Source organism: Umezawaea sp. (assembly GCF_057122925.1).
Genome location: NZ_DBNGPQ010000126.1, coordinates 1 through 57,671 on the forward strand (window position 1 = coordinate 1; position 57,671 = coordinate 57,671).

39 protein-coding genes and 1 pseudogene (1 of these 40 running past the window's edge) are annotated in these 57,671 nt (G+C 73.2%); 13 read left to right on the plus strand and 27 right to left on the minus strand.

Annotation, left to right across the window (positions count from 1 at the left end; all coding sequences use genetic code 11):
- Window positions 1–52: 52 nt before the first annotated feature.
- A complete protein-coding gene (locus AC156L_RS28465) occupies window positions 53–340 on the minus strand; it encodes an IS3 family transposase (protein WP_484407420.1) in 288 nt (95 codons plus the stop codon).
- Between the two features lie 14 nt (window positions 341–354).
- On the opposite strand from AC156L_RS28465, the gene AC156L_RS28470 reads away from it, so the two are divergent.
- Entirely contained in the window at window positions 355–555 is a 201-nt protein-coding gene (locus AC156L_RS28470; RefSeq protein ID WP_484407422.1) for a hypothetical protein, read from the plus strand.
- A 193-nt stretch (window positions 556–748) separates the two neighbouring features.
- Window positions 749–1,081 (plus strand): annotated as a pseudogene (locus AC156L_RS28475) (integrase core domain-containing protein); the annotation flags it as partial.
- A gap of 413 nt (window positions 1,082–1,494) precedes the next feature.
- On the opposite strand, the gene AC156L_RS28480 reads toward AC156L_RS28475, so the two are convergent.
- Complete coding sequence (locus AC156L_RS28480; RefSeq protein WP_330876716.1) at window positions 1,495–1,755, minus strand: hypothetical protein; 261 nt, start codon at window positions 1,753–1,755, stop codon at window positions 1,495–1,497.
- Between the two features lie 414 nt (window positions 1,756–2,169).
- Window positions 2,170–4,989: an AfsR/SARP family transcriptional regulator gene (locus AC156L_RS28485; RefSeq protein ID WP_484407423.1), complete on the minus strand. Its 2,820-nt coding sequence runs from the start codon at window positions 4,987–4,989 to the stop codon at window positions 2,170–2,172.
- A gap of 89 nt (window positions 4,990–5,078) precedes the next feature.
- Between AC156L_RS28485 and AC156L_RS28490 the strand changes: the two genes are divergently transcribed.
- From AC156L_RS28490 to AC156L_RS28505, 4 genes are all read left to right on the plus strand, one after another.
- Window positions 5,079–6,257 carry an IS701 family transposase gene (locus tag AC156L_RS28490; RefSeq protein WP_330876627.1) on the plus strand — a complete coding sequence of 393 codons (1,179 nt, stop codon included), beginning with the start codon at window positions 5,079–5,081 and terminating at the stop codon, window positions 6,255–6,257.
- Between the two features lie 180 nt (window positions 6,258–6,437).
- Window positions 6,438–6,890: a helix-turn-helix domain-containing protein gene (locus tag AC156L_RS28495; RefSeq protein ID WP_330876628.1), complete on the plus strand. Its 453-nt coding sequence runs from the start codon at window positions 6,438–6,440 to the stop codon at window positions 6,888–6,890.
- A gap of 128 nt (window positions 6,891–7,018) precedes the next feature.
- Window positions 7,019–7,441 carry a hypothetical protein gene (locus AC156L_RS28500; RefSeq protein WP_330876629.1) on the plus strand — a complete coding sequence of 141 codons (423 nt, stop codon included), beginning with the start codon at window positions 7,019–7,021 and terminating at the stop codon, window positions 7,439–7,441.
- Complete coding sequence (locus AC156L_RS28505) at window positions 7,434–8,651, plus strand: MAB_1171c family putative transporter (protein WP_330876630.1); 1,218 nt, start codon at window positions 7,434–7,436, stop codon at window positions 8,649–8,651. The genes AC156L_RS28500 and AC156L_RS28505 overlap by 8 nt, the downstream gene beginning before the upstream one ends.
- Before the next feature lie 161 nt (window positions 8,652–8,812).
- Here AC156L_RS28505 and AC156L_RS28510 read toward each other — a convergent pair whose 3' ends face one another.
- From AC156L_RS28510 to gntD, 13 genes are all read right to left on the minus strand, one after another.
- On the minus strand, window positions 8,813–10,066 hold the full coding sequence (locus tag AC156L_RS28510) for an MFS transporter (RefSeq protein WP_330876631.1): 1,254 nt from the start codon (window positions 10,064–10,066) through the stop codon (window positions 8,813–8,815).
- Entirely contained in the window at window positions 10,063–11,247 is a 1,185-nt protein-coding gene (locus tag AC156L_RS28515) for a serine hydrolase domain-containing protein (RefSeq protein WP_330876632.1), read from the minus strand. Before AC156L_RS28515 ends, AC156L_RS28510 begins: the two co-directional genes overlap by 4 nt.
- Window positions 11,244–23,321, minus strand: coding sequence for an amino acid adenylation domain-containing protein (locus AC156L_RS28520; RefSeq protein WP_330876633.1), 12,078 nt, complete (start codon window positions 23,319–23,321; stop codon window positions 11,244–11,246). The genes AC156L_RS28515 and AC156L_RS28520 overlap by 4 nt, the downstream gene beginning before the upstream one ends.
- Window positions 23,318–32,500, minus strand: coding sequence for an amino acid adenylation domain-containing protein (locus tag AC156L_RS28525; protein WP_484407425.1), 9,183 nt, complete (start codon window positions 32,498–32,500; stop codon window positions 23,318–23,320). The genes AC156L_RS28520 and AC156L_RS28525 overlap by 4 nt, the downstream gene beginning before the upstream one ends.
- A gap of 44 nt (window positions 32,501–32,544) precedes the next feature.
- Window positions 32,545–33,477 carry a TauD/TfdA family dioxygenase gene (locus AC156L_RS28530; RefSeq protein ID WP_330876635.1) on the minus strand — a complete coding sequence of 311 codons (933 nt, stop codon included), beginning with the start codon at window positions 33,475–33,477 and terminating at the stop codon, window positions 32,545–32,547.
- Between the two features lie 2 nt (window positions 33,478–33,479).
- Complete coding sequence (locus tag AC156L_RS28535) at window positions 33,480–33,692, minus strand: MbtH family protein (protein ID WP_330876636.1); 213 nt, start codon at window positions 33,690–33,692, stop codon at window positions 33,480–33,482.
- A 26-nt stretch (window positions 33,693–33,718) separates the two neighbouring features.
- The gene (locus AC156L_RS28540; RefSeq protein ID WP_330876637.1) at window positions 33,719–35,239 is read right to left on the minus strand and encodes a glycosyltransferase family 39 protein; all 1,521 of its coding nucleotides are present in this window, start codon (window positions 35,237–35,239) and stop codon (window positions 33,719–33,721) included.
- On the minus strand, window positions 35,236–36,045 hold the full coding sequence (mppR, locus tag AC156L_RS28545; RefSeq protein WP_330876638.1) for an enduracididine biosynthesis enzyme MppR: 810 nt from the start codon (window positions 36,043–36,045) through the stop codon (window positions 35,236–35,238). The genes AC156L_RS28540 and mppR overlap by 4 nt, the downstream gene beginning before the upstream one ends.
- A gap of 3 nt (window positions 36,046–36,048) precedes the next feature.
- Complete coding sequence (locus AC156L_RS28550; protein WP_330876639.1) at window positions 36,049–37,251, minus strand: aminotransferase class I/II-fold pyridoxal phosphate-dependent enzyme; 1,203 nt, start codon at window positions 37,249–37,251, stop codon at window positions 36,049–36,051.
- Complete coding sequence (gene mppP, locus AC156L_RS28555; RefSeq protein ID WP_330876640.1) at window positions 37,251–38,420, minus strand: enduracididine biosynthesis enzyme MppP; 1,170 nt, start codon at window positions 38,418–38,420, stop codon at window positions 37,251–37,253. Before mppP ends, AC156L_RS28550 begins: the two co-directional genes overlap by 1 nt.
- Window positions 38,421–38,559: 139 nt before the next feature.
- Window positions 38,560–39,066, minus strand: a complete 507-nt coding sequence (locus AC156L_RS28560) for a flavin reductase family protein (RefSeq protein WP_330876641.1) — start codon at window positions 39,064–39,066, stop codon at window positions 38,560–38,562.
- 11 nt (window positions 39,067–39,077) lie between these two features.
- Window positions 39,078–40,661: a tryptophan halogenase family protein gene (locus AC156L_RS28565; protein WP_330876642.1), complete on the minus strand. Its 1,584-nt coding sequence runs from the start codon at window positions 40,659–40,661 to the stop codon at window positions 39,078–39,080.
- Between the two features lie 39 nt (window positions 40,662–40,700).
- Window positions 40,701–41,726, minus strand: coding sequence for a guanitoxin biosynthesis L-enduracididine beta-hydroxylase GntD (gntD, locus tag AC156L_RS28570; protein ID WP_330876643.1), 1,026 nt, complete (start codon window positions 41,724–41,726; stop codon window positions 40,701–40,703).
- Window positions 41,727–41,948: 222 nt separating this feature from the next.
- Here gntD and AC156L_RS28575 point away from each other — a divergent pair, with 222 nt between their 5' ends.
- Window positions 41,949–42,125: a hypothetical protein gene (locus AC156L_RS28575; RefSeq protein WP_330876644.1), complete on the plus strand. Its 177-nt coding sequence runs from the start codon at window positions 41,949–41,951 to the stop codon at window positions 42,123–42,125.
- Window positions 42,126–42,209: 84 nt separating this feature from the next.
- On the opposite strand, the gene AC156L_RS28580 is transcribed toward AC156L_RS28575, so the two are convergent.
- The 7 genes from AC156L_RS28580 to AC156L_RS28610 all read right to left on the minus strand — a co-directional run bounded on the left by AC156L_RS28580 (window position 42,210) and on the right by AC156L_RS28610 (window position 49,094).
- On the minus strand, window positions 42,210–43,088 hold the full coding sequence (locus AC156L_RS28580; RefSeq protein ID WP_330876645.1) for an ArsR/SmtB family transcription factor: 879 nt from the start codon (window positions 43,086–43,088) through the stop codon (window positions 42,210–42,212).
- A 435-nt stretch (window positions 43,089–43,523) separates the two neighbouring features.
- Entirely contained in the window at window positions 43,524–44,606 is a 1,083-nt protein-coding gene (locus tag AC156L_RS28585; RefSeq protein ID WP_330876646.1) for an ABC transporter permease, read from the minus strand.
- Window positions 44,606–45,487: an ABC transporter ATP-binding protein gene (locus AC156L_RS28590; RefSeq protein ID WP_330876647.1), complete on the minus strand. Its 882-nt coding sequence runs from the start codon at window positions 45,485–45,487 to the stop codon at window positions 44,606–44,608. Before AC156L_RS28590 ends, AC156L_RS28585 begins: the two co-directional genes overlap by 1 nt.
- Window positions 45,488–45,563: 76 nt before the next feature.
- Window positions 45,564–46,226: a response regulator transcription factor gene (locus tag AC156L_RS28595; RefSeq protein WP_330876648.1), complete on the minus strand. Its 663-nt coding sequence runs from the start codon at window positions 46,224–46,226 to the stop codon at window positions 45,564–45,566.
- A complete protein-coding gene (locus AC156L_RS28600; RefSeq protein ID WP_330876649.1) occupies window positions 46,223–47,515 on the minus strand; it encodes a sensor histidine kinase in 1,293 nt (430 codons plus the stop codon). Before AC156L_RS28600 ends, AC156L_RS28595 begins: the two co-directional genes overlap by 4 nt.
- Before the next feature lie 25 nt (window positions 47,516–47,540).
- The gene (locus AC156L_RS28605) at window positions 47,541–47,906 is read right to left on the minus strand and encodes an RNA-binding S4 domain-containing protein (RefSeq protein WP_330876650.1); all 366 of its coding nucleotides are present in this window, start codon (window positions 47,904–47,906) and stop codon (window positions 47,541–47,543) included.
- A gap of 48 nt (window positions 47,907–47,954) precedes the next feature.
- Complete coding sequence (locus tag AC156L_RS28610) at window positions 47,955–49,094, minus strand: serine hydrolase domain-containing protein (RefSeq protein WP_330876651.1); 1,140 nt, start codon at window positions 49,092–49,094, stop codon at window positions 47,955–47,957.
- Between the two features lie 146 nt (window positions 49,095–49,240).
- Between AC156L_RS28610 and AC156L_RS28615 the strand changes: the two genes are divergently transcribed.
- The 3 genes from AC156L_RS28615 to AC156L_RS28625 all read left to right on the plus strand — a co-directional run bounded on the left by AC156L_RS28615 (window position 49,241) and on the right by AC156L_RS28625 (window position 51,328).
- Entirely contained in the window at window positions 49,241–49,843 is a 603-nt protein-coding gene (locus AC156L_RS28615) for a QsdR family transcriptional regulator (protein ID WP_330876652.1), read from the plus strand.
- A gap of 264 nt (window positions 49,844–50,107) precedes the next feature.
- Entirely contained in the window at window positions 50,108–50,770 is a 663-nt protein-coding gene (locus AC156L_RS28620; protein ID WP_330876653.1) for a lytic polysaccharide monooxygenase auxiliary activity family 9 protein, read from the plus strand.
- 423 nt (window positions 50,771–51,193) lie between these two features.
- Window positions 51,194–51,328 carry a hypothetical protein gene (locus AC156L_RS28625; RefSeq protein ID WP_330876654.1) on the plus strand — a complete coding sequence of 45 codons (135 nt, stop codon included), beginning with the start codon at window positions 51,194–51,196 and terminating at the stop codon, window positions 51,326–51,328.
- Window positions 51,329–51,377: 49 nt separating this feature from the next.
- On the opposite strand, the gene AC156L_RS28630 is transcribed toward AC156L_RS28625, so the two are convergent.
- Window positions 51,378–51,560: a hypothetical protein gene (locus tag AC156L_RS28630; protein WP_330876655.1), complete on the minus strand. Its 183-nt coding sequence runs from the start codon at window positions 51,558–51,560 to the stop codon at window positions 51,378–51,380.
- Window positions 51,561–51,788: 228 nt separating this feature from the next.
- Between AC156L_RS28630 and AC156L_RS28635 the strand changes: the two genes are divergently transcribed.
- Window positions 51,789–52,247 carry a hypothetical protein gene (locus AC156L_RS28635; protein ID WP_330876656.1) on the plus strand — a complete coding sequence of 153 codons (459 nt, stop codon included), beginning with the start codon at window positions 51,789–51,791 and terminating at the stop codon, window positions 52,245–52,247.
- Window positions 52,248–52,412: 165 nt separating this feature from the next.
- Here the strand turns inward: AC156L_RS28635 and AC156L_RS28640 are convergent, their stop codons facing one another.
- Window positions 52,413–52,847 carry a hypothetical protein gene (locus AC156L_RS28640; RefSeq protein ID WP_330876657.1) on the minus strand — a complete coding sequence of 145 codons (435 nt, stop codon included), beginning with the start codon at window positions 52,845–52,847 and terminating at the stop codon, window positions 52,413–52,415.
- A gap of 362 nt (window positions 52,848–53,209) precedes the next feature.
- Complete coding sequence (locus AC156L_RS28645; RefSeq protein WP_330876658.1) at window positions 53,210–53,512, minus strand: Rossmann-fold NAD(P)-binding domain-containing protein; 303 nt, start codon at window positions 53,510–53,512, stop codon at window positions 53,210–53,212.
- A gap of 384 nt (window positions 53,513–53,896) precedes the next feature.
- On the opposite strand from AC156L_RS28645, the gene AC156L_RS28650 reads away from it, so the two are divergent.
- On the plus strand, window positions 53,897–55,111 hold the full coding sequence (locus AC156L_RS28650; protein WP_330876659.1) for a multidrug effflux MFS transporter: 1,215 nt from the start codon (window positions 53,897–53,899) through the stop codon (window positions 55,109–55,111).
- Here the strand turns inward: AC156L_RS28650 and AC156L_RS28655 are convergent.
- A complete protein-coding gene (locus AC156L_RS28655; RefSeq protein ID WP_330876660.1) occupies window positions 55,108–55,920 on the minus strand; it encodes a hypothetical protein in 813 nt (270 codons plus the stop codon). The two genes, AC156L_RS28650 and AC156L_RS28655, sit on opposite strands and share 4 nt — an antisense overlap.
- Before the next feature lie 502 nt (window positions 55,921–56,422).
- Between AC156L_RS28655 and AC156L_RS28660 the strand changes: the two genes are divergently transcribed.
- On the plus strand, window positions 56,423–57,671 hold the 5' portion of the coding sequence (locus tag AC156L_RS28660; RefSeq protein WP_330876661.1) for a glycoside hydrolase family 6 protein. The gene runs 512 nt beyond the window's last position; 1,249 of the gene's 1,761 nt are visible here — the first part of the coding sequence; the start codon lies at window positions 56,423–56,425; the stop codon falls past the right edge of the window.

Here is a 57,671-nt window from a genome sequence, read left to right on the forward strand (position 1 = left end):
AGCGGGTGTTGGGCGCCTGCGCGGTGAAGTCCCGGCCGAGCAGGTCCGGCGCCTAGGCCGTCGCGGGGTCTGCGGTGGTGGTGCGGTGTCGACTGCGCAGCCGCAACCCGGCCAAGCCAATCCCGCGCATGACCCGCGCGACACGCTTGTGGTTGACCACGTGTCCGGCTTCGCGCAGTTCGGCGGTGATCTGCGGGACGCCGTAGGTGCCAGTCGACTCGCGGTGGACGACGCGGATACCTGCCGCCAGGCGGGCGTCTGCGGCGGCGCGGGTGACTCGGTCGGGCGCGGCGGCTTTCCAGTGGTAGTAGAGGATCGGGCGATCCCGATGACCTGGCACAACCGCTTGACGCCGTGGCGGCGTTGGTGGTCTGCGAAGAATTGGAAGCGGTTCACCAGCGCGTCTCCCCGGCGAAATACTCCGCCGCCTTGCGCTGGATGTCGCGCTCCTCCTCCAACTCGCGGATCCGTTTGCGCAGCGCGGTGTTCTCGTCCTCGGCCGAGCCTGGCGGCGATCCGGTCGTGGGGGTGGCGGCCGGTGAACCGGTGCGGTGACCGTCGTCGATCCGGATCCGGTTGCGGAGCGTCTCGTGGTTGATCCCAGGTCTTGGGCCACCGATTTGATCGTCACACCGGGTCGGGACCGGTACTGCGCGACTGCTTCGGCCCAAAACTCCGGTGGGCAGTGCTTCATCGCCATCTGCGCGGGACTCTGTCCACCCGGATCGTTGGGATCCAAGTGTGTCTGGTGTCCAACATCCGGGGTCAAGGCCCAGGTGAAGTCCCCTGCACGCGGCCGAGCGGACACGGGGCAGTCTGGCCGGAGCGGTGTTCCCAGCGACCACGGAGCCCAATACGGCGCTGGGGCCGTCGTCGATGCCTGCCGCGCCGCCGGGGTGACCCGGTCCGTGGGCGCGGTGGGCAGCTCCGCGGACGACGCGCCGCGGAGAGCCTCAACGCATCCTTCAAACGCGAAACCCTCCAGGGAGCCCAGACCTGGTCCAGTGCAAGGGAAGCACGGCTGGCCGTGTTCGGCTGGGCACACCGCCGCAACACCCGACGACGCCACTCCCACCTCGGCCAGCAGTCCCCGATCAACTACGAGAGCAGCCTGACGTCAACACCGGCTACGCTCACCCCAGCCGCACAACCCCGTGTCCAGCATCCGGGGCGAAGTCCCACCCGCGTCATGACGAGGTCTCGCCGGGATTCTGTCTCACCTGGTCGATTCGGGAGACAGGTTTGGCTGTGCGTTCTGGTCATCATCACCGATGAGCGCCGCGTTCCGCACCAGCGGACAGCGTCGCCGACGGAGTCGGGGGAACGGTCGACGTGTGCTCCTGACGCCAGGTTTGGGGCTCGTCGTGCCGCCGTCCTGGCTGTCGGAACCATCGTGCGACCGCACGTGGAAACGGACCGGAAGGGTGGGTCACACCCTTCCGGCCCGCTTCCCCCCCTTGTTCGGAATTCAGCAGGGTGGCGCGGTGACCGCGATCAGAACGGTGAGTTGCGGCCGGGCGCGCCGGGCTTGATGGACAGTGCCGACTCGTGCGCGAAGTCCGCTCTCTGTTGTCTCGTGGCGACGAAGACGAGGAACCACCGGTGGGGAGGTGTCGAGAGCTGGCAGAGGCTGCGGAGTGGCGGGTCGGTCGCGACGGTGCCGGAGTTGACGTGCGGGTTGGAGCAGGAGTTGGGGGTGGTCGAGGTGGGGTCCCTGTGATCGAGGATGCCGGTGGTGGTGCGGGGTGTGCGCATCGACGCGGGTCGACGTCGTCGTGGCCGGTGGCGGTGATGATGACAGTGGCGGTGGCGGTGGCGGTGACAGTGGCGGTGGCAGTGGCGGTGACGCGGTAGGTGTCGACCGACGTGGTGGTCGGGAGGGTGCAGGACGCGTCGGCATCGGCTTGTGTGACAGCGGAGGACTTCGGTTGACGCTGCGGCTTCACGGCTGACGTCGGGCCCGTGGTGATCAGCGTCCCCGCGAGCGTGGGCAGGACGGGCGGCGTCAGCATCCCGGCGACGTCTGGGCTCGTGGCGCATCGTCTCTCCTCCTCGCGACGGTGGGCTGTTCGTCGGAGGCAAGTCTTGACGGCGGCGTTCATCGAATCGGCATCATCACGTTCATCGCCGGGGCGGGCTGGGACCAGCTCCGGTATCAGGGGAGTGGGCTCATCTGGATCGTGTGGAGCCGGGTTTGTCCGCGTTCAGCGTGGAGCGGATCGCGTCCGCGTCCGGGTGGCCCAGTTCGTCGAAGATGGCCAGGGCGCGTTGCCAGTTGTCGTGGGCTTCGCCGATCGCGCCTGCGGCGTGGTGGCTGTCGCCCAGGTGGGCGATCGTCTCGGCCTCCGCCCATCGGTGGCCCAGGTCCCGGTAGAGCGCGGCGGCTCGTTCGTAGCACGCGATGCTCTCGTCGTGGTGTCCCAGGCCCTGGTGGGCGTGGCCGAGGACGTCCCAGGTGTCCGCGTCGCTGAACCGGTCGGCGATCTCCTCGTTGAGCCGCAACGCCTGTTCGGCGGCCTCCAAGGCCTGCTGGTGGTCGCCGCAGAGGTTGTGCCCCCAGGCGATGTTGTTGAGCGCTCTGGCCTGCCCGGACAGGTGGCCGATGTCGCGGAACAGGTCGAAGGCCCGTTCGGCGTGCGCCAGCGACGTCCGGTGTTCGCCCTGGCGGGAGTCGATCCAGCACAGGTCGAAGTGGACCCTGGCCTCGCCCGCGGTGTCCCCCGCGTCCCGGAACAGCCGCTGGGCGTGGCGCAGGTGCGCGACGGCGTCGGCGACGCGGTCAAGGTGGACGTGGACGCGACCGAGGCTGCGGTGGGCGTGCGCCTGGCCCAGGCTGTCGCCGAGGCGCCGGGCGGAGGCCAGTGCGGTGTGCTGGGCGGCGGCCCACGGTTCCCAGTGGCCTCGGCGTTCGACGAAGTAGGCCACCGCCCAGGCGAGCTGCCAGGCGTGGACGTCGAAACCGGTCGCCCCCGCTCGCTCGACGACCGCGAGGATCGCGGCCAACTCCTCGGTCAGCCAGCGCATCGCGTGCTCGTGGTCGGTGTGCTCGTCGACGACCGCACCGGGCAGGGCGGGCTGGATGGTGATCGGGTCTCGGTGGGCGTCCAGCAGCCGGTCCGCGGCGCGGGCGCTGTGCAGGTAGTGGTCGAACAACCGGTGCAGGGCCTGGCGCAGTTGGCCGGTGGTGTCGCGGTCGTGGGCCAGTTCGGCGGCGTAGGCGCGGAGGAGGTCGTGGCAGGCGTACCGGCCGGGCAGCTGCGCGGTGACCAGGCACGCGCCCGCCAGTTCGGTGAGCAGCGCGTGGGTCCGGCTGACGGTCTGCCCCGTCAGGCTGGCGGCCGCCCGCACCGTGACGTCCGGGCAGGGGTGGACGCCCAACAGCCGGAACAGCCGTTGCGCGGGGTCGCTGAGCTGCTGGTAGGACCACGAGAAGACGGCCCGCACGTCGGTGGCCGGGTCGTCGCCGCCCAGGGCGTCGAGACTGCCCTGGGCGGTGCGCAGCTCGGCGGCGAGCGCGGCCAGGGGGAAGTCGGGGTGGATCGCGGCGCGGGCGGCCACCACGGCCAGTGCCAGGGGCAGTGAGGCGCACCGGGCGATGATCTCGTCGACGGCCTCGGGTTCGGCCGCCAGGCGTTCCCGGCCGAGCCGCTGCGCGAGCATCTGCTGGGCTTCGGCCGGGTCGAACAGGTCGAGCACGACCGGCCGGGCTCCCTCCGCGGCGACCAGCCCGGACAGCACGCGGCGGCTGGTGACCACGACCAGGCAGCCGCGGCTGCCGGGTAACAGCGGGCGCACCTGGTCGGCGTCGTGGGCGTTGTCCAGCACCACGAGCACCCGCCGGTCCGCCAGCAGGCTGCGGTACAGGGCGGACCGGGCGGCGAGGCCGACCGGCACGCGCGGCGGCGGCACGTCGAGCGCCTCCAGGAATCCGAGCAGCACGTCGGCGGGCCGCACCGGCGACGCGTCGGGGTCGAAGCCGCGCAGGTTGACGTACAGCTGCCCCTCCGGGAAGTGGTGGCGCACGCGCTGTCCCCAGTGGACGGCCAGGGCGGTCTTCCCGATCCCCGCCATGCCCGCTATCGCGGTGACCACCGTGTTCGCCCCGTCGGGCAGCACCTCGTCGAGTTCCTTCAGGTGCCGGACGCGGCCGGTGAAGCCGATCACGTCGACGGGGAGCTGGGCCGGGACCACCCGTGCGGCCGCGGGCCGGGGCGGGGTGGGCTCGGCACCGCTCGCCTCGTCCCTGAGGATGGCGGTGTGCAGCTCGCGCACCCCGGCACCGGGTTCGAGCCCCAACTCCTCGGCGAGCACCCCGCGCAGCCTGCGGTACGCGTCGAGCGCCTCCGCCTGCCGCCCCGACCGGTGCAGCGCCACCATGAGCTGCCCCACCAGCCGTTCCCGGAGCGGGTTCGAGGCGACCAGCTCGGCCAGTTCGCCGACCAGCTCGGCGTGGCGGCCGAGCCGCAGCTCCAGGTCGACGCACTCCTCGATCGCCGCCCGCCGCTGCTCGTCGAGCCGGGCGGCGGCGGCCTCGAACGTCCTGCCGGTCAGCCCGGCCAGCGCGGGTCCGCGCCACAGCCGCAGTCCCGCCCTCAGCTCGGCCGCGGCCCGACCGGTCTCGCCCTCGGCGTTGTGCCGGTGCGCCTCGTCGACGTGGGCCAGGAAGAGCCGGGCGTCCAGCGTGCTCGCGCCCAGCCGGAGCCGGTAGCCGCTGCCCTCGGCGGCGATCGTGGGTGTCACGGCCGGGTCGGGGTCGCGCTCGCCGCCCTCCAGCAGCCTGCGCAGCGCGGAGACGGTGTTCTGCACCTGGCGCTTGGCGGTGGTGGGTGGACGTTCGTCCCAGACGGCGTCGATGAGCGCGTCGAGCGGGACGACGAGGTCGGCGTTGAGCAGCAGCGACGCCAGCAGCACCCGTTGGCGCCGTCCGGTGAGGCTGACCGGCCTGCCGCTCGCCGAAACCTGTAGGGACCCCAGAACGTGGAACTCCACTGCGCCTCCGCGGCGGGCATCGTGTCTCCGGTGGCACACATCCTAGTGAGGCTTTGTTAGGTGCGGGCCGACTGTGCTCTTCTGGTCCGGTGAGACCGGAGGACATCGAGCGGGCCCGCCCGGTGATCGAGGAGTTCACCGCGGACGTGTTCGGCGGGTTCGCCCGTCGTGACCAGCGGGCCAAGGGCGAGTTGTACGTGCGCGGGTTGCTGCTGGACGGCAGGCGAAAGTCCATGCAGCCCATGGCGGACCGCCTCGGGGTGGACCACCAGCAGTTGCAGCAGTTCGTCACCACCTCGACCTGGGACCACGCGCAGGTGCGGCGCAGGGTGGCGGTGCGGGCACAGGAGTTCGTCGCCCCGGACGCCTGGGTGGTCGACGACACCGCGTTCCCCAAGGACGGGCACGCCTCCCCCGGCGTGGCGCGGATGTACCGCGACGCCAGGGGAAGGACCGCGAACTGCCAGGTCGGGGTCAGCGTGCACGCCGCCGCCGACCGGGCCTCCGCCGCGGTGGACTGGCGGCTGTTCCTGCCCCGGTCCTGGGACGACCACACGACCGACGACCGGGAGCACGCCGAACGGATCCGGGCCAGGAGGGGCCGGTGCGCGATCCCCGACGACCAGCGGCACCGGGAGAAGTGGCTGCTGGCGCTGGACATGCTCGACGAGGTCGTCGGGGACTGGGGGCTGCCGCCGCTGCCGGTCGTCGCGGACGCGGGCTACGGCGACGCCCCCGAGTTCCGGCAGGGGCTGACCGACCGCGGCCTGGCCTACGTCCTGGCCGTCACCCCGACCGCCACCGCGGCGGGGACCCCGCGCCTGCCCGAGTCGGACCTCACGACGCTGGTCGTGGCCGCGGGCCGGTCGACCGGGCGGTTCGTGGCCCTCAGGCGGGGTGTTCCCGAGGGCGTGGAGAACCCGACCGGCCGGACGCGGTCGCGGTTCCTCGCGCTGCGGGTGTGCCCCACGTCCCGCACCGGCGAGCGCCTCCCGGAGTGCTGGCTGCTCGCGGAGTGGCCGACCGGAGCGGCCGAGCCCACCGGCTACTGGCTCTCCACGCTGCCCGCCGACACCGCGCTGCGGGACCTGGTGCGCCTGGCGGCGGTGCGGTGGCGGATCGACCACGACTACCGCGAGCTCAAGGACGACCTCGGCCTGGACCACTTCGAGGGCCGTTCCTGGCTGGGCTGGCACCGCCACGTCACGCTCGCCTCGGTCGCCCAGGCGATCCGCACCACGCTCCGCCACACCCCTCCGCGGACCTGATCCCCCACCGCAGGCCCGAAAACGGGACTCCGTGCCGCGGGAAGTCGGGCCGCACACCGTTTTCCCGATGGCGGGCGCCGCGCACCGGGCCGTCAACTGAGATCATGACCCGTGGTGCGACAACACCCACGAGAGTTGACGAACTGGTATACTTCGCACCTCCGTTCGAGGAGGACGTGCATGCCGGACGAAGCGTCCGAGGGGAACGCGGAGGCCGTTGAGCCCCTCGCCGCCAGGGTCGACCACCTCTTCCAGACCATCAAACCCCGTGGTGGGCGCGAGTACTCGTTCGAAGAGGTGGCCGAGGCGATCCGGACCCGTGGCGGTCCGACTATTTCCGCGACCTACATATGGCAATTGCGGCGCGGTCTGCGGAATAATCCGACCATGAAGCACGTCGAGGCGCTCGCCGGGTTCTTCGGCGTCCCGCCCGCGTACTTCTTCGACGACGACACGACGCACCGCATCGACGCTGAGCTAGCGCTGCTCACCGCCGTGCGGGACAGCTCGGTGCGGCAGATCGCGCTGCGCGCCTCGGGACTGTCGGCCAAGAGCCTCGTCGCGATCACCGAGATGGTCGAGCGCGTGCGCGAACTGGAGGGCCTGCCGGATCTTCCGGAGCCGGACCTCTGACAAGCTCGGCCACTGACCTGGGGGGCACCATCACCGTCAGTCTTCGGCGACTGCGCCGTCGCTGTGAGCTCATCGCGTCGACGCTGCCGCTGCCTCGACCGTTCGACGTCCGGGTGCTGTGCGAACTCGTGGCGGAGCGCAGATCGCGGGCCATCATCCTGGTGCCGACGAGCGACTTCCCCGACGTGATGGGGATGTGGGTCGCGACCGACACCATGGACCTGATCCTGTACGAGCAGGCCACGACACCTCCGCACCAGGACCACATCATCCTGCACGAGCTGAGCCACCTGCTCTGCGACCACTTCCGCGACACCCTGCCCGAAGCCGACCACATGCGCTCGCTGATGCCGGACCTCGACCCGGCGATGGTCCGCCGCGTGCTGGAGCGCACCGGCTACAGCGCGGAGGAGGAGCGGGAAGCCGAACTGCTCGCCACGCTCATCGCGCACCGCGCCGCACGGGCCGGGGACGGTGAACGGACGGGGACCGCGCTGGACGACCGGGTCGGCGACGCGCTGTTCTGGCCGGAGGCTCCCAGGCGTGGGTGAAGCGGCACGGGTGTACGGCCCGCCGTTCCTGGCGTGGGTGGCGCTGATCGGCAGGCTCGCGATCTACCGGGTGCGCGACCCGGCGGAGGACCGGAGCAAACGCCTCGTCCTGACGTACCTGGGGGCGCTGGCCATCTCCTTCACCCTCCAGGCGCCCGGCTGCTACGAGGCGGCGGGTGACCTGCTCGGCATCCCCAACGCCGCGAAGCCGTTGAGCCACTGGACGGTGCTCGTCGCCGCGTGGGCGGCGCGGAACCTGCTGGTGTGGATGCGCGAGGGCGGTGAGCCCGTCCGCCTGTCGTGGCGCCTGCGGTTCCTGGTGGCGGGGTCGGTGGTCGGCACGGGCGTGCTGTTCCTGCTCGCCGACACCCCGGTGAACGACGTGAGGTACAACGCCCTCTACGGGGCCGAACCCCTGGTGCTGGAGTACTGGCTGGCCTACCTGGTCGGTCTGATGCCCGCGCTGCTGGACCTCGCCCGGCTGAGCTGGGTCAACCTGTGCGACGCCGAGCGGCCCGCCGTCCGGCTGCGCCTGTGGATGAGCACGGTCGGCGTCGTGGCGATCATCGCCTACCACGTCCACAAAGGAATGTTCTTCCTCTCCCGGCGGTTCGACCTGCCGTACTCGAACACGTTCACCGCCGTCATGGACAAGTACCTCACGCTCGTCGCGTTCGTGCTGGTGCTGCTGTCGGCGTCGCTGCCGCGGCTGCGGGTGAGCGGTGACGGCGCGGTCGCCGGGTGGCTCCACCGGTTCACGACCTACCAGCGGTTGAGGCCGCTGTGGCTGGCGCTCTACCGGGCGAACCCGCAGATCGCGCTGTCGCCGCCGCGCTCGGCGCTGCTGGAGCGGCTCGACCCGCGCGACATCGACCTGCGGCTGTACCGCAGGGTCGTGGAGATCCGCGACGGGCGGCTGGCGCTGCGGCCCTACCTCGACCCGGACGCGGAGGCCCGCATCCGGGCGCGGGCCGTCGAGGAGGGGAAGACGGGCCACCAGCTGGACGCGGCCGTGGAGGCCGAGGTCCTGGCCGCCGGGCTGCGGGCCCGGTCGGCCGGTGAGCCACCGCCGAACGGGCCACCGCACGCCGCGATCCACGGCGGCCGGGACCTGGACAGCGACACCGAGTTCCTGGCACGGGTCGCGGACGCCTACGCCGCGACCCGCTCGGCTCGGCCGCGCGGGGGGACGTCCGCGCGGTCCCGGTGAGCGGGGCCACCGCCCACCCACCGACTCGGTCGAACGTCCGCGGCGTCCGGCTGAGCGGAACCCTCCGCGCCTCCTTCCGGCTCCACCGCGGTCGCACGGGACACGTCCGCGGCGTCCGGGCGGGGCGTCCGGCTGAACGGGCCGCCGAACGCGGCCACCGCTCACCCCACCGGCTCCGCCGCGGCGGCGCGGGGGAACGTGCGCAGGGTTCGGCTGAGGGTGGTGCCGAGTGCGGTCACCGCCAGACCGCCCGCGCAGACGAGGACCGCCGTGTGCTGGCCCGCGCCCATGACCAGGCCGCCCACCAGTGGCCCGAGGACGGCCGCGCCGCCGCCGCAGAGACCGGCCAGGCCGCTGAGCCTGCCGCGCATCTCGTCCGGCGTCACCACCAGCTGGTAGGTCATGATGACCGTGTTGGCCACGGGCGCGAACAGCGCGGCACCGGCCAGCAGGAGCCCCATCGGCAGGCCTGCGGGCACGAACGCCATGAGGGCCGTCATCAGCGCGGCGATCCAGCTGAAGCCGATGATGATCACCGACGGCGGCAGGGCGGCGTGCAGCCTGCCCGCCAGCACCGCGCCGAGCAGGCCGCCCGCGCCGACGCACGCCATGGTCAGACCGATCTGGCCCGCGCCGACCTGCTGCTCGCCCGACGTCGCCAGCACCACGATGATCAGCGCGCCGAACGCGGTGTTGGCCATGACCATCCACACCATGGTGGTCCGGATGACCCGGTGGCCGATCAGCCAGCGGGCGCCCTCCACGAGGTCGCCGCCGACGCTGGTCTGCTCGGTCCGCTCGCGGGTGCGCGGCGGCAGGCGCAGGAACAGCAGCGCCACCAGGGAGAACGCCAGCATGAGCGCGTCGGCGAGGAACGGGATCGTGCGGTGCCAGGCGAACAGGAACCCGGCGAGCGCCGGTCCGAGCAGCGTGGCGATGAACGGCCGTGCGGTGTTGCGCGCCACCGCGTCACCGAGCTGGGACTCCGGCACGACCTGCGCGAGCGTGGCGTGCTCGGCGGGTTCGAACACGGAGCTGAGCGCGCCCTCGACCACCGCGACGACCAGCACGTGCGGGAACGAGTAGGCGTCCAGCAGCAGCGCGACGCCGATGCTGGCGAGGCCGACCACCCTGATCGCCTGGCACAGGACCATCACGCGCTTGCGGTCCCACCGGTCGGCGATCACCCCCGCGGGCACGTTGGAGGCCATGTGGGCCGCGGCGACCGCCGCCGCGACCAGGCCCATCTGCCACGGGGCGCCGCCGACCGCCAGGATCAGCAGTGGGAAGGCGACGAACGTGATCTCGGTGCCGAGTTCGGAGAAGAGCAGGCTGCTCCACAGGATGTTGTAGTTCCGGTTGCGGGACAACCGGGTGGGCGTGTCGGCCGTGGTCGCGACCACCGGGGACCTCACTTGTCCTTGTCGTAGCGGCGGGCGAGCCTGCCGGTGACCTGCAACAGGTCTATCTCCCCCGAACGGGGGTCGCGGAGGAACCGGCCGTCGAACCGGGTCGAGCCGGTGAGGACGAACCGCAGTTCGCCCAGGAACTCCAGCCGGTCGCCGGTGGTCGTGGCCAGGCCGCCGTCGGCGTGCCGGACCACGGTGAGGTCCAGGGGGCCGTTGGCGAACCGGCCGACGCACGCGGTCGGCCCGTGGCCCGGAACCGGTGGTGAGGACGGCGTGGGGTGGTCGGGGACGTCGACGTCGAGCGTGCGCAGCAGCCGTTCCCACAGGTCCCGTCCGGTGGCGGAGTTCGTGGTCAACGCGACGACGTCGCCGGTGCGCGGGTCGGTCCGCAGGTGGCACGAGGTGCCGTCGCCGGACCCGTCGTGCCCGAACCAGTCGCGGTAGGCCGCCCAGCCGAGGCCCCAGCCGTCGGCGATGCCGTACGGGCCGATCGGCAGGTCCGCCACCTGGTCGACGAACATCGGCGCCAGGTCGTCCACGCAGGACGCGGCGAAGGCCACGAGGTCCGCCGCGCTGAGCGCCAGGCCGCCGTTCGGCGCCTCGACCGGGATCGCGGACTGCTCCTCGATCCGCGTGCCGCCGAACGAGTGCCCGACGGCGACCGGGCGCGCGGCCGCCGGTCCCCCGACGAACGCGGGCTCGACGCCGAGCGGTCGCAGCAGGATCGACGTGACCGCGTCCTCCCACGACATCCCGGTGGCGTCCTCGACCAACTGCCCGACGACGGTGTAGCCGACGTTGGAGTAGGAGAACGCGGACCCCGGCCGGTGCACGAGGTCGGCGGCCCCGCAGTGCCGAGCGACCCACGCGCGCCGGTCGCTGGTGTGCTCGGCGTCCTCGTCGATGTTGGACGCGAGGCCGCTGGTGTGCGTCAGGAGCTGCCGCAGGGTCCAGCCCTGCGGCAGCCGCTCGTCCAGGTGCAGGTCGCCGTCGTCCACGAGCAGCATCGCGAGCGCCGCCGTGAACGGCTTCGTCAGCGACCCCAGCGGGAACGCGGTGTCGTCGGCGATCCCGTCCCCGTGGCGGGACACCGCCGTCCGGCCGCCGAGCCGCACCGCGAACTGGGCTCCGGGCACCCCGGTGGCGGTCGCGAGCCCGGCCAGGTCGGTCTCGACCGATGTCGTCATCGTTCCTCCAGGTGGGCGGCGACGGACCGCAGCGCGCTGCGGAAGTCCTCCGCCACGCGGCGCACGGTGGACGGTTCGTGGACGGTGCCGGAGAAGTACCACTCGAACGCGAGCACGCCGTCCCTCGCGGCCCCGACGACCTCGACCAGGTGGGTGCGCGGTCCGGCCGCGTCCTGCTCGCTGCCGATGGGGTCGCGGAAGGCGTGGTAGAGCGCTCCGGGCCCGGTGGACGGCGTTGCGCCGACCTGGCCGTGGTAGTTGAACAGCACCTCGGACTTGCCCGGCAGGTCCGGCGTGCCCCGGAGCCTGCGCAGCAGGCCGTGGCCGAGGCCCTTGCCGGGGACGGCGCGCAGCGTCCGCCGCACGGCCTTCACCGCCGCGGGCCACGGGCCGGACGGCACGTCGAGCACCACCGGGTACTCGGAGGTGAACCAGCCGACCGTGCGGGACAGGTCGATCCCGTCGAAGATCTCCTCGCGGCCGTGGCCCTCCAGGTCGATCGCGACCCGGTCGTCCCCGGTCCACCGGCCGATCGCCGACGCCAGCGCGGTCAGCAGCACGTCGGTGACCGACGTCCGGAACCGGGCGGGCACCTCCCGCAGCAGCGTCGCGGTCTCGGCGGCGGTCAGCGCGACCGACACCGTGCCGGTGGAGCCCGCGGTGTTCGGCCCGTCCCCGTCGACCGGCAGCGGGGCCGCCGCCGGGAGCGCCGACCAGTAGCCGATCTCGTCGTCCACGCCCCCGGCGGCCACGTGCCGGTCGAGCAGGGACGCCCAGCGCTGGAACGACGTCGTCTTGGCCCCCAGGTCCACGGGCCCGCCCGCGAGCGCCTGGCCGTAGGCCTCCTCCAGGTCCTCGGTGAGGATCCGCCACGACACCGCGTCCACCACGAGGTGGTGCGCGGTCAGGAACAGCCACGGCCGCTCACCGGGGCCGAAGTCGAACAGCCGCGCGGCGAGCAGCGGCCCGTCGGTGAGGTCCAGGCCCGATTCGGCGTCCGCCGCCGCCTTCTCCGCCGCCACCAGCCGGTCGGCCGGGTCGGCGGCGGACAGGTCGATCCGGCGCAGCGACTCGGTGTGCTCCACGGCGGCGTTGTGCTGGCGCCACCCGTCCGGTCCCGGCTCGAAGCGCATCCGCAGCGCGTCGTGGTGCCGGACCAGCGCGGTCAGCGCCTGCCGCAGCGCGGGTTCGTCCAGCTCACCGGTCAGCTCGACCAGGGTCGACTGGGTCAGCCGGTGCGGGGGCGTCCGGTAGACGTCGAAGAAGTCGTGCTGGATCGGCGTGAGCGCCACCGGACCGTGCACGGGTGCGCGGTCGGCCGTGCCCGGCGCGTCCGGTGTGGCGACGCGCGCGAGCTGCGCGATCGTCTGGTTGAGGAACAGGTCCTTCGACGAGAAGCGCACACCCGTCCGCCGGGCCCTGGCCACGACCTGGATGCTCAGGATCGAGTCGCCGCCCAGCTCGAAGAAGTTGTCCTCCACGCCGACGCGGGCCGGGTCGACGCCGAGCACGTCGGCCCAGATCCCGACCAGCGTCGTCTCGGTCTCGTCGCGCGGGGCGACGTGGGCGGTCCCGGTGGCGGCGCCGTCCGGGGCGGGCAGCACCGCGCGGTCCACCTTGCCGTTGACCGTCAGGGGGATCCGGTCGAGGGCGACGAAGAACGCGGGCACCTGGTAGGCGGGCAGCGACCGCTTGGCGAAGTCCCGCAGGTCGGCCGCGGACGGCTCGCCGCCGGGTGTCGGCACCACGTAGGCCACCAGCCGCGGGACGCCCGCGAGGTCGTCGCGGACCACCGCGGCGACCTGGGAGACCTCCGGGTGCCCGGCCAGGACGACCTCGATCTCCCCCAGCTCGATCCGGAAGCCCCGGACCTTCACCTGGTCGTCGGAGCGGCCGAGGTACTCGACCGACCCGTCCGGCAGCCACCGTCCGAGGTCGCCCGTCCGGTACATCCGCGTGCCTGCGGGACCGAACGGGTCGGCGGTGAACCGCCCCGCGGTCAGACCGGGCCGGTCCAGGTACCCGCGCGCCAGCTGCACGCCCGCCAGGTACAGCTCGCCCGCCACGCCCACCGGCACCGGCCGCAGCGACGCGTCGAGCAGGTAGGCGCGGGTGTTCCACAGCGGACGGCCGATCACCGGCCGGTCGTGGCCGGTGATCTCGCAGCCCAGCGCGTCGACCGTGACCTCGGTCGGGCCGTAGTAGTTGTAGCCCGTGGTGGCGGTGCTGTCGCGCAGCTCGCGCCACAGCGCCTCGCCGACGGCCTCGCCGCCGAGCATGAGCACGCCGGGGACGTGCGTGCTCGGGTCGAGGAGCCCGGCGGCCACCAGTTCACCGGCGTAGGTCGGCGTCAGGTCGAGCACGTCGATCCGCCGCCGCGCGACGTAGTCGACCAGCTCGTCCGGTTCGCGCCGCAGGTCCTCCCCGATCACGTGCAGCTCGTGGCCGTCGAGCAGCCACAGCACGCCCTCCAGCGAGGTGTCGAACGAGAACGCGGCGGTCACCGCCATCCGCATCCGCCCGGTCGCCTCGCGGCGGACGAGTTCGGCGCGGTGGTCGAGGAACAGGTTGGTCAGGCCGCGGTGCTCGACGACGACGCCCTTCGGCGTGCCCGTGGAGCCGGACGTGTAGATCACGTACGCCGGGTTCTCCGCCCGCGCGCGGGGTTCGGGGTCGGTCGCCGGGTACCCGGTGCGGGCCTCGCCCCCGGTCAGCACGAGCACGGGTTTCGCGTCGTCCAGCATCAGCGCGACGCGCCGCGCGGGCAGGTCGGGGTCGATCGGCAGGTAGGCCGCGCCCGCCTTCCAGACCGCGAGCACCGAGACGACGAAGTCGGTGGTGCGCGGGCACCGGACGCCCACCACCGACTCGGGTCCGGCGCCGCGCTCGACGAGGTGGTGGGCCAGCCGGTTCGCGCGCTCGTTCAGCTCGGCGAACGTCAGCGTGGCGTCCGGTCCGACCAGGGCCACCTCGTCCGGGGTGGCGGCGGCCTGCCGCTGGAACACCGCGGTCACCGACTCCCACCCGTCCGGGTGGTCGGTCGCGTTCCACTCCTCCACGACCCGGCGGTGGTCGGCCTCGCCGAGCAGCGGCACGTCCAGCAGCGGCCGGTCCGGGGTCGCGGCGACCGAGGCCATCAGCCGCACCAGGTCGCCCGCCACGCGGTCCACCGTGGACTCGTCGAACAGCGTGGTGCTGTAGCCGATGGCCAGCCCGAGTTCGCCGTCCCGGTCGAAGTAGTCGAACGTCAGGTCGTGGCTGACGTCGTCGCCCACGACCGGTTCGGGCTCGGCCCGCAGGCCCGCCAGGTCGGGCGCGTGCGACGGCGTGTTGTCCAGCACGACCATGACCTCGGCCAGCGGGTTGCGGCTCGGGTCGCGCTCGGGGCTGACCAGGTCGACCAGCCGTTCGAACGGGATGCCGTCGTGGGTGAACGCGCCGAGCACGGTGTCGCGCACCCGGTCGAGCAGGCCGGTGAACGACAGCGCCTCGTCCACGTCGGACCGCAGGACGACCGTGTCGACGAAGAAGCCGACCACGCCCTCCAGCTCGGCCCGAGCGCGGCCGGAGGACGCCGTGCCCACGGTGATGTCCCGCTGGCCGCAGTACCGCGCGAGCAGCAGCTTGGTCACGGCGAGCACCACCATGAACACCGTGGCGCCCCGGTCGCGGGCCACCGCCTTGAGCGCGTCCACGACGTCGGCGGGCAGGTCCACGAACCGCGCCGCTCCCGCCGACACCCGCACGGACGGGCGCGGGTGGTCGACCGGCAGCGCCAGCGGGGTGACGCCCGCCAGCCTCTCGCGCCAGTGGTCCAGGTGCCGGTCGGCGTCGGGGCCCGCCAGGCGGTCGCGCTGCCAGGCCGCGTAGTCCGCGTACTGGATCGGCAGCGCCGGGAGGTCGGCCCGCTCGCCGCGCACGGCGGCGGAGTAGCAGACCCCGAACTCGTCGGCCAGCACGCCCATCGACCAGCCGTCGGTGGCGATGTGGTGCATGACCAGGGCGAACACGTGCTCCCGCGCGCCGAGCCGGAACAGGGTGGCGCGGAACAGCGGCCCGGTGCGCAGGTCGAACGTCCTCGACGCCTCCTCCCGGAGCCGTTGCCGCAGAACGGGTTCCGCCGCGCCGGTCAGGTCGACCTCGGCCACGTCGGCGTCGACGGCGGGCCGGATCACCTGCACGCCGAGGCCGTCCACGTCGGTGAACGTGGTCCGCAGCGCCTCGTGCCGCCGCACCAGCGCGGTCAGCGCGGCGCGCACGGCGGCCGGGTCGAGGTCGCCGTGCAGGCGGTAGCCGAACACGGTGTTGTACTCGGTGCTGTCGGGCTCGAAGTCGTTGAGGAACCACAGCCGCTGCTGCGCGAACGACAGCGGCAGCGGCCCGGACCGGTCGATCGGCGTGATCGGCGCGTCCGCGGGGTCGTCCACCGCCAGCGCCGCCGCGAACGACTCGATGGTCGGGGTGTCGAAGAGCTGGCGCGGCGACGGGGCGCCGCCCAGCACCGCGCGCACCCGCGACACGATCCTGATGCTGCGGATCGAGTCGCCGCCCAGGTCGAAGAAGTCGTCCAGCACGCCGATCCCGGCCGGGTCGAGCCCCAGCACCTCCGCCCAGATCGCCGCCACGGCCGTCTCGGCGCGGGTGCGCGGCGGCACGTGCTCGACACCGCTGCCCAGCGTGCCGACGTCGTCGGGCGCGGGCAGCGCGCGGCGGTCGACCGTGCCGCTGGGCGTCAGGGGCAGCGCGTCCAGCCTCACGTACGCCGTCGGCACGGCGTGGGCGGGCAGCCCGGCGGCGGCGTGGGCCTTGAGGTCGGCCACGTCCACGGTGTCGCCCTCGGGGACGAGGTAGCCGACGAGCCGGACGTGGTCGCCGTCGCGGATCACGGCCGCCGCGGCGGCGGCCACGCGGGGGTGGCGGACCAGCACGGACTCGACCTGGCCGAGTTCGACCCGGAAGCCGCGGACCTTGACCTGGTCGTCGGCCCGGCCGACGAACTCCAGGTTCCCGTCCGGCCGCCACCGCGCGACGTCGCCGGTGCGGTACACCCGGCCGCCGGGCCGGAACGGGTCGGCGGTGAACCGGGCCGCGGTCAGCTCCGGCCGGTTCCAGTACCCGCGCGCCACGCCGTCGCCGCCGATGAGGACCTCGCCCGCCACGCCGATCGGCACCGGCCGGTCGTGGCGGTCCACCACGTAGGCGGTGGTGTTCCACAGCGGCGTGCCGACGGGCACGAACGGCACGTCCGTCGGCGTCCCCGCCGTCACCCGGTAGGCCGTCGAGTCGACCGTGGTCTCGGTGGCGCCGTAGGCGTTCACGACCACGGTGTCCGGGCCGACGCCCGCCAGCACCTCCAGCGAGTCGGCCGAGGGCCAGCCCTCCGAGCCGACCATCAGCACCCGCAGGCCGGTCAGCCGACGGCCGCGCGAGCCCGCCTCCTGCACGATCGCCCTGGCCAGCGCGGGAACGGTGACCAGGACGTCGGCCGCCGTGCTCTCCAGCAGGTCGACCAGCACGCGGGGATCGGCGACGTCGAGCGCCGGGACCACCACCATCGAGCCGCCGAAGAGGGCCGACAGCAGGAAGTCCGAGAAGAACAGGTCGACCGACAGGCTCGACACCGACAGCGTGCGGGGCAGCGCCCCGGTCAGGCCGTAGCGCTCGTCCCACGACCGCACCATGTGGTGCACGCTGCCGTGCTCCACCATCACGCCCTTGGGCCGCCCGGTCGAGCCGGACGTGTAGACCACGTAGGCGAGGTCGTCGGTGGTGACCGCGGTGCGCGGCGCGGACGTGGGCAGCCCGGACAGGTCCACCTCGTCGACCAGCACCACCGGGGTGTCCGGAGTGGACACCAGGTGGGCGTGGCGGCGGTGGGACACCACGACCTCGGGCGCGGCGTCGGTCAGCATCGCGGCCAGCAGCGCGGCCGGGTAGTCCGGTGCGAGCGGTACGAACGCGCCGCCCGCCTTGAGCACGGCCAGCAGCGCCACGACCGCGTCGACCCCGCGGTCCAGGCAGACCCCGACCAGCGAGCCCGGTCGCACGCCGAGCCCGACCAGGTGGTGGGCGAGCCGGTTCGCGCGGGTGTCCAGCTCGGCGAAGGTCAGCCGGTCCGCCCCGCACACGACCGCGACCGCGTCGGGGTCGGCCGTCACCTGCTCGGTGAAGAGGTCGTGCACGAGGCGGGCCGGAGGAGCGGGGACGACGGTCCCGCCCCAGCCGTGCAGGAGCAGGTCGCGCTCCTGGTGGGTGAGCACCGGCAGGTCCGCCACGCGCGTCCCCGGGTGCTCGGCGATGGCGCCGAGCACCGTGACGAGGTGGCCGAGCACCCGCTCGGCGGTCGACTCGTCGAACAGCGCGGGGTCGAAGCCGAGGGACAGGCGCAGTTCGGCGGCGGCGTGCGCGGTGACCGTGAGGGCGTAGTTGGTGCGCTCGTCACCGCGGTAGTCGCGGACCGCGAGGCCGTGGCGGGACGCGGCGTCGGCGTCGTACGGGTAGTTCTCGAACACCACGATGCTGTCGAACAGCGCCGTGCCGCGCGGGACGTCGCCGCACGCCTGGATCTCGGCGAGCGAGAGGTGCTCGTGGTGGCGGCACTCGACCTGCTCGCGCTGCACGCGCGCCAGCCAGTCGCGCACCGCGTCGTCGGCGGGCACGTCGACCCGCGCGGGCACGGTGTTGATGAACAGCCCGACGATGGACTCCGAACCGGGCAGGTCGGCGGGACGGCCGGACACGGTCGCGCCGAAGCACACGTCGTCCCGCCCGCCGTAGCGGGACAGCAGCACGGCCCACGCGCCCTGCACCACGGTGTTGACGGTGATCCGCGCGTCCTTGGCGACGGCGTACAGCCGGGCCGCCAGCTCCTCGGGGAGGCCGCCGCGCACCTCCCGCGCGGTCTGGGACCGGTGCGCGCGCAGGGGTTCGCGGTCGAACGGCAGCGGCGTCGGCTCGGTGAACCCGGCCAGCACGCCCCGCCAGTGCTCCTCCGCCGCGGGGCGGTCGCGCTCCGCCAGCCACGCCACGTGGTCGCGGAACGGGCGCCGCGCCGCGACCGGGGCGGGCCCGTCGCCCGCCAGCGCGGCGTACTGCTCGAACACGTCGGACAGCACGTGGGCGAAGCTCCAGCCGTCGACGACGAGGTGGTGCGCGGACCACAGCACCCGCACCTCGTCGTCGGTCAGCCGCGCGATGACCAGCTTGATCAACGGCGGCCGGGCGAGGTCCAGCTCCCAGCCCTCGCCCCGTTCCCACAGCAGGGCCAGTACCTCCTCGCGCCGCTCCGGCGCCAGGTGCCGCAGGTCGTGGTGCTCGATCGGCACGGGGGTGTCGCGGTGCACGACCTGGAGGGGTTCGGCGACGTCCTGCCACACCACGGCGGTCCGCAGCACGGGCGTCCGGTCCACGACCCGCTGCCACGCACTCGCGAGAGCCATCGGGTCCGTCACGCCGGACAGGACCGCGCTGAAGCGCCCGGCGTACAGGTCGGTCGACTCCGCCAGCGAGTGGAAGAGCATGCCGCTCTGCATCGACGTGAGCGGGTACACGTCCTCGACGTCCCGGCCGTCGCCGACGATCCTGTCCACCGTGGACTGGTCGAGCGCCGCGAGCGGGAAGTCCGACGGGGTGCAGCCGCCCGCCCCCGGTGCGGCGCAGTGCTCGACGATCTCCCGCAGCGCCACCAGGACCGCGTCGGCGAGCGTCCGCACGGTCCGCGCGTGGTGGACGTTCGCCGAGTAGGCCCAGCGGAACTCCAGCTCGTCGCCGTCGACGATCCCGGTCAGCTCGATCAGGTGCGCGCGGGTCTGGTGGTCCACGCGCTCGACGCCGCCGGGGTGCGGGCACCAGCCGCGGTACAGGTCGCCGGACGTGGAGGTGTCCATGCGCCCCAGGTAGTTCACCGAGACCTCCGGCCGGAGCTCGGGGAGGTCGTGGCCGCCGAAGTGGCGCAGCGCGCCGTGGCCGAGGCCACCGCCGGGGACCGCGCGCAGCCGCTCCTTCACCGACTTGAGCACCTCGCCCCAGCCGCCCTCCTCTGGCAGTTCCAGCGACACCGGGAAGGCGGTGGTGAACCAGCCGACGGTGCGGCTCAGGTCCACGCCGGGCAGCACGTCCTCGCGACCGTGGCCCTCCATCTCCACCAGCACCGAGCGGCTGCCCGCCCAGTCCGCGAGCACCCGGCCCACGGCGCTGAGCAGCACGTCGTTGACCTGCGTGCGGTACACCTCCGGCACCTGGCGCAGCACGGCGGCGGTCGTGCCCGCGTCCAGGCGCACGGTGACGGTCCGCATGGACCCCACCGTGTTCTCGCCGGTGCCGTCGACCGGCAGCGGCACGACCTCCACCGGCGCGGTCCACCGTTCCAGCTCGTGGTCCAGGCCGCCCGCGGCCACGTGGTCGCGCAGCCGGTGGGCCCACTCGCGGAACGACGTGGTCTTCGGCCCGAGGTCGACGGGCTCGCCCCGCCGCGCCCGCTGGTAGCCGAGGTCCAGGTCCGCCAGCAGGACCCGCATCGACACCCCGTCCACCACGAGGTGGTGCGCCACCAGGAACAGCCGCGGCGAGCGGCCGGTGAACAGCAGCACCCGCAGCAGCGGCCCGTGCTCCAGGTCGAACCCGGTCTGCGCGGCCGTCGTCGCGGCGCGGACCGCCGCGTCCTCGTCGTCCACGTCGGACAGGTCGACGACCTGGAGCACGTCGGCGCCGTCGGGCGCGGCGTTGTGCTGCCGCCACCCGCCGCCGTCGCGGGTGAACCGCAGCCGCAGTGCGTCGTGGTGCACGGGCAGGGCGGCGACCGCGGTGCGCAGCGCCTCGGTGTCCACGTCGTCGGCCAGCGCCAGGAACACCGACTGGCAGAACCGGTCGGCGCTGGGTTCCAGCTCCTCGAAGAACCACCGCTGGATGGGCGTCACGGGCACGTCGCCGACGACCGGGCCCTGCTCGTGGACGGGTGCGGCGGTACCGGCCGCGTCGGCTTCGGCGGCCAGTTCGGCGACGGTGTGCCTGAGCAGCGTCTGCCGCGCGGTCAGGTGGATCCCCGCCTCCCGCGCCCGCGCCACGACCTGGAGCCCGAGGATCGAGTCGCCGCCCAGGTCGAAGAAGTTGTCGTCGACCCCGACGTCGGAGACCCCCAGCAGCCCGCTCCACACCTCGGCGAGCACCCGCTCGGTGCGGGTGCGCGGCGGCACGTGCCGGGTCCCGGTGTCGCGCTGCCCGCTCGGGACGGGCAGCGCGCCCCGGTCGACCTTCCCGGTGCCACCCACCGGGAACCGGTCGAGCGTCACGAAGGCCGAGGGCACCATGTGCTCCGGCAGTCGCTCACGCAGGAACACCCGCAGAGCCGGGACGTCCGGCTCCCCGAGCAGGTATCCCACCAGCCGCCGGACGCCGCGGGCGTCCGGCTTGACCGCGACGGCCACGCCGCGCACGTCGGGGTGCGCCGCGAGCGCGGCCTCCACCTCGCCGAGCTCGACGCGGAAGCCGCGGATCTTCACCTGGTCGTCGGTGCGACCGAGGTAGTGCAGGTCGCCCGCGGCCGACCGCTTCACCAGGTCGCCGGTCCGGTACATCCGGGCTCCCGGCGCGCCGAACGGGTCGGCGACGAACCGGTCCGCGCTCAAGCCGGGCCGGTTCCGGTAGCCCCTGGCCAGACCGGTGCCGCCGACGTACAGCTCGCCGGGCACGCCGACGGGGACCGGGCGCAGAGCGGCGTCGAGCACGTAGGCGCGGATGCCGGGCAGCGGACGGCCGATCGGGACGCTGTCGACGTGCTCCCCCGGCGCGAGCGGGTCGCTCATCGTGCTGGTGGTCGTCACCTCGGTGGGGCCGTAGGCGTTGACCACCCGCCGCCCCGGCGCCCAGGTGTCGATCAGCGAGGGCGGGCACGCCTCGGCCGCGACGACGAGCGACCGCAGGTGCGGGTACTCCCCGTGCGGCAGCGCCCTCAGCGCCGTCGGCGGCAGCGACAGGTGGGTGATCCGGTGCGTCGTCAGCGCTTCCGCCAACTGCTCGCCGGGGGTGGTGCGGGTGCTGGACGCGAGGACGAGCGCGGCACCGGACAGGATCGACATGCCGAGTTCCCAGAACGCCGCGTCGACGGCGGGCGACACGAACTGGAGCACCCGCGAGCCCGGTCCGACGTCCAGCCGCTCCCGCTGCGCCGCGACGAGGGCGTGCACACCGGCGTGCGTGGTGACGACCGCCTTGGGGCGGCCGGTCGAGCCGGAGGTGTACATGACGTACGCCGCGGCCGACAGCGGCGGCTCGACCGCGAGCGCCGGGTGCTCCTCGCCCTCGACCGCGGCGAGCAGGTCCGGGGTCACGACGAGCACCGGGTCGGCGTCGGCGACCAGCGAGCGGAGGCGCTCCTCCGGGTGCTCGACGTCGAGCGGCAGGTAGGCCGCGCCGGTCTTGAGCACCGCCAGCACGGTGACGACGAACTCGATCGACCTCGGCAGCCGCACGACCACCAGCCGCTCCGGGCCCGCGCCCCTGGCGGCCAGCGCGCGGGCCACCCGGTCGGACCACTCGTCCAGCTCTCGGTAGTCGACCGTCCGATCCGGGTCGACCAGCGCGGGCGCGGCCGGGTCGCGGCGCACCTGCTCGGCGAACAGCTCCGGCACGGTCCGGGGCTCGGGGGCCGGGGTCGGCTCCGCGGTGAGCCGGTCGTGCTCCGCCGGGTCGAGCAGCGGGAGGTGGTCCATGTCGCGGTTCGGGTCCTCGACGACGGCGGCGAGCAGCGTGAGCAGGTGGCCCGCCATCCGCTCGGCGGTCGCGGGCTCGAACAGCGAGGTGTTGTACCCCAGGTGCGTCACCAGCGCGCCACCCCGCTCGACGAAGTCGAACGACAGGTCCATCGGGGCCACCAGCACCGGCGGGACGACGTCCTCCACCCGCACGCCCGGCAGCGCCACCGCGCCCTCCGGCGCGTTCTGGAGGTTGACCGCGACCTCCACCAGCGGCGGCCTGCTCGGGTCGCGCTCCGGCCGCAGGATCTCCACGAGCCTCTGGAACGGCACCTCGTCGTTGGCGAACGCGTCCAGCACGGTGGCGCGCGTGTCGCGCAGGAACTCGGCGAACGACGCCGTGCCGTCGATCCGACCGCGCACGACCAGGGTGTTGACGAAGAACCCGACGAGGTTCTCCAGCTCGACGCGGTCGCGGCCCGCCGTGGCCGTGCCGACCGCGACGTCGTGCTGGCCGGTGTAGCGCGACAGCAGCAGCTGCGTCGCCGCGACCAGCGTCATGAACAGCGTGGCGCCCTGCCCCCGTGCCAGGTCCTTCAGCCGCGACACCAGGGGCGCGGGCACCTCGAACCGGTGCGCCGAGCCCGCTGGCTCCCGCACCGCCGGGCGCGGGGAGTCCGTCGGCAGGTCGAGCGCGGTCAGGCCGTCGAGCCGGTCGCGCCAGTGCTCGACCTGCCCGTCCAGCGCCGGGCCCGCCAGCCGCTCCCGCTGCCACCGCGCGAAGTCCGCGTAGCCCAGGGGTTCCGGCGGCAGCTCACCGAGGTAGGCCTCGCTGAGGTCGTCGGCGAACACCCGCATCGACCAGCCGTCGGTGACGATGTGGTGGGTGTGCACGGCGAACACGTGCTCGTCGGGTGCGATCCGCAGCAGCACCGCCCTGATCACCGGACCGCGCCGCAGGTCGAACGGCCTGGACGCCGCGTCCAGCAGGTGCGCGTCGACGTCCCGCGCCGCCACGTCGACCACCGGCAGCGGCACGTCGACGTGCGGGTGCACGACCTGCACGCCCACCCCGTCCACGGAGTCGAACGTGGTGCGCAGCGACCCGTGCCGCGCCACGACCCGGCCCAGCGCGCGCCGCAGCGCCGCCACGTCGAGGTCGCCGGAGAGCCGCAGCACCAGCGGGACCTGGTACTCGACGCTGTCCGGGTCCAGCTCGTGCATGAACCACAGCCGCTGCTGCGCGGCCGACAGCGGCGCCGGGCCCGCGTCGTCCGTGCGGGGGATCGCGGAGTCGTCCGCGGCCAATCCGGCCAGCCGCTGCCGCAGCAGGGCCTGGAGGTCCTCCGGCAGTGCGGCCACGCGGTCGGACAGGGCGTCGGTCATGAAGCACTCCCACTCACGGTCTGCTCTAGGTCCGCGACCAGTCGTCGCAGCACCGATTCGGACAACGCGGCGACCGTCCGGTTCTCGAACAGGTCGCGCGGGGACATCTCCACGCCGAACGCGCGCCGCGCTCGGGAGGCGATGCGGAGGCTGGTGATCGAGTCGCCGCCGAGCGCGAAGAAGTCGTCCAGCGCCCCGACCTCGTCCACGGCCAGGACCTCGGCGAAGATCCGGGCGACGGCGGCCTCGGTGGGGTCGCGGGGCGCCACGTACCCGACGTCCGCGCCGCGCCGCCGCACGGGGTCCGGCAGCGCGGCGCGGTCCACCTTGCCGTTGGCGTTGAGAGGGAACCGCTCCAGCGCCACGAACTCGGTGGGCACCATGTACCCCGGCAGCCGCTCGGCGAGCCAGGGGCGCAGCGCCGGGTCCGCGCCGCGTTCGGGCAGGACGTACCCGACCAGGAAGTGGCCGACCTCCGACCGCAGCGCCACGACGACCGCGTCGCGCACGTCGGGGTGCGCCCGCAGGGCGGCCTCGACCTCGCCGGTCTCGATCCGCAGGCCGCGGATCTTCACCTGGCCGTCGACGCGGCCGACGAACTCCAGTTCGCCGTCCTCGGTCCACCGCACCAGGTCACCGGTGCGGTAGAGCCGCCCGCCGGGGGTGTCTGCGAACGGGTCGGCGACGAACCGCTCGGCGGTCAGGCCCGGCCGCCCGAGGTAGCCGCGGGCGAGCCCGGTGCCCGCGACGTACAGCTCGCCCGGTGCTCCCGGAGGCACGGGCTCCAGGTGCCGGTCGAGCACGTAGGTCCTGGTGTTGTCGAGCGGACGTCCGATGGGGGCCGCCGGTCCGGTCACCAGGTGCGCCGTGGCGTAGGTCGTCGTCTCGGTCGGCCCGTAGACGTTGAGGACGAGCGAGGCGGGGCAGTGCTCGCGCACCCGCGCGACGGCGGCCGGGGACATGGCCTCGCCGCCGGTCCAGACCTCGCGCAGGCCGGCGAAGCAGTCCGGTGCCTCGTCCGCGAGGACGTTGAACAGCGACGTGGTCAGGAAGGCCGCCGTGGCGCCCTGGTCCGCGACCAGCGCGCTCAGCGCCGGGGCGGTGAGGTCGCCGGTCGCGATGACGACCCGTCCGCCGCGCAGCAGGGGCGTCCACAGCTCGTACGTGGAGGCGTCGAAGGCGATCGGCGAGTGGAACAGCACCCGCCGGTGGGCGTCGGTGCGCCACCGGCTGTCCCAGGCGAGGCTGACGACGTTCGCGTGCGTGGCGGCGACGCCCTTGGGCACCCCGGTGGACCCGGAGGTGTACATGACGTACGCCAGCCGGTCCGGGTGCGCCACGGCGTCGAGCGGGCCGTCGGGCTCCCCGTCCCACGGCGAGTCGTCGTCGAGGTCCACGACCGGCACGGCCACGTCCGCCGCCCGCGAGCGCGAGTCGGCGTCGGCGATCACCAGCACCGCGTCGGTGTCCCGCACGAGCCACCGCACCCGGTCGTCCGGGACGCTGCCGTGGATCGGCACGTACACGCCGCCCGCCTTGAGCACGGCGAGGATCGCGACGACGGCCTCGGGCGACCGCCCGAGCAGCAGGGCGACCCGCGACTCCGCGCGGACGCCGAGCCCGGCCAGGTGCCGGGCCAGCCGGTTGGACCGCGCGTCCAGGTCGGCGTAGGTCATCTCGCCGCCGCGCCAGGCCAGCGCGACCTCGTCCGGCACGGACCCGACCTGCCGGGCGAACAGCTCCGGCACGGTCGCGGCCGGGTACTCGGCCGCGGTGCGGTTGCCCGCCACGACCACGCGGTCGCGGTCGGCCGGGTCGAGCAGCGAGACCCGCCGGACCGGCCGGTGCGGGTCGTCGGCGAAGGCGCCGAGCACGGCGGCCAGGTCCCGGCCGAGGCGCCGCACCGTGGCGGCGTCGAACAGCTCGGGGTCGTAGCGGAACACGAACGACAGCGGCTCGCCCGGATACGCCACCACGTTCATCGCGTAGCCGTTGACCTCGGTCGCGCCCAGGTTCCGCGGCCCGCCGTACGCGGTCAGCTCCACCGGGTAGTTCTCGAAGACCACGATGCTGTCGAACAGCCGCGAGCCGGGGCTCCACGACTGGACCTGCGGCAGCGACACGCCCTCGAACGCCCGCGCCTGCGCCTGGGCCTCCTGGAGGTCGGTCAGCCACCCCACCAGGTCGCGCCCGCCGTCCACCGCGACCCGCACGGGCAGGGTGGTGATGAAGATGCCGTGGATGTCCTGCGCCCCCGGCAGTTCCGCGGGCCGTCCGGACACCGTCGCGCCGAAGCACACGTCCTCGTGGCCGCTGCGGGCCGAGAGCACCAGCGCCCACGCGCCCTGCACGACGGTGTTCACCGTCAGCCCGGCGGCCCCCGCGCGCTCGGCGACGCGGGCGGACAGCGCGGCGGGCAGGTCGACGTCGACCCGGCCGGTCGAGCGGCCCCGGTACCCGTCGCCGGGAACGCGGTCGAACGGCAGCGGCGTCGGCGCGGAGAAGCCGGACAGCACACCGCGCCAGTGCGCCTCGGGAACCGTGAGGTCCTGCTCGCGCAACCACTCCACGTAGTCGCGGAAGCCGCGCGGCGGTGTGCCCTTCCCGCCGCCGGACAGCACCTCGGCCAGCAGCCGGTGCGCGCTCCAGCCGTCGAGCAGGACGTGGTGGACCGTCCACACCATCCGCACCCGGCGGTCGTCGACCTGGATGAGGACGACCCTGGTCAGCGGCGCCGTCGTCAGGTCGATGCCCGCGGCGAGGTCGTCGCTGAGCAGGGCCTCCAGCTCCAGGTCCTGGTCGGCGGCGGACAGCGGGCGCCAGTCCAGCCTGGTGATCGGCAGCCTCACCCCGCGGTGCACCACCTGGACCGGCTCGTCGAGGCCGTCCCAGCGCAGGGAGGTGCGGAGGATGGGCGTGCGGTCCACGACCCGCTGCCACGCCAGCGCGAGCCACTCCGGGTCGACCTCGTCCACGTCGGCGGTGAACTGCGCGAGGTGGACACCCGGCGTCATGGTGGAGTCGAACACCATGCCGCTCTGCGTCGGGGTGAGCGGGTAGACGTCCTCCACCGCGCGGCCGTCGCCGACCAGGTCGTCCACCTCGGACCGGGTGAGCGAGGTGAGCGGGAAGTCCGACGGCGTCCGGCCGCCCGCGCCCGGCGAGGCGCAGTGCTCGACGATCGCGGCCAGGTTGGCGGCGAAGTCGCGGGCGAGCCGCCGCACGACGGCCCCGTCGTGCAGGTCGGCCGAGTAGGACCAGGTGAACTCCAGCACGCCGTCCGCGACGAACCCGACCACGTCGAGCACGTGCGGGCGGACGTCGTCCGGGTGCTGGCCGAGGCGGATCTCCGACACCTCGCGGTAGAACCCGTCGGCGGCCGAGTCGAAGCGGCCCAGGTAGTTCAGGCTCACCAGCGGTTCCGGGGTCCCGGCCAGCGCGGGCGCCGCGGCGGCGTACCGCAGGGCCCCGTAGCCGATGCCGCGGCCGGGGACGGCCCGGAGCTGCTCCTTCACCGACTTGAGCCGCTCGCCCCAGCCCTCGCCCGCCGGGTCGACGACGACGGGGTACCTGGTGGTGAACCAGCCGACGGTGCGGGAGACGTCGACGTCGTCGAACAGGTCCTCCCGCCCGTGGCCCTCCATCGTGAGCGCGACCAGGTCGGCCCCGGTCCACGCGGCGAGCACGGGGGCGAGCGCGGTCAGCAGCACGTCGTTGACCTCGGTGCGGTACGCGTCGGGCACGTCCCGCAGCAGCGCGGCCGTCGTGGCCCCGTCGAGCCGGACGCGGACCGCGCGCTCCGCGGCGACGGTGTTCGCGCCGTCGGCGGGCCGCTCCTGCGCCGCCCGCCCCGCGGTGCCGGTCCAGTGGTCGAGTTCGCCGTCGAACCCGCCGGAGCGGGTGTGCTCGTGCAGCCGGGTCGCCCAGTGGCGGAACGACGTGGTCTTCGCCCCGAGGTCGATCGGCGCCCCCGTCACGGCCTGCCGGTAGGCCGTGGCGAGGTCCGCGAGCAGGATGCGCCACGAGACGCCGTCGACCACGAGGTGGTGCGCGGCCAGCCGCAGCCGGGTCGGGGTGCCGGGCACGAGCACGGCCCGCAGCAGCGGTCCGCGCTCCAGGTCGAACGCGTGGTCGACCTCGTCCACCGCGGACACGGTCAGCACGTCACCGGGCTCACCGGGAACCTGCTTCCCGCCGGTGAAGCGCAGGGCCAGGGCGTCGTGGTGGTCCACCAGCGCGGTCAACGCCCGACGCAGCGCGTCGACGTCCGGCGCCTCGGCCAGCACCGCGGTCACGTGCTGGTCGAACACCTCGGGGTGCGTGAAGCGCTCGAACAGGAAGTGCTGGATCGGCGTCAGCGGCGCGGGCCCGGAGGTGCCCCGGACCTGGTCGCGCGCGGCGCTCGTGGGCACGACGTGCGGCGCCAGCCGTTCGATCGTCTGCCAGCGGAACAGGTCCCGCGAGGTCAGCCGCAGGCCTGCCCGACCGGCCATCGCGGCGACCTGGATCGCCAGGATCGAGTCGCCGCCCAGGGCGAAGAAGTTGTCCGCGACGCCGACGGGCGTGCCGACCACCTCGGTCCAGATGTCGACCAGCGCCCGCTGCACGTCGTCGCTCGCCGCGACCGGCTCGGCGCCCGCCCGCGCCACCACCGGCTCGGGCAGCGCGGCCCGGTCCACCTTCCCGCGGTCCGTCAGCGGAAGTCGGGGCAGCACCACGATCGCCGACGGCACCATGTACTCCGGCAGCGAGACCGAGAGGAACGCGCGCAGACCGGCGTCGTCCAGGTCGGCGCGGCCGGTGACGTACCCGACCAGCCGGGTGCGGCCCGCGGCGTCGCGCGAGGGCACCACGACCGCCTCGGCGACCGACGGGTGGGCCAGCAGCGCCGACTCGACCTCGCCGGGCTCGACCCGGTTGCCGCGGATCTTCACCTGGTCGTCCACCCGGCCGAGGAAGTCGACCGTGCCGTCGGCGAGCAGCCGCACCTGGTCGCCCGTGCGGTACATCCGCGCACCGGGCACGGCGCTGAACGGGTCGGCCACGAACCGGCTCGCGGTGAGCGCGGGCCTGCCGAGGTACCCGCGGGCGACGCTCGCGCCGCCGATGTGCAGTTCGCCGGGAACGCCGAAGGGCTGCGGACGACCGTGCCTGTCCAGCACGTACACCGACGTGTTGCCGATGGGACCGCCGATGCCGGGCAGGCCGGTGCCGACCGGCTCGACCCCGCCCGCGGTGGCCACGACCGTCGTCTCGGTCGGACCGTAGTGGTTCACCAGCCGGAAGCGCGTCTCGCGGCCGGGGCGGCGGCGCAGCACGTCACCGCCGGTCAGCACGACCCGCAGCGCGGTGTCCCCGATGCCCGGCTCGTCCAGGATCGAGTCGAGCCGGGGCGTGGGCAGGAAGCACACCGTGGTCCCGGTGCGCGCCAGCCACTCCACCGTCGCGGCGGGCTCGTCGAGCACGCCGTCCTCCGGCAGGCACACCCGCGCGCCCGAGGTCAGGTACGGCCAGATCTCCCACACCGCCGCGTCGAACCCGAGCGCGGCCACCTGGCTGCCGCGGTCGGCGGGCCCGATCCCGTACGCGTCGACGTGCCACGCGCACAGGTTCGCCAGGTGCCGGTGCTCCACCAGGACGCCCTTGGGCCGTCCCGTGGACCCGGAGGTGTAGACGACGTAGGCCAGGTCCTCCGGCCGCACCCGCACGTCCGGGGCCTCGTCGGTGGGCCCGTGCTCCGGCGGCGGCGGGCGCAGCGACAGCTCGGTCAGCACGACCGGCGCCCCGGTGTCGGTGACGATGAAGTCGACCCGCGCGTCCGGCGTGGAGGGGTCGACCGGCACGTACGCGCCGCCCGCCTTGAGCACGCCGAGCATCGCGACCAGCAGTTCGGGCGACCGGGGCAGGCGCAGCACGACCGGCACGTCCGGCCCCACGCCCTGCGCGACGAGCCGGTGCGCCAGGCGGTTCGCCAGCCGGTCCGCGGTCCCGTAGGACAGCTCGGCACCGCCGCCGACGACGGCGACCGCGTCCGGGTCTCGCCGGGCGTGCTCGGCGAACGCGTGGTGCGCGACCAGCACGGGCGGGAGCGCGAGCGCGGTGTCGTTGACGCCGGTCAGCACGCGGGCGCGCTCGGCGTCGGTCAGCACCGGCACCAGCGCGACCGGTCGCGCCGGGTCGGCCAGCACGCCGTCCAGCAGCACGCCGAGGTGACCGGCCATCCGCTCGATCGTGGCGGCGTCGAACAGGGCGGTGTCGTACTCGACCATCACGTCGAGCCCGGCGTCGCGCTCGGTGAACTCGAAGGTCACGTCGAAGATCGACGAGACGTGCGGGAACTCGAAGCGCTCCGCCTCGACGCCCGGCAGCGCGGGCGGCCCCATCGGCGCGTTCTGGAGCGCCACCATGGCCTGCACGAGCGGCGTGCGGCTCGGGTCGCGCTCGGGGCACAGCTCGTCCACCAGGCGTTCGAACGGCACGTCCTGGTGGGCGAACGCGCCCAGCACCGCCTCGCGGACCTGGCCGAGCAGGTCGGTGAACGAGCGGTCGCCCGCGACGTGCGACCGCAGCGGCAGGGTGTTGATGAAGCAGCCGATGAGCTGTTCGGTCTCGGAGCGCTCACGGCCGGACACCGGGGTGCCGACGACGATGTCGGTCTGGCCCGAGTACTTGGCGAACAGCAGCTGGCAGGCCGCGACGAGGGCCATGTACAGCGTGGCGCCGTGCTCCCCCGCGAGCGTCGACAGGCCGCGGGTGGTGCGCTCCCCCAGGGTGAACCGGTGGGCCGCGCCCGCCGACGTCCGCACGGCCGGGCGCGGCCGGTCGGTGGGCAGGTCCAGCGGCTCCAGGCCGTCGAGCTCCTCGCGCCAGTGGTCGAGCTGGGGGCGCAGGGCCTCGTCCGTCCACCTGGCACGCTGCCACACGGCGAAGTCCGGGTACTGCACGGGCATCGCGGGCAGGTCGGCGGGCCGTCCGGCCACGGCGGCGGCGTACAGCTCGCTCAGGTCGCGGGTGAGCAGGCCGACCGACCACGCGTCGATCACGAGGTGGTGCACGTTCAGCGCCAGCTCGTGGTGGTCGTCGGCGCGGCGGGCGAGCAGCGCGCGCAGCACCGGGCCCTCGGCGAGGTCGAACGGGCGCTCGGCCTCGCGCGCCAGCAGCTCGTCCAGCCGCTCCGGCGCGTCCGAGATGTCCACAACGGACAGTGCGAACGGCCCCGGCGGCAGCACGACCTGCGCGGGCTCGTCGGTGACCACGGTCCGCAGGGCCTCGTGCCGGGCGACGAGACCGGTGAACGCCGTCCGCAGCGCCTCGACGTCGAGCGCGCCGCGCAGGGTGAACCCGAAGCGGACGTGGTACTCCACCGAGGTCGGGTCGAACCGGTGGAAGAACCAGAACCGCCGCTGCGCGAACGACAGCGGGAGCGCCCGGTCGCGCGGGACGGGCACGACCACGTCGCCGCTCGGGGCCTCGGCCCCGGTGGTGAGCGCGGCGGCCCGTTCGGCGACGGCGGCGACGGTGCGCGCGTCGAACAGGGTCCTGGCGGGCAGCGCGACGCCGAGCGCCGCCTTGATCTTGGGCATCACCCGGAACACCAGCAGCGAGTTGCCGCCGAGGGAGAAGAAGTCGTCGTGCACGCCGACCCGGTCGACGCCGAGCACGTCGGCCCAGATCCAGGCGATGGCCGCCTCGGTGGCGTTGCGCGGCGGCGTGTGCTCGACCGCGACGGGGTCGGGGAGCGCGGAGCGGTCGACCTTGCCGCTCACCGCGAGCGGCAGCCGGTCGAGCGCCACGAACACCGTCGGCACCATGTGCTCCGGCAGGAGGGGCGCCAGGAAGTCGCGCAGGGCGTCGGCGGACGGCAGCGAGCGGCCCGCGCCGTCGGGCGCCGCGTAGGCGACGAGCTGCCCGTCCCTGGCCACCACGGCGGTGTGCCCGACCGCGGGGTGCGTGGTCAGCGCCGTCTCGATCTCCGCGGGTTCCACCCGGTAGCCGCGGACCTTGATCTGGTCGTCGGTCCGGCCGCGGTACTCCAGGTCGCCGGAGGCGGTGCGGCGCACCAGGTCGCCGGTGCGGTACATCCGCTCCCCCGGCCCGCCGAACGGGTCGGCGACGAACCGCTCCGCCGTGAGCCCGCCGCGCCCGCCGTAGCCGCGGGCGACACCCGGCCCCGCGACGTACAGCTCGCCCTCGTCCGCGGGCCGCAGGTCGGGGCCCAGGACGTACTCGCGGGCCCCGCCCACGGGCACGCCGATCTCGACGGCGCCGGGTCCGACGGGCGCGCCCGCCTCGATCCGGTGCGCGACGCACCCGACCGTGGCCTCGGTCGGCCCGTACTCGTTGACCACCACGACACCGGGGTGCCGGGCGCGCCACCGGTTGAGCACGTCGCCCGGCAGCGACTCGCCGCCGACGACCAGGTCACCGGTCGGCGTGACGCCGTCCACCAGGTCGAGCATCAGCGGCAGGTGGCCGGGGGTCGCCTTGAGGAACGACACCCGCTCCGGGTCCTCCAGCGCGCCCGCGACCACGCACCCGCCGGACACCAGCGGACCCCACAGGGTCGTGACGGTCAGGTCGACGGCGATGGACGTGTGCAGCAGCGCCTCACCGGCGAGGCCGGGGTAGTCGGCGCGGCAGCACTCCAGGTAGCCCGCGAGCTGCCGGTGCTCGACCTGCACGCCCTTGGGGCGACCGGTGGAGCCGGACGTGTAGATCACGTAGGCGAGGTTCGCCGGGTCGACCTCGACGGCGGGGGGCGTGTCGGGGTGGTCGTCCACGGCGTCGCGGTCGAGGTCGAGGCGCTGCACCCCGTCGACGTGCGGGGCCGCGAGGTGGCTCTGGGTCAGCAGCAGCGGCACGCGCGCGTCGGCCAGCGCGTACGCGACCCGCTCGGCGGGGTGGGCGGGGTCGACCGGCAGGTAGGCGCCGCCCGCCTTCACCACGGCCAGCAGGGCGACCATCAGGTCCGTGCCCCGGTCGGCGCACACCCCGACCACGACGTCCGGCCCGACGCCGCGGGCGCGCAGCGCGTGCGCCCACCGGTTCGACCGGGCGTCGAGCCCGGCGTAGTCGAGCACGCCGTGCGCCGACCGGACGGCGGGCGCGGCGGGACACCGACGGGCCTGCTCGTCGAACAGGTCGAGTAGGACCCGCGACCCTCCGGATCGTTCCGCCATGCTGACCCCCACCTCTCACTGGACGTTCGGGAACTGCCTGCTGCTCAGGCGTTGGACGGCTCCGCCATCGCGACCGCGATCCTGCGGGGACCGGTGAACGGCTCGCGCCCGTGCGACGCGAGCATGTTGTCCACCACGAGCACGTCGTCGCGCCGGTAGTCGAACCGCACGGACGCCGCGCGGTAGCACGTGCGCAGGTGCTCGGCGACGTCGTCGGGGATCCGACCGCCGTCGCCGTAGTAGGTGTTGCTGGGCAGGTTCTCCTCGCCGCACATCTCCAGCAGCCCCGCGCCGACCTCCTCGGGCAGCGTGGTGATGTGGAAGAACGTGGCGTGGTTGAACCAGACCGGGGCCTTGGTCACCGGGTGGCGGTGCACGGCGGCGCGGACCGCCCTGGTGCGCAGGTGGTTCTCGCCGACCCACTCGGCCACCACGCCGTTGCCCGCGCAGTACTCCACGGCCTTGGCGCGGTCGTTGGTGTTGAACGCCTCCTGCCACGGCATCCCGAACTCGTCGCCGTAGTTGCGGACGACCATCCACCCGCGCCGCTCGAACTCCTCGCGCACCGACGAGTCGATCGCCGCGTACACCGCCCTGGTCGACGCCAGCGGTGTGGCGCCCTGGCTCGTGGGCGGCTCGACGCAGTGGAAGTACAGCGTCAGCGGCCACGCGGCCTGGTAGGAGTTCTCGTTGTGCAGGAAGATCTCCTCCTGCGGCGGGTAGTCCGTGGAGGTGTAGACGTTGCCCTTGATGACGCTGCGCGGCGACGAGCGCTCGGAGTAGGTCAGCGGGGTGCCGGACAGCTCGCGCACGGTGCGGTCGAACCCGTCGACACCGCCGACCTCGAAGCCGCGCAGCAGGATCGCGCCGTGGGCGGTGAGCAGGTCGCGCAGCCTCGACCGGTCGCGGCGGATCCGGTCGGTGACGGGTTCGCCGTCGCCCTCGACGAGGACGGACAGGGCCTGGGTGGCGGTCATCGTCACTCTCCCATCGCGCGGACGAGGCTCGTGGGGCGCATGTCCCGCCAGTTCTGCTCGACGTGGTCCAGCGCGGCCTGGCGCGTGGTCGCGGGCAGCGCCACCGCCCACCCCGCGGGGACGTCGGCGAACGACGGCCACAGCGAGTGCTGGCCCTCGCCGTTCACCAGCACCAGGAACGTGCCGTCCTCGTCGTCGAACGGGTTCGTGCTCATCCGGGTCTCCTCGGATCGTTGGGGTGTCAGAAGGTTCCGAGCCAGCGCAGTCGCGGCCAGGTGGCCGACCACGGCTCGCGGAGGCCCCGGCAGACCAGGATCTCCTTGCCCTGCTCGGGTTGCGGCAGGTCGAAGGTGAACGTGCCGCGGGACTCGCAGGAGCCGAACAGGGCGCTGAACGCGGCCCGGTCGACGCCGAACGCGATCACGACGGTCTTGTCGTCGGTCGGCGTGCCGAAGTCGGCGTAGGAGTTCTGTCCGCTGTAGGCGCGCGGGAGCCCGCGTTCGGGTCCGTAGCGGTCGATCGCCCCGGCCTCGCTGTAGTTGTGGCCGTAGACGATCGCGGCGGCCCGGTCCGCGGGCGGCAGCGAGCGGTGGACGTCGGCGACCTGGTCGGCCACCCTCGGCCACCCGGTCTGCTCCAGCTGGCCCGCTCCCAGCGCGCCCAGCACGTCGTCGCCCGCGTAGGACTCGACCGGGAGGACCGGGAGCACGACGACCGCCGCGAACGCCGCGTTGCCGACGACGGCCAGCGCGACCAGCGTCCGCTTGACGCCGCCGCTCGCCCACGTCGTGACGACCACGCAGCCCGCCGAGAGCAGGACCACCAGCAGTCCCGCGGTGTAGCGGGCGTACCCTCCGACCGCGGCGACGACCACGAACACCACCAGGTGCGTCCAGGCGAGCACCCGGTAGGTCCGCCACGCGGGGCGGCGCACCAGCGCCACCAGCCCGACGACCCACACCGGGGTGAGCAGCGGTCCGACCATCAGGACCTGCCCGACGAGCAGGTTGACCGCCGCGCCCACGCCCGGCTGCTCGGAGAGGCTCCCGGCCATCGCGAGCTGCGGCCACCCGTTCAGCCCCTGCCAGACCAGGCCGGGCAGGTTCAGCACCAGCGCGAGCCCGGCGCCCAGTGCCAGGTGGGGGCTGGCGAACACCTTGCGGGGGCCGCCGACCAGCAGTCCGGCGGCCAGCCCGAGCACCAGCAGGACGACCAGGTACTTGGCCAGCATCCCGACGCCGACGACCGCGCCGATCGCGATCCACAGCCGCTGGTCCCCGGTGCGCAGCAGGCGGACGACCAGCCAGCACACCGCCACCCACACGAGGTGGTCGACGGCCGTCGGGTGCAGGACGTGGCCCGCGGCGACCGTGGCGAGCGAGGCCGCCGACGCGCAGGCGGCCAGCACCTGCGCGACCGCGCCGCCGCCGAACTCCCGCGCGATGAGCCCGGCGACGAGCACCGAGGCCCCCGCCAGCAGCGCGGGCACCACCCGGATCGCGGTCAGCCCGTCGCCGAACAGCAGCACCTGGAGCTTGGCCAGCACCGCGACCAGCGGCGGCTGGTCGACGTACCCCCACGCCAGGTGCTCACCCGCGACCCGGAAGTACAGCTCGTCCAGGTAGTAGCCGTAGCCGCCCGCGAACACCAGCAGCACGGCCGCGAACGCGCCGCTCACGGCCAGCAGCGGGGCCCACCGCACGTCCGGGACCGAGGAGTCCGCCGCGGGCTCGACCGACGCGCCCGTGGTCGTGGTGCTCACGCCGCACCGCCGAGCGCCTTGCCGCTGTGCAGCGTCTCGGCGTAGGCGAACACGTGCCCGGCGCCGACCTCCACCGGCGCCAGCGACGCCAGGTCGTCGCCCACGTCGGCGGCGAAGGTCAGCTCGGCGTCGCCCGTCCACACCTCGCCGAACTCCACGTCGGTCACCACGGAGCTGACGAGCTGCTCCGTCGGCGGCTCCTCCGGGATCCAGCGGGGGAACACCCGCGTGTGCACCAGCGGAACGGTGTGCAGGAACGGCGGCTCGGCCGCGCGCTCGCGCACCGAGACCGCGGCGGCGGCGACCCGCCTGCCGTGCACCGACAGCGTCCCGTCGTAGCGGCCGGGTGCCGAGGGGCGGGGCCCGGCCGAGCCGACGCCCATCGGCCACGTCTGGTGGATCTCGCCGAGCTGCTTGGGCATCCCCTGCACCCAGCCGCGCACCATCGGCACCGCGCTGTCCACCCAGGCGTACGGGCAGCGGGCCAGCGCGACGCCGTCGTGCTCGCAGCCGAGCAGGACCAGGAACTCGGTGAACTGGGACCGCCGGGGGTCGGTCAGCTCCGCCCCGTCGAGCGAGCACCACTGCCAGCGGGCGAACACCGCGGCGGCGGCGCCGGGGTCGGCGCCGGGGGTGAGGCCGGGCGGCAGGAACCGGGCCGCGGCCTCCGGGTCGACGCGGTAGTCGACCATCACCACCTCGCCGGAGAAGTGCCAGGGCGGTGGCGTGATCATCGAGGACTGCCCGGACGGCGACAGCGGCAGGCTGTACCCGTGCGGCGCGGTGGTCGGGGTGGCGGTCGACACGGGTCAGCTCCTGATCGACTGGTGGGCGGGGACCGGCAGCGCCGCGGCGAACCGCGAGACCGCGGTCGTGATGGACGACGGCGGGTTGAGGCTGTAGGCGAGGCGGACCGCGTTGGGGGCGCTGCCGAAGCGGGAGCCCGCCGCGACCCGGACGTCCGCGCGCCCGGCCGCCGCCAGCAGTGCGGGCTCGGCGTCGCCGGGGAACGCGAGCCACGCGAAGAAGCCGCCGCGCGGTGGCTCGAACTCGACGCGGTCGCCGAGGTGCGTCCTGACCGCCGTGACGAGCGCGTCCCGCCTGGCCCGGAGCGCGGTGCGCAGCCAGGTGAGGTGGCGGTCGTACTCGCCGCCCCTGATCAGCCCCTCGACCGCGAGGGACGTCACGTGGTTCGCCGAGCCGCCGCTGACGAGCAGGCCCCGGCTCGCGAACCGGTCGACCACGGCCGGGTCGGCGACCAGCCAGCCGAGCCGCAGCCCCGGACCGATCGTCTTGGAGAACGTGCCGAGCCGGATCACCCCCCGGTACCCGGCCAGGCCGCCCATCGACGGCGGCAGCGGGCCGCCGTCGAGGTCCAGCTCGGCGTAGGCGTCGTCCTCGACGACCAGCACGCCGAACTCGGCCGCCACCGCGAGCAGCTCCCGCCGCCGGTCCGTGCCGACGAGCCTGCCGGTGGGGTTGTGGAAGGTCGGGGTCAGGTAGGTGAACCCCGGTTCCCGGCCCGCCGCCAGCTCGCGGCGGATCGCGTCGCGCAGCGCCTGCGGGTCCATGCCCAGCGAGTCCGACGGCACCTCGCACGTCCGCAGGCCGTGGTCGGTGAAGATCCGCCTGCCGAAGTCGTAGGAGGTCTCGTCCACGAACACCGCCCGCCCCGCGACCGCCTCGGTCGTGGCGATCAGGTGCAGCGCGTACGACGTGCCCGCCGTGACCAGCACCCGGTCGGGGCCGCACGGGACGCCGTCGGCGGCGCTCACGCGTTCCGCCAGCACCTCCCGCAGCGGCAGCGCGCCCGCGTTGTTGCCGTAGGCGAGGGCCGCGGCGCCGTACTCCGCGAGCCCCCGCGCGTAGCCGTCCCGGAGCAGGTCGACCGGCAGGAGGCCGGGCTCCAGGTAGCCGGGGCCGAGGTCGAGCACCCCCGGCGGCGACACGGCCTGCACCACGTCGGCGTGCCAGAACCACTCGTGCGACGAAGGACCCGCTCGCTCGGACATCAGTCGCCCATCAGCACGGAGCGCAGCGCACGGGTCGCCACGTCCACCGACGCGGGCGAGCGGGACAGGGCGATCCGCAGCATCCGGTCGCCCTCGGACGGGTCGGCCCAGTGGAACCGCCCGCACGGCAGCAGGTAGACGTTGTGCTCGCGCAGCGCGGCCCACACGTCCATCGCGGACCGGTCGCCCAGGTGGATCCGCTCGACGCTGACCCTGCTGTCCGGGTCGACGAACGTCAGGCCGGGGACGTCGTGGAGGTTGGCCCGCACCAGCGCCCGGTTGGTCGCGATGAACTCGTGCAGGTCGCGGAGCCCGCCGTCGGCCGCGTCCTCCGACAGCCGCTTCACCATCAGCATCACCAGCGGCGAGACGCCGAGCAGGATGTCCGAGTACACCTTCGCGAGCGGGAGGCCCACGTTCGCGGAGCGCACCAGCCAGCCGATCTTCAGCTCCAGCGTGGGCCACAGCTTCCCGGTGTCCTCGATGACCACCCAGCGGCACCCGCTGGCCTCCAGCACCTCGTAGTGGTCGTACTGGCCCGCCTCGTCGAACCCGCGGAAGCAGGTGTCCAGCGCCAGCACCACCCCGTGCTCGGCGCACTGCTCGGCCAGCCGCACCAGCCGCTCCCGCGAGAGCACCCGACCGGTCGGGTTGTTCGGCGTGGTCACGAAGATCGCGCCCACCGACCCCAGCAGCTCGGCGGGCACGTCGCCGCCGTGCAGGACGTCCTCCTCCAGCGGGACGAGCCGCAGCCCCACCCCGCGCAGGATGTCCGGGATGTTGTCGAAGGTCGGGTGGACCAGCGCGATGGCGTCGGCCTCGGTGACCAACGCCCTGGCGAAGATCTCCATCGCGACCGACGACGAGTAGCAGGCGAGCACCCGGCCGTCCGCTCCGGGGTAGGAGTGCTGGCCCAGCAGGTGGAAGAAGGCGCGGTGCGACTCCCGCTCGATCTCCTCGACCGGCCGCACCACCGCCTCGGCCCACAGCCGCGGCAGTTCGCCGACCATCTTGCCCTGCCCCGGCGTCAGCTCCTGCCGGGCGTGGCCGTCCGACAGGTTGAAGTCGCTGTTGAGCGCCAGGTATTCGAGCTGGGTCAGGTTGCCGTCGATCCGGCTGTCGTCGGCGGTCTCGGTGGAGACGGCCTCGTTGACGGGCACAACGTTCACAAGCACCTCACGGGCGAGTAGTGGTCATCCAGTGCTTGGAGCCCTGGCCGGCCTCGGCTGAGGCCGTTGTCCCCCTGGGCTCACCGGTGGTCGGGATGACCTCCGGGATCAGCTGGTGGAACGGGTGGTGCGGGGCGGGTCAGCGGTCGGGCCGCCACGACGAGTACCGGCGGAACCCGTAGAGCAGCGGGGCCCGGTCGTCGCCGGGCAGGTGCCGGACGTCCAGCACCTGCCCGAAGAGGACGACGTGGTCGCCGACGCCGACCGTGCCGGTGACCCGGCAGTCGGCCACGGCGTGCGCGTCCGCGACCAGGTGCGGGTTCGCACCGCGCGGCGACCGCGTCCACTCGACCCGGTCGAACCGGTCCGGAGCGCCGGACGCGAACAGCTCGGCGGTGCCGCGAGCCGCCTCGTGCAGCAGGTTCACCGCGAACGACGCGGTCCGCACCGCCGCCCGCAGGGTGGGGCTCTCGTCCCTGAGGCAGACGAGCAGGGTGGGCGGGTCGACGGCGACGCCGCACACGGTGGAGCAGGTGAGCCCCCACGGGGTCCCGTCGGTGTCGGTGGCCGTGACGACGGCCACCCCGGCGGGGAGCGTGGCCATGAGCGACCGGAACAGGTCCGGTCCGGCGTGCGGTGCCGTCACCTGTTCCGCGGTCACGACCGGTGGCCCGCTGTCGCGTCCGTCGGGAGCCCGTGCAGGTGCGCGAAGTACTCGTACTGCGACGGGAGGTTCTCGACCAGGTGAGCCGCGGTGTCGCGCACGGCGGACAGCTCCTTGGCCGCCGCGATGCCGTCGAAGTGCGCCAGCGCCGACGGCGCCCGCAGCGGGATGCCGCCGAGACCGAGCAGCATCGCGTTGTAAGAGTAGGACTCGAAGCCGTGGTAGTGCGGGAAGATGGAGTCCGAGTCCGGCAGCTTCACCTGCCACTGCTCGATCCGCTCGCGCAGGGCGTCGGGCACCTTCCGGGTCTTGGTGTCCTTCCAGTACTGGTTGTCCTGACGCGGCGAGGCGTAGTAGTGCAGGACGAGGAACTCCCGCACGCCGTCCATCACGTTGGCGACCTGGCGGTTGTACGCGCCGCGCAGGCGGTCGTCCCAGTCGTCGTCCGGGAAGTGCTTCACCAGCTGCTCCACGGCGTTCTGGATGAAGAAGATGCCGGTCGACTCCAGCGGCTCGACGAACCCGCTCGACAGGCCGACGGCGACGCAGTTCTTCACCCACGACCTGTCGCTGCGGCCGATCCTCATCCTGATGTGGTTGGCCTCCAGGTCCTCCGCCTCGGGGCCGACGAACTCGCGCAGCGTGCGCTCGGCCTCCTCGGCGTCGCAGTAGTCGCTCGCGTAGACGTACCCGGTGCCGATCCGGCCGAACAGCGGGATGGTCCAGATCCAGCCCGCGTCGCGCGCGGTGGCGGTCGTGCACGGCCGGATCCCGCGCTCCCGCATGTCGACCGGCACCCGCAGCGCGACGGCGCTGTCGTTGGGGAGGCTGTCCTGGTAGGACGTGAACGGCACCTCCATCGCCTTGTTGATGAGCAGCCCTCGGAAGCCGGTGCAGTCGATGAACAGGTCGCCGTGCACCTCGCCCCGCTCCTTGGTGACGACGTGGCTGATCCAGCCCCGCTCGTCCAGCACGACGTCGACGACGTCGTCCAGCACGTGCTCGACACCGCGGTCGGTGGAGAACTTCGTGAGGTAGCGCGCCAGCAGGGCCGCGTCGAAGTGGTAGGCGTACGGGAACTGGGTGTCCTGCTCGGACAGCGTCGTGCGGAACGAGCCGGTGGCTCGGGACTCGCTGAAGTCCTGCTCGAAGAGCCTGCCCGACAGGTAGCGGGGCGAGCGCTTGGCGTCGCACAGCGAGGCGATGACGAAGCAGTCCTCGTCGAACCGCTCGCCCGGCCCCTGCTGGAGCCACCAGTCGGTGAGCGGGAAGCCGTCGACCACGCGCAGCCGCTCGAAGGGGTGGTAGAAGTGGGTGTTGTCACCGCGCCAGTTCTCGAAGCGGATGGCGAGCTTGTACGTGGCCTGGCACTCGGGCATCCACTGCCGCTCCTCCAGGCCGAGGTAGTCGAAGAAGTGCCGGACGGTGCTGAAGGTGGCCTCGCCGACGCCGATGGTGGGGACGTTCTTCGACTCGACGACGGTGACGTCGACCCGGTCGCCGAACGCCGCTCGGAGGTACGAGGCCGTCATCCATCCCGCGGTGCCACCGCCGACGACGACTACAGAGTTGACCATTGTGGACTCCAGTTCCTACGGTCGAGAGCCGGTGGGTTTTCAGTAGATGACGCGGGACGACGCGGACGGCCGGGAGCCGCGCGACTTGCGCAGGTCCCTGGCGACGTTCAACCGGCGCAGCCAGCGGTCGGTGCCGTCGTGCCTGGCCGTGAAGGGCTTGCGGCCGTGGACCATGCGGTAGTTGTCGACGAACACGGCGTCACCGGGCCGCAGGACGACCTCCTTCATGGCCACGTCGATGGCCGCGCCGATCACGTCGAGCGCCCGCTGCTCCTCCGGTCCCTGCACACCCCGCATGAAGTGCGGGTCGAGGCGCAGGTACGGGGCGTCGGGGTCGCCGAACAGCACGGCGACCGGTTCGGGCTCCGCCAGCGCGCGCTCGACCCCGGCGCGGCTGCGCGCCTTGAGGTCGGCGACCTTCGGGTCGTGCTCGACGCCGTCGTGCTCGCCGCCGCGGTGCGAGTGGTCGGGCAGGATGCGGAACCGCTTCTCCGACAGGACTTCCGCGGTGCGCTCGTCGATCCGGACGTCGGCGACGTCCGCCATCGTGGTGCTGACGCCCTCGTGGTTGCGCAGGCACACCAGGCCGAGGTAGTCGGTCCTCAGTGGATGGTAGGCGTCCTCGGTGTGCCACACGAGGAGTTCCTCGCTGCCCGAACCGATCTGCTCCTTCTCGTGGCCCTTGATGGGGAACACGTCGTGCATGATGTAGCCGTCCTGCTGCGTCGCCCAGCCGATCGGCTCGCCCAGCAGGCAGGACAGCAGGTAGAAGGCGATGTCCACGCGGATCGTCGGCGACGGGACGGGCTTGTTCGCCCAGTGCTCCGGCGTCGGCCCGACCTCCGCGTCGTCCACCGGGAGCCCGGACACCAGCAGCGCGCCGTGCGCCTCGGACAACCGGTAGTCGTTGAACACCAAGCGGATCCGGCGCGGCAGCTCGTCGGAGTGGACCTTGGCCTCGCGCTGGAACTCCGCCGACTCGACCGTGTCGTAGCGCGCGGCCAGACCGTCGACGACCTCGTCGATGCGGGAGATCTCCTCGTTGCTCAGGTGCAGTTCCAGCAAGGCGACGTCCTCCTCCTGTGTGCGGCGACACCGTCGCGTTCACCGCCTCGCGGCCCTGGTGTCCTTGCGGTGCAACGAAATACTGCAAGAGGTCGACCGATCGCTCCAGGTCTTTGAACCGGGGGCAAAACAGCGTTGTCGCGCGTCGCCCCCGAGGATCAACGCAAGATCATCCTGAAGGAGGACTTCCGGCTACGCGAGAGATCGGTACAGTCACTCGGCGTGACAGCGTCTCCCGATGACGAACCCGGCAGCGAAGTCCCCGCGGCACGGCGGGACCGCGTCGCCGAACTGGAGGCCGAGGTGGAGAGACTGCGCGAGGCGAACGAGATCCTGACCAGGGTGGTCCAGTTCCTCGCGGTGACCGACCTGATGACCCTGTGGGACGAGCAGAACTAGCGCCCCCGAACGCGCGGAAGGGCAGGCGGGAGCACCCGCCTGCCCTTCACCGAACCACCGCGCGGCACGACGCGCCGGCAGAACTCACACGGGCACCGCGCCCGCCTGGCTGACCGACCTCGACCCGACGGCCAGACCGGTCCGCCGGAGCAGCGCGATCCCCAGGGGGGTCAGCGTGTGCATCACCGTGTTGCGGTTGCGCGCGGACCTGATCAGCCCCGCCTCCCGCAGCACGGTCGCGTGCTTGCTGGCCCCCGCTATCGAGATCCCCAGCCGCTGCGCCAGTTCACTCGTGCTGCAACTGTCGTCCAGCACCTGGAGGGCCGCGGCCCGCGTGTGCCCGACCAGAGCGCCCAACGCCTGTCCACCCGCTTCATCCGGATCGTCCACATCGGACACGGAGTCCGCGTTCGCGTTCGTCGAGAAGGCGAGGATCGGGGCGTCCGACCCGCCCCGGTCGATGAACAGGCACGTCTTCGGCGCGAGGAACAGGGCCGGGCTCAGCAGCAGACCGCGGTCGTCGAGGTGCACGTCCCGGTCGTCGTCCCCCGGCACGTGCAGCACCGGCGAATCCCACCGCAGGGTGGGGTGCAGCGTGCCGAACAGCCCGTCCATGCCACCGGAGATCGCGATGCGACCCCGGTCGTCGCGCTCCGCGCGCAGGTGCTTGAGAGCCTGGTCCCAGTACGGGACCACAGCGGCGTTGCCGAACTCGAACACCGCTTCGGCCACCTGGCGCTGCCAGGGCTCGGCGGGCTCCTGACCCGATTCGGAGTCAGACCTCCCGACCAGCCACAACAACTCCGACAGGGGTTTTCGTCGGAACGTCATGCGCTCGATACCGCCCAGCCTGCCACCGAGGCGCACCCGAACCCTGGTGCGCCACGTGCTGAAACCACCTCCCGGCCGGTTGAACAGGTCGAGCGCGAACACGCTCTCGGCGACCACCCCCAGACCGGTCACCATCTTGACGCGAGCTAGATCTTCAACGCTGAAGTGGATCCTCGGCACCTTGTCCCCCAGGACAATCTCGTGCAAAAGCCTTCCCAAACCCCAGTTCAGGCGGAAAGCCAGGTTAGGCCCAGACGAAACCCGCCGTCAACTCTGGTCAAGCCCCTAAAACGGGTGTATCCATGCCAGTTGACGGCAACCTGGTGGGCCTCTCCACCAGCGCTGATGCCGGACCGCCCCGACGGCATCCCGCCAACGGCCTACGCGGGAGTTCGGCCGAACAGCCGAGCACCCGTCCGCCCCGTGTTTTCCCGCCGCCACAAAAGTGCGGGCAACCGGGTCGAATCGCACCCGGCGTGGGCACCGACCGGTTCGGCTTCCCGCACAACGACGGAGCGGGCGACCTCGACGAGGTCGCCCGCTCCGCCCTGGATCGACGCGGTGCGGTCAGTCCGCCCGGCTCCACGCCTTCGCCAACCCCACCCTGCCCCCGGTCTGCAACAGCGACCCCGAGTACACCCGGCTGGCGCCCAGCACGATCAGCACCGCTGACGCGGCCAGCACGCCCATCGACACCAGCGCCTCCCACACGGCCGCGTCCCCGGTGAACAGCCGCACCGGCATCGCGACGGCCGCCGAGAACGGCACGAACGACAGCACCTGCATCACCACGACGTTGTCGGAGAAGAACTGCACCCCGAAGTACGGCCCCATCACCAGGATCATGGCCAACCCCATCGTCGACCCGAGGTCCTCCTGGCGGGAGACCAGCGCGCCCGCGACCGCCCACATGGCCGCCAGCAGCACGAACCCGAGGCACAGGAACGGCACGAACCACCCCAGCGCGGGCGCGACCACCGCCAGCAGCTCCCCCTGGTCCGCGAGCCGCAACGCGATGGGCGCGGCCAGCGCGAGCACCACGACCTGGCCCATCGTCAACAGGACGTGCCCCAGGATCTTCCCCGCGAGCAGCGACCGGATGGGCACCGTGGAGACCAGGATCTCGACGATCCGGGTCTGCTTCTCCGTGACGGTGCTCTGCGCGATGGCCGCGCCGCCCATCCCGAACAGCAGGAAGAACAGGGCGAAGACCAGGATCACCAGCCTCTGCGCACCGGGGCTCACGGCCGAGGCGTCGAGCAGGTCGACCGGCGGCGCCGCCACCAGCGCGCTGATCACGTCGTCCGGCGCGTCGTTGAGCGCGACGACCCGCACGCCGATGGCCGATTCCCCGGTCGTGTCGGGCACGACGGCGGCCTCGACCTCGTCGGCCCGCACCAGCGCCTCGGCGGCGGCCAGGTCGGGGACGACCCGGACCCGGAGGTCCTTGCCGTCCACGGCGGACGCGGCCGACCCCACGGCGGCCACCTCCGGGTCCTCCCCGCCGAACACCGTGGGCAGCACGATCAGCGCGAACAGGCCCGCGACCGTCACCACGAACCCGATCCAGAACCCCTTGGTGCGCACCAGGACGTTCATCTCCCGCTCGGCCACCAACCACGTGGCCGACGCGAACGAGGTCCGGCTCATCAGATCACTTCCTTGAAGATCTCGTCCAACGTGGGCACCACCGGGCTGAACGCGCGCACCGCGCCGCGCCGCAGCGCGTCGGCCAGCACCGCCTGCTCCTCGTCCGGCGCGGAGACCTCGAACACCGCGCGCGGCCCGTCCAGCTCGACGATCCGCACGCCGGGGCTGTCCCGGACCCACCCCGCGTCCGTCGCGACGACCAGCTCGAACCGCGAGGTGCCGTGCTGGGCGCGCAGCTCCTCCCGCGACCCGCTCGCGGCGATCCTCCCCCGCGAGATGATGACCACGTCGTCGCACAGCTGCTCCACCACGGCGAGCTGGTGGCTGGAGAACAGCACCGGCACCCCGCCGGAGGCCCGCTTCCGCAAGACGTCGAGGACGATGTCCACGGCGATCGGGTCCAGCCCGGAGAACGGCTCGTCGAGGACCAGCACGGCCGGGTCGTGCACCAGCGCGGCGGCGATCTGCACGCGCTGCTGGTTGCCCAGCGACAGCGCCTCCAGCTTGTCCCCGGCGCGGTCGGTCAGCTCCAGGTCGGCCAGCAGCCGGTCGGTGTTCTCGCGCGCGGTGGCGCGGTCCAGCCCGTGCAGCCTCCCGAGCCAGGCGATCTGCTCGGCGACCTTCATCTTCGGGTACAGGCCGCGCTCCTCGGGCATGTACCCGAACATCGGGCGCTGCTCGGCGGTGAGCGGGCTGCCGTTCCAGCTCACGGTGCCGCCGTGCGCCGCGAGCACCCCGAGGATGATCCGCATCATCGTCGTCTTGCCGGACCCGTTGGCCCCCAGGAACCCGGTCATCCGTCCAGGACGGACGTCGAAGGACACCTCGTCGAGCACCCGGTTGTCACCGAAGCTCCGACTGATCGAGGTCATTGTCAACATGCCGGGAACGCTAATCGGCGGAGATCGTCACCGCGTCCTGCGCGCGACCCACCCCCTGGTCCTCCGCGCGACCCCCTCAGGCGCCGCCGGGGGCGACGACGCCGTTCTCGTAGGCGAACACCACGGCGTGCGTGCGGTCGCGCAGCCCGAGCTTCGCGAGCACCCGCGACACGTGGGTCTTCACCGTGGTCTCCCCCAGGTGCAGGGTCCGCGCGATCTCGGTGTTGCTGGCGCCGCGGGCCAGTTCGACCAGCACCTCGAACTCCCGGTCGGTCAGCTCGGGCGGCCGGGTCTGGGTGGTCGCGACGGGGGTGTTGAACCGGGCGATCACCCGCCGCGTGACCTCGGGCGACAGCAGTGCGTCGCCGCGGGCGACCACCCGCACCGACTCCACCAGGTCCTCCGGCGAGGCGTTCTTCAGCAGGAACCCGCTCGCCCCGGCCCGCAGCGCCTCGAACAGGTAGTCCTCGCGGTCGAACGTCGTCAGGATCACGACCTTCACCGCGCTCGACGACGGCCGCGCCCCGAGGATCCGCCGGGTCGCCTCCAGCCCGTCGACCTTCGGCATCTGGACGTCCATCAGCACCACGTCCGGCCGCACCCGCTCGACCAGCTCCACGGCCTGCTCGCCGTCGCCCGCCTCGCCGACGACCTCGATGTCCGGCTCCGTCCCGAGGATGACCCGGAACCCCGCTCGCACGAGGTCCTGGTCGTCCGCGAGCACCACTCGCAGGGTCACGCCCCACCGTCCTTCCCGGACTCGTCGACCGCACCGGTGGGCAGGCTGGCCCGCACCAGGTACCCCGAGCCGCGGCGCGGCCCCGCCTCGAACTCGCCGCCGTGCACCGCGACCCGCTCCTTCATCCCCACGAGCCCGAACCCGCCGCCGTCGCGCGTGGACCGACCGCGGCCGTCGTCGGTGACCTCGACCTCCAGCGCGTGGTCGAGGTAGCGCACGCGCACGTCGACCGCCGTCGCGGCGGCGTGCTTGACCACGTTGGTGAGCGCCTCCTGCACGACCCGGTACGCCGACAGCGCCACACCGGGCGGCACCGGCCGCGGTTCGCCGTAGGTCCCCAGGTCCACGGCGAGGCCCGCCGACCGGGCGTTCGCCACCAGGTCGGGCACCTCCTCCAGGCCGGGCGCCGCGGTGACGGCGGTGTCGGCGCCCGCGTCGGCGCGCAGCACCCCCAGCAGCCCGCGCAGCTCGCCGATCGACGTGCGCGCGGTCTGCTCCACCGTCTCCAGCGCGGTGCGGGCCAGGTCGCGGTCGGTGTCGAGCACCCGGCGCGCGGCCCCCGCCTGGATGCCCATCACCGACACGTGGTGGGCGACGACGTCGTGCAGGTCTCGGGCGATCCGCATCCGCTCGGCCACGATGGCGCCCCGCGTGTTCTGCTCCTGCGACAGCCGCAGCTGCTCGGTCCGGAACTCCAGCTCGGCGAGCCTGCGCGCCGACAGCCACGTCAGCTCGCCGAAGAAGTACGCGGACAGGAAGTACATGAGGTTGAAGCTGAGGCCGTAGAGCACCCAGGCGAGCACCGGGTCCAGCGGGCCCGCGGCGCCCTCGAACTCCCGCCTCGGCCCGGCCAGGAAGCCGCTGAGCGCGAGGCCGAGCCAGGCGAACATCACCACGATCACGCCGACCCGCGCGTAGGTCGCCGCCCGGTGGTTCGGCTGCCACCCGCCCGCGGTGAAGATCGCGAGGAACAGCACGACCGACGGGATGAGGTTGTCGCCGACCTGCCGCGACTGGGCGGCGATGAACAGCACGCTCACCACGAGCAGGACGGCCACCGGGTACCGCCGCCGCACCACGAGCGGCGCGCTGAGGGCGACGCTCCACAGGAGCTGCTCGGCCAGGTGCGGTGCCTCGCCGAACGCGAACGCGCCCATGCTGTTGATCAGCACCGTCAACGCCATCGAGGACACCGCCACGGCCAGCGCGACCCAGACGTCCTGCCGCCGCTGCTCCGGTGTGGGCAGCGGGCGCCGCCACTCGCTCCAGACCGGTTCCGTCGTCCCCATGCGGGTCAAGATAGCCCGGCCGCCGTCAGAGCTCGCCGGTGCGGAACTTGTCGAGCACCCGCCGCTCCCGCTTGGTCGGCCTGCCTGCCCCGCGCTCGCGGCGGGCGACCGGGGCGGCCACGACCGGGGGCGGCGGGGGCGTGCGGTCGATGAGGCACGTCGAGGCGTCCACCGCGCCGACGCGCTTCTGGATCACCCGCACGACCTCCACGATCCGGGTCGTGTCACCGATGCGGGCGCGGACCTCGTCGCCCGGCGACACCGTCGTCGCGGGCTTGGCGGGCCGGTCGTTGACGCGCACGTGACCGCCCCGGCAGGCCGCGGCGGCGTCGGATCGGGTCTTGGTCAGCCGGACCGCCCACAGCCAGCGGTCCACACGGGTGGACTCCACGTCGGCAATGATGGCCTGTTCCGCGGTGGCCCGCCGCCGCGGGTCCGGTCAGCCGAGGCAGTCGAGCACCGTCGTGAGGTAGCGCTCCGACCGGTCGGAGCCGATGATGCCGGGCGCCATGCGGTTCATCACGTAGCTGACCGTCAGGCCGCGGTCGAGGTCGACCACCACCAGCGACCCGCCCCACCCGCCCCAGTAGCAGGCGCGGCCCTGCGGCACGTAGGGCACGGTGGTGGTCTCGGGCAGGGCGAAGCCGATGCCGAAGCGCAGCGGCACGCCGAGGACGAGGTCCACGCCGTCGCTCTGCTGGTCGAAGATCACGTCGATCGTGTCCTGCGAGACCAGCCGCACGCCGTCGACCGCGCCGCCGAGCGCGAGCGGGCGCAGGATCGCGGCCACCGACCGCGCGTTGCCGTGGCCGTTGACCGCGCCCAGCTCCGCCCGCCGCCAGTCGTCGGTGTTCGCCGTGGCGGCGTCGAGCGCGGGACTGCCGAACGTCTTGCGCGCGATGTCGTCGGGGTCGAGGGCGGCGAGGTCGAACGGCAGCGGCGGTGGCGGGACGACCGGCGCGATCCGGGCCAGGTCGGCCTCGGCCGCGCCGATCCGGAAGTCGGCGCCCAGCGGGCCCGCGAGGTCCTCGGCGACGAACGCCGTCAGCGACTTGCCCGTGACCCGGCGCACCAGTTCGCCGACGAGGTGGCCCTGGTTGGCGGCGTGGTAGCCGGACGCGGTGCCCGGTGCCCACCAGGGGCGCTGGGCGGCCAGGCGCGCGGTCGCGGTGGCGCGGTCGTAGAAGTCGGCGGTGGTGAACGGCGCCTCCCAGCCGGAGACACCGGACGTGTGGCTCAGGACGTGCCGGACCTCGACGTGCTCCTTGCCGTTCTCGGCGAACTCCGGCCAGTACTTCGCCACCGGCGCGTACGGGTCGAGCAGACCGCGGTCGGCGAGGACGAGCGCCGCGAGGTTCGTGACGGTCTTCGTGGTCGACCACACGGTGGTGATCGTGTGCTCCGTCCACGGCGTGCGGTGCTCGACGTCGTGCCACCCGCCCCAGACGTCGACCACGGTCTCGCCGCCGACGTCCACGACGATGCTCGCGCCGAGCTCGCGGCCCGACGCCAACTCCTCGGCGAGGGCCTGCCCCACCGGGGCGAAGCGCGCGTCCCACCGCCCTGACACCTCGACCATGGCCGCGACCTCCCCGTGACGAGTACCGGCCGACGACGGCCGATCGTGCAACGCGCGGTGTCCACGGCACACCGGTGCAACGTGAGCCGCGCGTGTTGCACTGTGTCATGGGATACTGCGACCGGGCAAGGAGCGAGGGGGAGCCGGTGCAGGAGGCCGCACGACCGACGACGGCTCTGCGCCGGGCGCTGGACGGGTGCCCGGCCAGCCGCAGGCCGACGGTGCTCGACGCGTTCGCCGCCGCCCGGCGCAGGTTCGCCTCCGGCGAGCGGATCGACATGCAGGGGTTGGCCGACGAACTGGGCGTCAACCGGGTGACGCTGTACCGGTGGGTCGGGTCGCGCGAGCAGTTGATCACGGAGGTGCTGTGGGCGGCCACCGTGAAGAACTTCGTCTGGTACCGCTCCCAGCACACCGGCGGGCCTCGGTCCGCCGTCGCGCTCGCCTCGTTCGTCCGCGACGTGAACGACCACCCCGGAATGCGGCAGCTCCTGCGGGACGAACCCGCGCTCGCGCTGGGGTTGTTGACCAGCACCTCCGGCGAGTACCAGCGGCGCTACCTGGGCCTGATCCGCGACCTGATCGCGGAGGACCGCGCGGAGGGCCTGGTGTCGCAGGAGATCCCGCTGGACGACCTGGCCTACACGGCCGCCCGGATCACCGAGTCCTACATCCACACGCGGGTGCTGATCGGGGAGGCGCCCGACGCCCGACGCGCCGCGGTCGTGCTGGGCGTGCTGCTCCGCTGAGGTCGCGACCGGCGGCCGTTTCCCTTGCCGCGTCACCTGGAATGCCTTTTCCGCCATGATCGGGGTTGGCAGGACAACCCGCAGGTCATGCGTCGTCACCGAGCCTCCGCACCCGGCGGATCACACCGGGGGTGAGGCCGGAACTGGCGATCATCACTCAACGTTCCGTTGAAGTTCCTGAGCGTGACGGCTAGTCTCATGTTGCTCCGGGAGCGCTCCCATATCGATCGCTGTTGCTCGATCATCGGAGAATGGAGACTCATCATGCGTGTGCGCAGCACATTAGGGTCCACAACCAGACGACGGGGCGTCATCGCGCTGGTCATCACCGTGCTGGCGAGCATCTTCGTCTGGACCCCGACGGCCTCGGCGCACGGCACCATCGTCGGCCCCTCGACCCGCGCCTACCAGTGCTGGCAGACCTGGGGAAGCCAACACACGAACCCCGCCATGCAGCAGCAGGACCCCATGTGCTGGCAGGCCTTCCAGGCCAACGCCGACACCATGTGGAACTGGATGAGCGCGCTGCGGGACGGGCTCGGCGGCAACTTCCAGGGGGCGACCCCTGACGGTCAACTGTGCAGCAACGCCCTGTCCCGCAACAACTCGCTGAACACCCCCGGCCGGTGGAAGACCACCAACCTGGGCAGCAACTTCTCGATGCACCTGTACGACCAGGCGAGCCACGGCGCCGACTACTTCAAGGTCTACATCAGCAAGAACGGGTTCGACCCGACCACCCAGCGCCTGGGTTGGGGCAACCTCGACTACATCATGCAGACGGGCAGGTACGCCCCGGCCAAGGACATCACGTTCAACGTCCAGACCAACGGCTCCTACCGCGGGCACCACATCGTGTTCACGATCTGGCAGGCGTCGCACCTCGACCAGGCCTACATGTGGTGCAGTGACGTGAACTTCGGCTAGAACGGAATCCGGACCCTGCTGGGAAAGAACCCGGATACCGGTCCAACCGCACCACGCACGCGCTCCACGCGCGACAGGTCCCACCACGGACCTCCGCGTGCGCAGAACCGGTGGATCGGGCAGCCCTGCACCTGCTGCCCGATCCCCGCCGCGACACCAGTATCACCACCACCGGCCGACCCGGCAAAACCCCGCTGATCGGTTGACATCAACAATCCCGATCCCTGCCACACCAACGGATTCGCGCGCGTCCCGGCAGCCGACCCGTGCTTCCTCCGTTGCGCGCCGCGCGGTGGCGCCCCACCCGCCAACGCCTCGAACCCCGAGCCGGACGACGACGAGAACACGGCAGGCGTCCAGCGCGTGGTCGCCGAACCCGCACCGCTCCTCCGGGCTCACCGCGCAGTGCGGACGGCTCGACCGGTGCGCACCTCCAGCGGCTGCAAGTCCCCCGTGATCGCCTTCACCGGCGGCGTCCTGCCGCAGGGCGGCGACTCCGGCCCCCCGTTCCACGCCAACGGCGTCTCCGCGCGGTTCGGCGTCTCCGTCGCCACCTGATCCGGGTCCGAGGACGGGCCGGGGGCGGGTCGACACGCCCCCGGCCCGTTCACGTGACCTCCAGCCGGTACGGCCCGCCGGTGGCGGTCCCGCCTGCCGCGTCGCGGGTCACCACCGCGACGGCGTGCAGCTCGTGGGCACCGGGCGGCAGCGGCCCGGACGCGTCGTCGGTCGTCATCGGCGGCGACCCGCACGCCGCCAGCACCGCGGCCCACCCCGAGCAGGACCGCACCGCGCACCACCCTCGTCGTCGACGTGGGCACCTCGCTCTCGTTCTCCGGACGGAACCCGCGCCGCCACCGGTCGCACCGGGCGCGGTGATGCCCCGTGGCGGCGAACGACCCCCGCGCGGTCGCGTGGTCTCGGGGGTGAGCTGCCGGTTCAACGCGGATCGGGCGGGTGGTGAACCCGGCACGTCGACGGTGGACCGAGGACACCCACCGCACCGAGAGGATCCGTCGTGACACCACTGCCGCGAACCCCGGCAACCCTGGCACTGGTCCTGGGACTGGCCGTCGTCGCCGCCCCCGTCCCGGCGTCGGCGAGCCCGGCGCCCGCCGTCGCCACCGTGCGGGCCGACCGCCCCGCCGCACCCCCGCCCCCGCCCATGGCCGACGGGAGCCCCACCGCCCAGGCCTGCGTGCTCGGCGTCTGGGACGGGCCCTCCTACACCGGGAGGGGCGTGTGCTTCCAGGTCACCCAGGTGCCCAACTGGGCGGGCTACACCTACCCCGACGGCAGCCCCGTCAACAACACCGCGAGCTCCACCTTCAACTACGGGAGCTGGCGGATCAGGCTCTGCGCCAACCGCGACTTCGTCAACTGCATGAGCGCCCTCGTGCAGCCCGGCAGCGGGTTCACCACGCTGCCCAGCGGCTTCGACAACGCCGTCAGCTCGCACTTCAACGCGAGCGTCTGACCGGTGCGGGTGGGCACGCCCCGACCGCGCCCACCCGCACCGGGGAGCCACGGGCCCGCGGGGCCCGTGGTACTCCCTCCGACACCGCGGACCCCGCACCGCCGACCCCGGCGCCCGCGCGCCCGGCAGCGGCCCGATCCGGGTTCACCCCGCGGGTCGGAGTCGTCAGATCCCCATCGACGCCAGCTCGATCGCCGTGCGGTAGTTGGCGGCGGCCGTCACCACGCAGGCGCGGTAGGTCCGGTTGTCCCGGACGACGAGGAAGTAGTCGTAGAGGTTCCGCGCGTACATGACCAGGTACAGCAGACCGGGGACGAAGCCCGGCGGCCTCGGGACGAGGGCGAAGCGCTCGGAGCAGCGGAGGATCTCACCGGTCGCCGTGGACAGCACGTCGGCGACGTCGCTGTTCATGTTCCAGCCCGCCGCCAGTTCCGGCGTCCAGATCACGCCCGCCACCAGGCGCAGGCTCTCCTGCTCCTCCGGGGTCGGATCGCTCGCGACCGCGACCGGTGGGGCGGGCGCCGCCACCGCCGGGGCAGCGGTCGTGCCCACCATCCCGAGCACCGCGACGATCACCACGAGAACACGCGACCAGGCCATGACTCTCCTTTCCACACGGGGAAGTCCGCTCTCAGACAACCACGCGGCCGGGCACCGGGCAGCCTCCGAACGGCTAGATCAACTCTGCTGCGGGTGGCCTCACGGAGCAGCGTGCGGCGGCGCGTGGTCGGCCTTGAACAGCGCGGCGCCCACGGTCCGCGGCACCGGGTCGCGCAGCGGGGTCGGCGGGTTGCGAGCCCGATCCCGGCAGTGGTTCCGGGGCAACACCCACCGCACCCGCCCGACCCGGCGCGCGGTGAACGCCGCCACCGCCCCGGACACCCCGTGGTCGCGCAGCGGTTCGCAGAGACCGACGGTCAGGACCGTGCGACCGTTCGGGCCGAGGCGCGCCGTCCAGCCGGTCAGGCCCGGCTCGCCGCCGTCCAGGACGAACCGCCGGCGGACCTGGCCGGGAAGCGGGGCCGCACGTCGGCGCGGACGGCGGAGTCGATGCCGTCGGCGCCGACCACCAGGTCGTAGGTCCGCGTCGAACCGTCGTCGAGCACCACCCGGCCGGACGGCTCGACGGCGGTGACCGCGACCCCGAGCCTGGTGACGCCGTCGGCGAGCGCGCCGCGCAGCACCTCGTGCGGGTCGGTGCGGGAGATGGCCGCGCACTCGGCCACGCCGCCCCGGACCTCGTCGGCCCCGACGTCCCCGAGCACCCCGCCCGGTGGTCGAGCGTGCGCTGCCGGGTGATCGGGGCCGCACGACCTCGCCATCGACCCCGAGCGCGTGCGGGGAGCGGACGGCGTTGGCGGGCAGCTAGGGGCCCGCACCGCCCGGCCGCCACTCGGCAGCGCGTTCGACCACCAGGTCGACCTCGTGGTCCCGCGGGGCGATGGCCGCCGCCGGCCCGACGATCCCCCGCCGACGACCAGCACGCGCGACCGCGCCACGGCGCCTCCCTCCCGGTCTGTCCACACCGGACGCGGATGGCCCGCTCCCCCGCGCGCACGGGCGTGGTGTTTCGACTCACAAGTGGAAACAAATCGCCCGTGGCCTGGAATTGTGCCGGGTGGACCACCCTACCCAGCGCGGGAGAACGAGTGAGCACCACGGTTGACCGTCCCCCCGTCGCGCCGACGGTGCTCACGCTGGCGCTCGTGCTCGGCGGGCTCAGCGCGTTCGGCCCGCTGTCGATCGACATGTACCTGCCCGCGATGCCGCGGATGGCGGTCGACCTGCACGCCTCGGACGCGACGGTCCAGCTCACGCTGACCTCGTTCATCATCGGCCTCGCGCTCGGCCAGCTCGTCGTCGGCCCGCTGTCGGACTCTCTGGGCAGGCGCCGCCCCCTGCTGGTCGGCCTCGCCCTCTACGCCGTCGGCTCCGTGCTGTGCGCGGTGAGCCCGACGAGCGGCGTGCTGATCGGCGCCCGAGCCGTCCAGGCCGTCGGCGCCGCCGCGGGCCTGGTGATCGCCAGGGCGACCGTGCGCGACCGCTACTCCGGCATCGCGATGGCCCGGTTCTTCTCCACCCTCATGCTGGTCAACGGCGTCGCCCCTGTCCTGGCACCGGTCATCGGCGCCCAGCTGCTGACCTGGACGTCCTGGCGCGGCGTGTTCGTCACCCTCGCCGTGATCGGCACCGCGCTGCTGGCCGTCGTCGTGCTGCTGCTGCCGGAGTCGCTGCCCGCCGACCTGCGCACGCCTGCCCGGCCCGTCGCGGTCGTCCGCACCTACGCCCGGCTGTTCACCCAGCGGTCGTTCGTCGGGTACGCCCTCGCGTCGGGCCTGATGTTCGCGGCGATGTTCGCCTACATCTCCGGTTCCTCGTTCGCGCTCCAGGACGTGTACGGCCTGAGCCCGCAGCAGTTCAGCCTGGTGTTCGGCCTGAACGGCGTGGGCATCATCCTCGCGGGCGGCGTCAACCGCAGGCTGGTCGGCCGGTTCGGCGAGCACGTCATGATGCGGTCGGGCCTCGTGCTCGCCGCCGTCTCCGGTCTCGCCGTCCTGGCCGCGGTGGCCACCGGCCTCGGCCTGGTCGGCCTGCTGGTCCCGCTGTTCTTCCTCGTCTCCGCGGTCGGCGTCGTGCTGCCGAACGCCACGTCGCTCGCACTCGCCGACCAGGCCCGGTCCGCCGGGGCGGCCTCGGCGCTGCTCGGCGTCTTCCAGTTCGTCATCGGCGGCGGCCTGGCCACCCCCCTCGTCGGCCTCGGCGGACCGGGCACCGCGCTGCCGATGGCCGTGGTGATCGCCGGGTTCGGCGTGCTGGCGCTGCTGGTGTCGCTCGTGGTCAACCGAGCGCCCGCGGCGGGCTAGTCCCTGCCCTGGTGCACGTCGCCGTCCATGAAACCGACCTGGAACACCGTCTTGGCGTTGGCGCCGTCGAACCTGTTCCGCACCACGGCCTTCTGCGGCACGGCCTTCGGTTCGGGCTTCGCGGGCGCGGGCGCGCTCACGGGTCGGTCGCCGGAGCCGAACCCGTCGCGCAGCAGGTCGCCGCTGGGCTTCGGGACGTACAGGTAGGCGGTCGTGGTGAGCTCCTTGACCTCGACCTCCACCGGGGCGACGCGTGACGGCCGCAGGGTCGCGTACCCACCTGCCAGCACGTCCTCGAAGACCCGCTGCGACAGCACGGCGGAGACGAACGTCTGCTCGGGGTCGGAGCCGGTGAGCGCCGCGCGCACGGGAGCGGCGTCGAGCAGCCGGTGCGCGGAGATGAGCGTGGCCCCGATCGCGCCCCGCCTGCCCTCCTCGTCGGGGTCGGCCACCGGGCCGACCGTGAGGGCGACCCGCATCCTCAGGGAGGCGCTGCGGCGGAACCCGCGCATCCGCGCGTCCTGCTCGGCCAGCTCCTCCTGGAGGGCGTCGAAGAAGCGGCTGACCACGGCGGGCAGGTGGCGCGGGTCGAAGCCCATGCCGAACCCGTCGCCGGTGTTGTGCGGGAAGAGCGGCGCGGCGCGGACGTGGGCGAGACCCGCCCGCTCGAACGCGCGGATGAGCACTTCGTAGATCGTCTCGGCCAACGCCGTCTGGACGACGTCGTCGTTGCCGCCGAAGTCCTTGGTGTCGACGACGAGCACCGCCCGGTACGGCGGCAGGTCGAGGACGGGTTCACTGCTGGTCAAGGTCTCCACTCTCCGGTCGGGAAGTATTGGCGGCGTCCAGTGTGCCGCGTCGGGGGCGGAGCGGGTCCCGCATTCGGCGGCTTCGGCGCCGCCAGTCGCCGCTTCACGCGATCGGGTGGCCCCGCGCTTTTTTTCCGGGGTGGCGACGCCCCTCCACCGGGCGGTGAAGACCAATCCCTCTGGGAGCGCTCCCAGAGATGATCGACGCTTCTCGACCGGAACAGGGCCCATCCGGACCACGGGCGAGTACTCCTTCCAGGCGCACGAACCGCCGATCGGCGGCGGCCGAAGGGACTGTTCGCCAACAAATAGGGCCGTGCGGCCGAAAGCGTCGAAGATGACCATCCACAGTGGACTACAGACCACCGGCCGAAAATGCGGTCTGTACACCGCGTAACGTGGCCGTTACCCTCCTGTCTGGGAGCGCTCCCAGACGCGGTAGTCCGGATAGCCGCCCCACGCACCAGATCCCTGACAAAGGCGTCGTGAGGAGATCGTGAAGATGAGTTCCCCTGCAAGCGGGCATCCCAGCCCACCGAGTCGAGGTCCGCGCATCGCGGCCATCGGCGCGACCACGGCGCTGTTCGTGGCCATGATCGGCGTCGCGACGAGCACCCAGGCGTCGGCCGCACCGGGGTGCAAGGTCGACTACAGCGCCTCGAACTGGGGCGGTGGCGGGTTCACCGGGTCGGTCAAGATCACCAACGTCGGTGACGCCATCTCCGGCGGGTGGACGTTGAAGTTCGCGTTCCCCGGCAGCCAGCAGGTGTCGCAGGGCTGGAACGCCGCCTGGACGCAGTCCGGCACCGGCGTGACGGCGACCAGCATGTCCTACAACGGCAACATCGGTACCGGCGCGTCGATCGACATCGGCTTCAACGGCACCTACTCCGGCACCAACGCGGCGCCGACGTCGTTCTCGCTGAACAACGTGACGTGCACCGGCCAGCCGGGCACGACGACGACCACCACCACGACCACCACCACGCCGGGTGGCCCCGGCAGCGGCAGCCGGGTGGACAACCCCTACGTGGGCGCCAAGGTCTACGTGAACCCGGACTGGTCCGCGAAGGCCGCGGCCGAGGCGGGCGGCAGCCGGATCTCCAACCAGCCGACCGCCGTGTGGATGGACCGCATCGCCGCGATCAACGGCACCACGGGCGCCAGGGGCCTGGTCGGCCACCTGGACGAGGCCGTGCGGCAGGCCGCGGGCGAGACGGTGACGATCCAGCTCGTCATCTACAACCTGCCCGGTCGCGACTGCTCCGCGCTCGCGTCGAACGGTGAACTCGGAGCGACGGAGATCGACCGCTACAAGACCGAGTACATCGACCCGATCGCGGCGATCCTCGCTCGGCCCGCGTACGCGAACCTGCGGATCGTGACGGTCGTCGAGATCGACTCGCTGCCGAACCTGATCACCAACGTGAGCCCGCGCCCGACCGCGACGCCGAACTGCGACGTGATGAAGGCCAACGGCAACTACGTGACCGGTGTCGGCTACGCCCTCGCCAAGCTCGGCGCGGTGCCGAACGTCTACAACTACATCGACATCGGCCACCACGGCTGGCTCGGCTGGGACGACAACTTCGGCCCGACCGCGGAGCTGCTGTACCAGGCCGCGAACGCGTCCGGCAGCACCAAGGCCAACGTGCACGGCTTCATCGCCAACACCGCGAACTACGGCGCCACCACGGAGCCGTACTTCAAGGTCGGCGACACGGTCGGCGGCCAGCCGATCCGCGAGAAGG

What these genes read in the sequence shown, in the direction of transcription:
- AC156L_RS28480 (WP_330876716.1), bottom strand. Translation starts at nt 1,755, where the DNA reads ATGCGCACACCCCGCACCACCACCGGCATCCTCGATCACAGGGACCCC.
- AC156L_RS28495 (WP_330876628.1), top strand. Translation starts at nt 6,438, where the DNA reads ATGCCGGACGAAGCGTCCGAGGGGAACGCGGAGGCCGTTGAGCCCCTC.
- AC156L_RS28515 (WP_330876632.1), bottom strand. Translation starts at nt 11,247, where the DNA reads ATGACGACATCGGTCGAGACCGACCTGGCCGGGCTCGCGACCGCCACC.
- AC156L_RS28520 (WP_330876633.1), bottom strand. Translation starts at nt 23,321, where the DNA reads ATGACCGACGCCCTGTCCGACCGCGTGGCCGCACTGCCGGAGGACCTC.
- AC156L_RS28525 (WP_484407425.1), bottom strand. Translation starts at nt 32,500, where the DNA reads ATGGCGGAACGATCCGGAGGGTCGCGGGTCCTACTCGACCTGTTCGAC.
- AC156L_RS28530 (WP_330876635.1), bottom strand. Translation starts at nt 33,477, where the DNA reads ATGACCGCCACCCAGGCCCTGTCCGTCCTCGTCGAGGGCGACGGCGAA.
- AC156L_RS28535 (WP_330876636.1), bottom strand. Translation starts at nt 33,692, where the DNA reads ATGAGCACGAACCCGTTCGACGACGAGGACGGCACGTTCCTGGTGCTG.
- AC156L_RS28550 (WP_330876639.1), bottom strand. Translation starts at nt 37,251, where the DNA reads ATGTCCGAGCGAGCGGGTCCTTCGTCGCACGAGTGGTTCTGGCACGCC.
- AC156L_RS28565 (WP_330876642.1), bottom strand. Translation starts at nt 40,661, where the DNA reads ATGGTCAACTCTGTAGTCGTCGTCGGCGGTGGCACCGCGGGATGGATG.
- AC156L_RS28585 (WP_330876646.1), bottom strand. Translation starts at nt 44,606, where the DNA reads ATGAGCCGGACCTCGTTCGCGTCGGCCACGTGGTTGGTGGCCGAGCGG.
- AC156L_RS28590 (WP_330876647.1), bottom strand. Translation starts at nt 45,487, where the DNA reads ATGTTGACAATGACCTCGATCAGTCGGAGCTTCGGTGACAACCGGGTG.
- AC156L_RS28600 (WP_330876649.1), bottom strand. Translation starts at nt 47,515, where the DNA reads ATGGGGACGACGGAACCGGTCTGGAGCGAGTGGCGGCGCCCGCTGCCC.
- AC156L_RS28610 (WP_330876651.1), bottom strand. Translation starts at nt 49,094, where the DNA reads ATGGTCGAGGTGTCAGGGCGGTGGGACGCGCGCTTCGCCCCGGTGGGG.
- AC156L_RS28620 (WP_330876653.1), top strand. Translation starts at nt 50,108, where the DNA reads ATGCGTGTGCGCAGCACATTAGGGTCCACAACCAGACGACGGGGCGTC.
- AC156L_RS28640 (WP_330876657.1), bottom strand. Translation starts at nt 52,847, where the DNA reads ATGGCCTGGTCGCGTGTTCTCGTGGTGATCGTCGCGGTGCTCGGGATG.